The 57671-nt window shown below is 72.5% G+C and carries 42 protein-coding genes and 1 other RNA gene (1 of these 43 running past the window's edge); 15 read left to right on the plus strand and 28 right to left on the minus strand.

Going from position 1 to position 57671, the window contains the following annotated elements:
• Nucleotides 1–411 precede the first annotated feature (411 nt).
• The 3 genes from ACFVYA_RS04320 to ACFVYA_RS04330 all read right to left on the minus strand — a co-directional run bounded on the left by ACFVYA_RS04320 (nucleotide 412) and on the right by ACFVYA_RS04330 (nucleotide 4656).
• Nucleotides 412–1971 (minus strand): amidase, encoded by a 1560-nt coding sequence (locus ACFVYA_RS04320; RefSeq protein WP_387042271.1) that lies wholly within the window; start codon nucleotides 1969–1971, stop codon nucleotides 412–414.
• On the minus strand, nucleotides 1971–3314 hold the full coding sequence (glnA, locus tag ACFVYA_RS04325; RefSeq protein WP_285988585.1) for a type I glutamate--ammonia ligase: 1344 nt from the start codon (nucleotides 3312–3314) through the stop codon (nucleotides 1971–1973). Before glnA ends, ACFVYA_RS04320 begins: the two co-directional genes overlap by 1 nt.
• A gap of 61 nt (nucleotides 3315–3375) precedes the next feature.
• On the minus strand, nucleotides 3376–4656 hold the full coding sequence (locus tag ACFVYA_RS04330; RefSeq protein ID WP_285988584.1) for an MFS transporter: 1281 nt from the start codon (nucleotides 4654–4656) through the stop codon (nucleotides 3376–3378).
• Nucleotides 4657–4743: 87 nt separating this feature from the next.
• Here ACFVYA_RS04330 and ACFVYA_RS04335 point away from each other — a divergent pair, with 87 nt between their 5' ends.
• The gene (locus ACFVYA_RS04335; RefSeq protein WP_387042275.1) at nucleotides 4744–5370 is read left to right on the plus strand and encodes an LppX_LprAFG lipoprotein; all 627 of its coding nucleotides are present in this window, start codon (nucleotides 4744–4746) and stop codon (nucleotides 5368–5370) included.
• A gap of 60 nt (nucleotides 5371–5430) precedes the next feature.
• On the opposite strand, the gene ACFVYA_RS04340 is transcribed toward ACFVYA_RS04335, so the two are convergent.
• Nucleotides 5431–6993, minus strand: a complete 1563-nt coding sequence (locus ACFVYA_RS04340; protein WP_387042278.1) for an alpha/beta hydrolase — start codon at nucleotides 6991–6993, stop codon at nucleotides 5431–5433.
• Nucleotides 6994–7148: 155 nt separating this feature from the next.
• Between ACFVYA_RS04340 and secA2 the strand changes: the two genes are divergently transcribed.
• Together secA2 and ACFVYA_RS04350 are read left to right on the plus strand one after the other, a co-directional pair.
• Nucleotides 7149–9488 (plus strand): accessory Sec system translocase SecA2, encoded by a 2340-nt coding sequence (secA2, locus tag ACFVYA_RS04345; protein WP_387042281.1) that lies wholly within the window; start codon nucleotides 7149–7151, stop codon nucleotides 9486–9488.
• 103 nt (nucleotides 9489–9591) lie between these two features.
• Nucleotides 9592–11313: an NAD+ synthase gene (locus ACFVYA_RS04350; RefSeq protein ID WP_387042283.1), complete on the plus strand. Its 1722-nt coding sequence runs from the start codon at nucleotides 9592–9594 to the stop codon at nucleotides 11311–11313.
• 55 nt (nucleotides 11314–11368) lie between these two features.
• On the opposite strand, the gene ACFVYA_RS04355 is transcribed toward ACFVYA_RS04350, so the two are convergent.
• From ACFVYA_RS04355 to ACFVYA_RS04365, 3 genes are read right to left on the minus strand one after another with little or no spacing between them, the layout of a single operon-like run.
• Nucleotides 11369–12271 (minus strand): JmjC domain-containing protein, encoded by a 903-nt coding sequence (locus ACFVYA_RS04355; RefSeq protein ID WP_387042286.1) that lies wholly within the window; start codon nucleotides 12269–12271, stop codon nucleotides 11369–11371.
• A 21-nt stretch (nucleotides 12272–12292) separates the two neighbouring features.
• Nucleotides 12293–13531: a lanthionine synthetase C family protein gene (locus ACFVYA_RS04360; protein ID WP_387042289.1), complete on the minus strand. Its 1239-nt coding sequence runs from the start codon at nucleotides 13529–13531 to the stop codon at nucleotides 12293–12295.
• Entirely contained in the window at nucleotides 13528–16521 is a 2994-nt protein-coding gene (locus ACFVYA_RS04365) for a lantibiotic dehydratase (RefSeq protein WP_387042292.1), read from the minus strand. The genes ACFVYA_RS04360 and ACFVYA_RS04365 overlap by 4 nt, the downstream gene beginning before the upstream one ends.
• A gap of 200 nt (nucleotides 16522–16721) precedes the next feature.
• Between ACFVYA_RS04365 and ACFVYA_RS04370 the strand changes: the two genes are divergently transcribed.
• From ACFVYA_RS04370 to ACFVYA_RS04385, 4 genes are all read left to right on the plus strand, one after another.
• Nucleotides 16722–16955: a hypothetical protein gene (locus ACFVYA_RS04370; protein ID WP_285988575.1), complete on the plus strand. Its 234-nt coding sequence runs from the start codon at nucleotides 16722–16724 to the stop codon at nucleotides 16953–16955.
• Nucleotides 16956–17009: 54 nt separating this feature from the next.
• On the plus strand, nucleotides 17010–18071 hold the full coding sequence (locus ACFVYA_RS04375) for a lanthionine synthetase LanC family protein (RefSeq protein WP_387042295.1): 1062 nt from the start codon (nucleotides 17010–17012) through the stop codon (nucleotides 18069–18071).
• 3 nt (nucleotides 18072–18074) lie between these two features.
• Complete coding sequence (locus ACFVYA_RS04380) at nucleotides 18075–19997, plus strand: ABC transporter ATP-binding protein (protein WP_387042298.1); 1923 nt, start codon at nucleotides 18075–18077, stop codon at nucleotides 19995–19997.
• A gap of 86 nt (nucleotides 19998–20083) precedes the next feature.
• Nucleotides 20084–23338, plus strand: coding sequence for a BTAD domain-containing putative transcriptional regulator (locus ACFVYA_RS04385; RefSeq protein WP_387042300.1), 3255 nt, complete (start codon nucleotides 20084–20086; stop codon nucleotides 23336–23338).
• On the opposite strand, the gene ACFVYA_RS04390 is transcribed toward ACFVYA_RS04385, so the two are convergent.
• Nucleotides 23339–23953: a VOC family protein gene (locus tag ACFVYA_RS04390; RefSeq protein WP_285988571.1), complete on the minus strand. Its 615-nt coding sequence runs from the start codon at nucleotides 23951–23953 to the stop codon at nucleotides 23339–23341.
• Between the two features lie 8 nt (nucleotides 23954–23961).
• Nucleotides 23962–25299: a S8 family serine peptidase gene (locus ACFVYA_RS04395; protein WP_387042304.1), complete on the minus strand. Its 1338-nt coding sequence runs from the start codon at nucleotides 25297–25299 to the stop codon at nucleotides 23962–23964.
• 84 nt (nucleotides 25300–25383) lie between these two features.
• Between ACFVYA_RS04395 and ACFVYA_RS04400 the strand changes: the two genes are divergently transcribed.
• Complete coding sequence (locus ACFVYA_RS04400; RefSeq protein ID WP_387042307.1) at nucleotides 25384–25917, plus strand: methylated-DNA--[protein]-cysteine S-methyltransferase; 534 nt, start codon at nucleotides 25384–25386, stop codon at nucleotides 25915–25917.
• Nucleotides 25918–26098: 181 nt separating this feature from the next.
• On the opposite strand, the gene ACFVYA_RS04405 is transcribed toward ACFVYA_RS04400, so the two are convergent.
• From ACFVYA_RS04405 to lysX, 3 genes are all read right to left on the minus strand, one after another.
• Nucleotides 26099–26689, minus strand: coding sequence for a DinB family protein (locus tag ACFVYA_RS04405; protein ID WP_387042309.1), 591 nt, complete (start codon nucleotides 26687–26689; stop codon nucleotides 26099–26101).
• Nucleotides 26690–26761: 72 nt separating this feature from the next.
• On the minus strand, nucleotides 26762–27328 hold the full coding sequence (locus tag ACFVYA_RS04410; RefSeq protein WP_285988567.1) for a hypothetical protein: 567 nt from the start codon (nucleotides 27326–27328) through the stop codon (nucleotides 26762–26764).
• Between the two features lie 63 nt (nucleotides 27329–27391).
• The gene (lysX, locus tag ACFVYA_RS04415) at nucleotides 27392–30715 is read right to left on the minus strand and encodes a bifunctional lysylphosphatidylglycerol synthetase/lysine--tRNA ligase LysX (RefSeq protein WP_387042542.1); all 3324 of its coding nucleotides are present in this window, start codon (nucleotides 30713–30715) and stop codon (nucleotides 27392–27394) included.
• A gap of 238 nt (nucleotides 30716–30953) precedes the next feature.
• Here lysX and panB point away from each other — a divergent pair, with 238 nt between their 5' ends.
• The gene (gene panB / locus ACFVYA_RS04420; protein ID WP_285988566.1) at nucleotides 30954–31823 is read left to right on the plus strand and encodes a 3-methyl-2-oxobutanoate hydroxymethyltransferase; all 870 of its coding nucleotides are present in this window, start codon (nucleotides 30954–30956) and stop codon (nucleotides 31821–31823) included.
• On the opposite strand, the gene ACFVYA_RS04425 is transcribed toward panB, so the two are convergent.
• Together ACFVYA_RS04425 and ACFVYA_RS04430 are read right to left on the minus strand one after the other, a co-directional pair.
• On the minus strand, nucleotides 31820–32692 hold the full coding sequence (locus ACFVYA_RS04425) for a cytochrome c oxidase assembly protein (RefSeq protein ID WP_387042313.1): 873 nt from the start codon (nucleotides 32690–32692) through the stop codon (nucleotides 31820–31822). The two genes, panB and ACFVYA_RS04425, sit on opposite strands and share 4 nt — an antisense overlap.
• A 1-nt stretch (nucleotide 32693) precedes the next feature.
• Nucleotides 32694–33620, minus strand: coding sequence for an undecaprenyl-diphosphate phosphatase (locus ACFVYA_RS04430; protein WP_285988564.1), 927 nt, complete (start codon nucleotides 33618–33620; stop codon nucleotides 32694–32696).
• Nucleotides 33621–34097: 477 nt separating this feature from the next.
• On the opposite strand from ACFVYA_RS04430, the gene pip reads away from it, so the two are divergent.
• The gene (gene pip / locus ACFVYA_RS04435; protein WP_387042316.1) at nucleotides 34098–35042 is read left to right on the plus strand and encodes a prolyl aminopeptidase; all 945 of its coding nucleotides are present in this window, start codon (nucleotides 34098–34100) and stop codon (nucleotides 35040–35042) included.
• Between the two features lie 79 nt (nucleotides 35043–35121).
• Here the strand turns inward: pip and ACFVYA_RS04440 are convergent, their stop codons facing one another.
• Both ACFVYA_RS04440 and ACFVYA_RS04445 read right to left on the minus strand, forming a co-directional pair.
• Nucleotides 35122–35520 carry a hypothetical protein gene (locus tag ACFVYA_RS04440; RefSeq protein WP_285988562.1) on the minus strand — a complete coding sequence of 133 codons (399 nt, stop codon included), beginning with the start codon at nucleotides 35518–35520 and terminating at the stop codon, nucleotides 35122–35124.
• Nucleotides 35521–35554: 34 nt separating this feature from the next.
• Complete coding sequence (locus ACFVYA_RS04445; RefSeq protein WP_387042319.1) at nucleotides 35555–37018, minus strand: PucR family transcriptional regulator; 1464 nt, start codon at nucleotides 37016–37018, stop codon at nucleotides 35555–35557.
• A 100-nt stretch (nucleotides 37019–37118) separates the two neighbouring features.
• Here ACFVYA_RS04445 and gabT point away from each other — a divergent pair, with 100 nt between their 5' ends.
• Genes gabT through ACFVYA_RS04465 form a run of 4 tightly spaced genes read left to right on the plus strand, consistent with a single transcriptional unit; the run spans nucleotide 37119 to nucleotide 40755 of the window.
• Nucleotides 37119–38474 (plus strand): 4-aminobutyrate--2-oxoglutarate transaminase, encoded by a 1356-nt coding sequence (gene gabT, locus ACFVYA_RS04450; RefSeq protein WP_387042322.1) that lies wholly within the window; start codon nucleotides 37119–37121, stop codon nucleotides 38472–38474.
• On the plus strand, nucleotides 38471–39898 hold the full coding sequence (locus ACFVYA_RS04455) for an aldehyde dehydrogenase family protein (protein ID WP_387042325.1): 1428 nt from the start codon (nucleotides 38471–38473) through the stop codon (nucleotides 39896–39898). Before gabT ends, ACFVYA_RS04455 begins: the two co-directional genes overlap by 4 nt.
• Before the next feature lie 6 nt (nucleotides 39899–39904).
• On the plus strand, nucleotides 39905–40426 hold the full coding sequence (locus ACFVYA_RS04460) for a hypothetical protein (RefSeq protein ID WP_387042327.1): 522 nt from the start codon (nucleotides 39905–39907) through the stop codon (nucleotides 40424–40426).
• On the plus strand, nucleotides 40423–40755 hold the full coding sequence (locus tag ACFVYA_RS04465; protein WP_387042330.1) for a hypothetical protein: 333 nt from the start codon (nucleotides 40423–40425) through the stop codon (nucleotides 40753–40755). Before ACFVYA_RS04460 ends, ACFVYA_RS04465 begins: the two co-directional genes overlap by 4 nt.
• On the opposite strand, the gene ACFVYA_RS04470 is transcribed toward ACFVYA_RS04465, so the two are convergent.
• Nucleotides 40688–41461, minus strand: coding sequence for a helical backbone metal receptor (locus tag ACFVYA_RS04470; RefSeq protein ID WP_387042333.1), 774 nt, complete (start codon nucleotides 41459–41461; stop codon nucleotides 40688–40690). The two genes, ACFVYA_RS04465 and ACFVYA_RS04470, sit on opposite strands and share 68 nt — an antisense overlap.
• Nucleotides 41458–42864 carry an RNB domain-containing ribonuclease gene (locus tag ACFVYA_RS04475; RefSeq protein WP_387042545.1) on the minus strand — a complete coding sequence of 469 codons (1407 nt, stop codon included), beginning with the start codon at nucleotides 42862–42864 and terminating at the stop codon, nucleotides 41458–41460. Before ACFVYA_RS04475 ends, ACFVYA_RS04470 begins: the two co-directional genes overlap by 4 nt.
• A 130-nt stretch (nucleotides 42865–42994) precedes the next feature.
• Between ACFVYA_RS04475 and ACFVYA_RS04480 the strand changes: the two genes are divergently transcribed.
• On the plus strand, nucleotides 42995–43939 hold the full coding sequence (locus tag ACFVYA_RS04480) for an AAA family ATPase (protein WP_285988554.1): 945 nt from the start codon (nucleotides 42995–42997) through the stop codon (nucleotides 43937–43939).
• Here the strand turns inward: ACFVYA_RS04480 and ACFVYA_RS04485 are convergent.
• The 10 genes from ACFVYA_RS04485 to ACFVYA_RS04530 all read right to left on the minus strand — a co-directional run.
• Nucleotides 43936–44121 (minus strand): hypothetical protein, encoded by a 186-nt coding sequence (locus ACFVYA_RS04485; RefSeq protein WP_285988553.1) that lies wholly within the window; start codon nucleotides 44119–44121, stop codon nucleotides 43936–43938. The genes ACFVYA_RS04480 and ACFVYA_RS04485 overlap by 4 nt on opposite strands.
• 3260 nt (nucleotides 44122–47381) lie before the next feature.
• Nucleotides 47382–48383 (minus strand): C40 family peptidase, encoded by a 1002-nt coding sequence (locus ACFVYA_RS04490; RefSeq protein ID WP_387042336.1) that lies wholly within the window; start codon nucleotides 48381–48383, stop codon nucleotides 47382–47384.
• 2 nt (nucleotides 48384–48385) lie between these two features.
• Nucleotides 48386–48988 (minus strand): hypothetical protein, encoded by a 603-nt coding sequence (locus ACFVYA_RS04495; RefSeq protein WP_387042339.1) that lies wholly within the window; start codon nucleotides 48986–48988, stop codon nucleotides 48386–48388.
• Nucleotides 48989–48991: 3 nt separating this feature from the next.
• Nucleotides 48992–51076 carry a magnesium transporter gene (locus ACFVYA_RS04500; RefSeq protein ID WP_387042342.1) on the minus strand — a complete coding sequence of 695 codons (2085 nt, stop codon included), beginning with the start codon at nucleotides 51074–51076 and terminating at the stop codon, nucleotides 48992–48994.
• The gene (locus tag ACFVYA_RS04505; RefSeq protein WP_387042344.1) at nucleotides 51073–54027 is read right to left on the minus strand and encodes an ATP-binding protein; all 2955 of its coding nucleotides are present in this window, start codon (nucleotides 54025–54027) and stop codon (nucleotides 51073–51075) included. Before ACFVYA_RS04505 ends, ACFVYA_RS04500 begins: the two co-directional genes overlap by 4 nt.
• A gap of 3 nt (nucleotides 54028–54030) precedes the next feature.
• Complete coding sequence (locus tag ACFVYA_RS04510; RefSeq protein WP_387042347.1) at nucleotides 54031–54567, minus strand: hypothetical protein; 537 nt, start codon at nucleotides 54565–54567, stop codon at nucleotides 54031–54033.
• 12 nt (nucleotides 54568–54579) lie between these two features.
• Nucleotides 54580–54846 (minus strand): hypothetical protein, encoded by a 267-nt coding sequence (locus ACFVYA_RS04515; RefSeq protein ID WP_004562703.1) that lies wholly within the window; start codon nucleotides 54844–54846, stop codon nucleotides 54580–54582.
• Nucleotides 54847–55303: 457 nt separating this feature from the next.
• A complete protein-coding gene (locus tag ACFVYA_RS04520) occupies nucleotides 55304–56158 on the minus strand; it encodes a hypothetical protein (protein WP_387042349.1) in 855 nt (284 codons plus the stop codon).
• A 64-nt stretch (nucleotides 56159–56222) separates the two neighbouring features.
• Nucleotides 56223–56627, minus strand: an RNA gene (gene rnpB, locus ACFVYA_RS04525) — RNase P RNA component class A.
• A gap of 20 nt (nucleotides 56628–56647) precedes the next feature.
• Nucleotides 56648–57671, minus strand: the 3' portion of a protein-coding gene (locus ACFVYA_RS04530) for an NAD(P)/FAD-dependent oxidoreductase (RefSeq protein ID WP_285988545.1). The gene runs 212 nt beyond the window's last position; 1024 of the gene's 1236 nt are visible here — the last part of the coding sequence; its start codon lies beyond the right edge, outside the window; its stop codon occupies nucleotides 56648–56650.

Consider the following 57671-nt stretch of genomic DNA (forward strand, 5'->3'; position numbering starts at 1 on the left):
AATACTTGCTCTCAAAGGAACCTCATACGAGGTTCAATACATAAGCTCTACTGGCTTAGTTCACTAGCACACTGTTGAGTTCTCAAGCAACACACTCTGAATCCACCCGCGTTATCGGCGGCTAAATCCTCGGCAGTTGTTCCAAGCGATATTCACAAGCTTTTGGTCGAGCATGCCTCAGCCTACGGGTTTAGTCGTAGGGGGTCGGCGGCCGCTCGTGGGCCGACGCTGAACATTACCCGGTCCGATCCGCGGTGTCAACCCGCTCGTCCCGGCCTGGTCTCCGGGGCTTGCGGCCCCGGTGTGACCCGGTGTTCCTGGCGACGAAGAGAAGATTACATGCCCCGGAACGGGCCCCGAACAGGGGGGTCACTTAACGGCATCGCAGCAGGTCAGAGTGCTTACGGAGGGCTACGACGGCGAGGTCGGCAAGTACCGCGGCGGGACCCGCGCCGGAGCCACCCGCTCGAAGTCCGCCGCGAGCGCCAGCATCCGGGAGTCGGACCACCGGGCGCCCATGAACGAGATGCCCACCGGGAGCGGGCCGGCGAACCCCGCCGGCACCGTCACGTCCGGGTAGCCCGCCACCGCGGCCGGGGTCGAGGAGGGGATCACGTCGTTGTCGCCCACCGCGCAGTCCGTCTTCCACGCCGGCGGGTTGGTCGGCGACGCGATCGCGTCCAGGCCGTGCGCGGCCAGCGTCTCGTCCAGGGACCGGCGCGAAAGGTCCGTCAGCTCGGCGCGCCCGGCCAGGTAGCCCGGGTCCGACGGCGGCGGCGCGGCCAGTGCCTGCTCGAACAGCTCCTGCCCCGCGAAACAGGTCTGCTCCAGCGGGTCCGCACGGTTGTAGGCGATCAGCTCGGCCAGGTTCCGGGGCCCGGACGGGCGGGTCGCCAGGTACGCGTCGATGTCCCGGTGGAACTCCGTGAGCAGCGCCGGGAACTCCAGCTCCCCCAGCCGGTCCTGGTACGGCAGCGTCACGTCGACGACCGTCGCCCCCGCTTTGACCAGGGAATTCCTGGCGGACGTCATGATCGCGTCGGTCGCCGGGCCGAGCACCGGCAGCCGCCACAGGCCGATCCGCGCGCCGCGCAGGACGCCCGGGCGAAGCAGCTTCGCGTAGTCCTTCGGCTGGGTGCGCGGGTAGGTGAGCGTGGCCGGATCCGACGGGTCCCTCCCCTGCAGGACCGACAACGTCAAAGCCACGTCGACCACGTTGCGGGCGATCGGGCCCGCGGTGTCCTGCTCGGCCGAGATCGGCACCACGCCGGTGCGGCTGACCAGGCCGAGGCTGGGTTTGTGCCCGACCGTCGCGGTCATCCCGGCGGGGCACACGATCGAGCCGTCCGTCTCCGAGCCGATCGCGACCTGGGCCAGCGACGCCGCCACGCCGGCCGCCGACCCCGCGGACGACCCGCACGGGTTGCGGTCCAACACGTACGGGTTGTTCGTCTGCCCGCCGACACCCGACCAGCCGGACGTCGGCTTCGCGGCGCGGAAGTTCGCCCATTCGGAGAGGTTCGCCTTGCCGAGGATCACCGCGCCCGCCGCGCGCAACCGCGTGATCAGGGTCGCGTCCGCGGCCGGGTGGCTGCGCAACGCCCGCGACCCGGCCGTCGTCCACAGGTCGCGGGTGTCGACGTTGTCCTTGACCAGCACCGGGATGCCGTCGAGCGGCCCGCGCAGGCGGTGCGCGCGACGCCGGGCGTCGCTCGCCGCGGCCTGGCCGAGCGCCGACGGGTTGAGTGCCAGGACGGCGTTGACCTTACCGTCGATCCGGTGAATCCGGTCGAGGTAAGTGCTGGTCAGGCCCACGGCGGAGAGCCGGCCCGACGCCATCCGCGCCTGCAGGGCCGGGATGTCGGCGGAGTCGAGGTCGAACCTCGAAGGAGCCGCCGAAGCGACGGGCGCGGCGGGGACGAGCACGAGTGCGGCGGCCAGGATCGCGAGGAACACCGGCCGCCGCCCCATCAGAGCACCGGCAAGAGGGTTCGGAGTTCGTACGGGGTGACCGCGCTGCGGTAGTTGTCCCACTCCACGCGCTTGTTCCGGAGGAAGAAGTCGTAGACGTGCTCGCCGAGCGCTTCCGGCAGCAGTTCGGACTTCTCCATCTCGGCCAGTGCTTCTCCCAGGTTCTGGGGTAGCTGGGCGTACCCGGCGGCGCGCCGCTCGGAGTCGCTCAGCTGCCAGATGTTGTCCTCGGCGGGTGGCGGCAGCTCGTAGCTCTTTTCGATCCCCTTGAGCCCGGCGGCCAGGATGACCGAGTACGCCAGGTACGGGTTGCACGCCGAGTCCAGCGTACGGATTTCCACCCGTCGGGATGACGCCTTTCCGGGTGAATACATCGGGACGCGGACGAGCGCGGACCGGTTCGCCCGGCCCCACGACACCGTCGTCGGGGCCTCACTGCCGCTGATCAGGCGTTTGTAGGAGTTCACCCACTGGTTGGTGACCGCCGAGATCTCCTTGGCGTGGTGGAGCACCCCGGCGACGAAGGCCTTGCCGGTCTCCGACAGCTCGTGCGGGTCCTCGGCGTCGTAGAAGGCGTTGCGGTCGCCTTCGAACAGGCTGACGTGCGTGTGCATCCCCGAACCGGGCTGGTCGGTGAACGGCTTGGGCATGAAGGTCGCGCGCACGCCCTGGGTCAGCGCAACCTCCTTGACGACGTAGCGGAACGTCATCACGTTGTCGGCCATCGTCAGCGCATCGGCGTAGCGGAGGTCGATCTCCTGCTGGCCCGGTGCCCCTTCGTGGTGGCTGAACTCGACCGAGATGCCCATCGCTTCCAGCGTCTCGATGGCGTGCCGGCGGAAGTGCGTCGCGGTGGCGTGGCTGGCCTGGTCGAAGTAGCCGCCGTTGTCCGCGGGCTCCGGCTCGCTGCCGTCGTCCGGCATGGTCGAGAGCAGGAAGAACTCGATTTCGGGGTGGACGTAGCAGGTGAAGCCCGCTTCGGCGGCCTTCGACAGCTGGCGGCGGAGCACGTGCCGCGGGTCCGCCCACGACGGCGAGCCGTCGGGCATCGCGATGTCGCAGAACATGCGCGCCGAGTAGGGGCCGCCCTCCGGCGTCTCCCACGGCAGCACCTGGAAGGTGGACGGGTCCGGTTTGGCGACCATGTCCGATTCGTAGACCCGCGCGAAGCCCTCGATGGCCGAACCGTCGAAGCCGATCCCGTCGTTGAAAGCGCCTTCGAGCTCCGCCGGCGCGACCGCGACGGACTTGAGGAACCCCAGCACATCGGTGAACCAGAGACGGACGAAACGGATGTCGCGCTCCTCGAGCGTGCGAAGCACGAATTCCTGCTGGCGATCCATGGCCGCACCCTAACCACAGCGTGTTAACGGCGTGTTTCGCGACGCGCCGTGGCCGCCGAAGTCACGTCGCGAGTACCGCAACGGGCTTCTTCGCCCGCGTGATGGCCAGCGAAGCGACCGACGCAATGACGGCCAGCACGGCGGCCGAATACCAGGCCAGGGTGTAGTTCCCGAGCTGGTCGCGGACCAGGCCCGCGGCCGACGCGGCGAACGCGGCCCCGAGCTGGTGGCAGGCGAACACCCAGCCGAACACGATCGGCCCGGCGTCGCCGAACGCGCGGACGCAGAGCGCGACCGTCGGCGGGACCGTGGCCACCCAGTCGAGGCCGTAGAACAGGATGAAGGCCCACATGCTCGGCTGCACGGAGTCGGTGAACAGCTGCGGCAGCAGCGCCAGCGACAGCCCTCGCAGGGCGTAGTAGACGCCGAGCAGGATCCGCGGGTCGATGCGGTCGGTGAGCCAGCCGGAGAAGATCGTCCCGACGACGTCGAAGACGCCGACCAGGGCCAGCAGGCCCGCCGCGGTCGTCTGCGGCATGCCGTGGTCGTGCGCGGCCGGGACGAAGTGGGTGCCGACCAGGCCGTTGGTCGTCGCGCCGCAGATCGCGAAGCCGGCCGCGAGCAGCCAGAACGTCCGCGTCCGGGCGGCCTGGCCCAGCACGGAGAGCGCGCGGCGGACCGAGCCGGTCTTCGGCGCCGGCCGCGCGACCTCGGCCTCGGCGGGCGCGCCGTAGGCCGTGGTGCCGACGTCGGCGGGGTGGTCGCGGATCACCAGCAGGACCACCGGGACGACGGCGAGCGCGGCGATCGCGATCACCAGCGACGCCGTGCGCCACCCCGAGCCCACCGCCAGGTTCGCGATGAGCGGCAGGAAGATCAGCTGGCCGGTGGCCCCCGCGGCGGTCAGGACGCCGGTGACGACGCCGCGACTGCGGACGAACCACCGCGCGGCGACCATCGCGGCGAACCCCATGGCCATCGAGCCGGTGCCGAGGCCGACCAGCACGCCCCAGCACAGCACGAGCTGCCAGCTCGCGGTCATGAAGACCGTGCCGCCCGCGCCGAGGGCGATGACGGTCAACGCCGTCGCCGAGACGCGCCGGATCCCGAAGCGCTCCATCAACGCGGCCGCGAAGGGCGCGAAGAGGCCGAAGAGCACGAGGTTCACCGAGACGGCGGAGCTGATGGTGGTGCGGGACCAGCCGAACTCTTCGTGCAGCGGGTCGATCAGGACGCCGGGAGCGGCGCGGAAGCCGGCGGAGGCGAGCAGCGCGACGAAAGCGGCGCCGGCGATCAGCCACGCGCGGTGCAGCTTCGGGGCGGGACGGGTCTCAACGGTCACCCCGGCAGTCTCATCGCCCGCGCGTGAGGTCGAAAGTGGCCGGAAGGACATCATCCGCAAGGATTGGGCCAACAGTAGGCTTTCGCCATGCCCCGCCTCGCGCTGCTGCTCGCGCTTCTCCTGACGGCCGGTTGCACGGGCTCGCCCGATACCCGCGGCCCCTTCCCGGCGGGCGCTGCCCTGGTGAGCGAGGCCGCGACGTCGTTCGCCTCGGTGCGGAGCGTGCACTTCGCGGCCGGCGTCAACGGCGTGCTGCCGGGGTTCCCGCTCCGCCAGATCGAAGGCGACGCGACCCTCGGCGACGGCGGCACCGCGACCGGCACGGCCGACGTCCAGGACGACACCACCACCGGCGGGCACACCAAGTTCCCGTTCGCCGTGCACGACGGCCAGGACTCGCTGCCCGATGAGTACCGGATCAGCGCGTTCCTCGGCCCGCAAGGCGGGCTGAAGCGGCTGCTCGACGGGGTGACCGACGCCAAGACCGAGGGCCGCGAGAACGTCGACGGCGCACCCGCGCTGCGGGTCGCCGGCCGGGTGCCCGCCGCCGTCGCGCACAGCGTGCTCCCGCCGATCGGCGCCGACCTCAACGTCAAGGTCTGGGTCGCCGACGACGGCCCGCGGCGCTTCGTGCGGCTGTGGGTGCAGGTCCCGCCGGCCGGCGACCACCTCAGCCCGGTGATGATCGAGCTGTCGCTGACCGAGCAGACATAGCGCTTTGCGGGGTCCGGGTGGCGAAGCCCCCGGCCCGGGGCGACGCCCCGGTTGTCACAGCTACTGCCCCGAGCACCGCTTGCCGTCCGGCGGCACCGTGCCGTCGACCAGGTAGTCCGTGCCCGCTTCGTCCACGCACTTCACGCCCTGCAGGAACACCGTGTGCTGGGTGCCCTCGAAGGTGAGCAGCGCGCCCTTCAGGCCCTTCGCGAGGTTGACGCCGGCCTGGTACGGCGTCGCCGGGTCGTTGGTCGTCGAGATGACCAGCGTCTTCGCCAGGCCTTCGATGTTCGGCACGTGCGGTTCGGACGTGTTCGGCACCGGCCAGAAGGCGCAGGCGTCGCGGGCCGCCGAAGCCGGGCGGCCGTCGTCGAGGAACGGCGCCACCTTCACGTACTCCTCCTGCGCCTTGAGGATGACGGCCGGGTCGGTGACGCGCGGGTCGTCGACGCAGCGGATAGCCGTGAACGCGTCCTGCGTGGTGCCGTACTTGCCGTCGGAGTCGCGTTCGTTGTAGATGTCGGCGAGCTTCTCGAGCGTCGCCCCGCGCTGCTGCTTCAGCTCGTTGAGGCCCGAGTTCAGGGTGTCCCAGAGGCTTTCCTGGTAGAGCGCCTGGATGACGCCGGTGGTGGCGTCCTCGTAGGAGAGCTTGCGGCCGTCGCCGACCGGCACCGGGAAGTCGATCAGCGGGCGGACGAGGTCCTGGAACGCCTTCACCGCGCCGCCGGCGTCCGCGCCGAGCGCGCAGTCCTGCTGGGCCGTGCACCACTTCGCGAACTGCGTGAACGCCGTCCCGAAGCCCTGGCCCTGCGCGACGAGCGACTCGACCGCGTCCTGCTCGGGATCCACCGCGCCGTCGAGGACCATCGCGCGGACGTTCTTCGGGAACGCTTCGGCGTACGCCGACCCGATCCGGGTGCCGTAGGAGTAGCCCAAATAGGTGAGCTTTTCATCCCCGAGGACCGAGCGGAGGACGTCCAGGTCCTTCGCGACGTCGCGGGTGCCGACGTTGGCCAGCATCCCGGTGCCGTCGTCGGTGCGCTGGGCGCACTTGGCGGCGAAGTCCTTTTCCTGCGATTCCTGCTTCAGCACGCCCGCCGGCGAGCCGTCGGTCTCGCTGTCGTCGGAGCGGTCGGCGTCCCGTTCCTGGTCGGTCAGGCAGTGGATGGCGGGCTGGCTCGCCCCGATCCCCCGCGGGTCGAAACCGACCAGGTCGAAGCGTTTTCCGAGCCCGGTGCTGGTCGTCGGCTTGGCCAGCCCGGCGGCCGCGACCATGCCCGACGCACCCGGCCCGCCCGGGTTGACCACGAGCGAGCCGATCCGCGCCCCGGCGTCCGTCGCCTTGCGCCGGAGCAGGCCCAGCGTGATCGTTTCGCCCGCCGGGTTCGCGTAGTCCAGCGGCACGGTCAGGCGCGCGCACTGGACGTCCTTCGCCTGGAACGCCGACCGCGAGTCTTCCGATGTCGCGTAAGGTGCGCAGTCGGCCCAGCTCAGGCTCTGGCCGTAGAACCGCTCCAGACCGGCGGGCACCGGCCCGGACGGCGGGTGCGACTCGGTCGTCGGCGCGGGCGGCTCGGTCTTGCCGGTGGACGTGCACGCGGTCAGCGAGGCCGCGAACAGCACGGATGTCGCAATCGCGGTGATCCTGCGACTACGGGACCTGGCGCTGGGATGTGGGAACACGGTTGGATCGTCCCATCCGGCCGCGGAACTCGAACGCACCACCGTCGCGTTGGGTGGTGGAGGCCGGTCGAGCGAGAGAGAACGGGAGACCAGGGGTGGCAGCACTGATCAGCCGGGTGGGCAAGAAGCTCCGCCGGATCATCCAGCGGCCGGGCAGCGTCGAGCTGACCCGCTACGAAGCACTGCTGCCCGCGGTCGAGAAGCTCGAACCAGAGCTCGAGAAGCTCTCCGACGAGGAGCTGACCGAGCGGGCGGGCAAGCTTCGCGAGACGCTGAAGGACACCGCGTTCGGCGACGAGAAGCTGGTCGAGGTGTGCGCGCTGGGCCGCGAGGCCGCGCGGCGGGCCCTCGGCGAGCGCGCGTTCGACGTGCAGGTGCTGGGCACGATGGGCCTGCTCACCAAGCACGTCGTCCAGATGGAGACCGGTGAGGGCAAGACCCTCGCGGGTGCGCTGGCCGCGGCCGGGTACGCCCTGCGCGGAAAGCGCGTTCACGTCGTGACGGTCAACGACTACCTGGCCCGCCGCGACGCGGAGTGGATGGGCCCGGTGTACGCCCTGCTCGGCGTGTCGGTCGGCTGGGTCGAGCCCGCGCACTCCCGCGAAGAGCGTCGTGAGGCTTACGCCAAGGACGTCACGTACGGCGCCGTCGCCGAGATCGGCTTCGACGTGCTGCGCGACCGGCTGGTGACGTCGGTCGACGACCTCGTCCAGCCCGCCCCCGAGGTCGCCATCGTCGACGAGGCGGACTCGGTGCTGGTCGACGAGGCCCGCGTCCCGCTGGTGATGGCCGGCTCGATCGACCACACCGACGCCGACGAAGAGGTCGCGAAGGTCGTCCGGCGGCTGCGCCTCGGCCTGCACTACGAGACCGACAGCGAGGGCCGCAACGCCTGGCTGACCGACGCCGGCGCGTCCGTCGTCGCGAAGTCGCTCGGCCTGGAGGTCGACGACCTCTACGGCGAGACGGCGTCGGACCGGCTGCCCGCGGTGAACGTCGCCCTGCACGCGCACGCGCTGCTCACCCGCGACGTCGACTACCTGGTCCGCGACGGCAAGGTGCAGCTCATCAACGCCGCCCGTGGCCGCGTCGCCGAGCTCCAGCGCTGGCCGGACGGCCTCCAGGCGGCCGTCGAGGCGAAGGAGCAGGTCACCGCGACCGACCGCGGCGAGATCCTGGACTCGATCACCGTCCAGGCGCTGCTCGCGCGCTACCCCGAGGTCGCCGGCATGACCGGGACCGCGGTCGCGGTCGCCGAGCAGCTGCGGGAGTTCTACGAGCTCGAGGTCGCGGTCATCCCGCCGAACACGCCGAACATCCGTGAAGACCTCGAAGACCGGGTCTTCGCCTCGCCGTCGCAGAAGCTGCGGGCGATCGAGGAGGAGATCCGCACGGTGCACGAGACCGGGCGGCCGATCCTCGTCGGCACCCAGGACGTCGCCGAGTCCGAAGAGCTGGCCGAGAAGCTGGCGAAGGTCGACCTCGAGTGCGTCGTGCTCAACGCGCGCAACGACGCCGAAGAGGCCGCGATCATCGCCGAGGCCGGCAAGAAGGGCGCGGTCACCGTGTCCACCCAGATGGCCGGCCGCGGTACGGACATCCGGCTGGGCGGCACCGACGGGGCGACCCGCGAAGAGGTCGTCGAGCTGGGCGGGCTGCACGTCATCGGCACCGCGCGGTACCCGTCGAGCCGGCTCGACGGGCAGCTGCGCGGCCGCTCCGGCCGGCAGGGCGACCCGGGCAGCGCGATCTTCTTCGCGAGCCTGAACGACGAACTCGTGCTGTCGAACGCGCCGGACGTGCCCGAGGGCATCACCGACGACGAGGAGACCGGCGAGATCACCGACCCGGCGGCCTTGCGGCAGCTCAACCACGCCCAGCGCGTCGCCGAGGGTGTCGACCTGGAGATCCACCGCAACACCTGGCGCTACACGCGACTGATCGAGCGGCAGCGGCGGGACCTGCTGGTGCACCGCGACAAGGTGCTTCGCACCGCGTACGCGGTGGAGCAGCTCGAGAAGGCGCACCCGGAGAAGTTCGGCGAGCTGAAGGAGAAGCTCGACGACCAGGACAAGCTGGAGCAGATGTGCCGCGAGGTGCTGCTGTTCCACGTCGACCAGCTGTGGTCCGACCACCTGGCGTACCTGACCGACGTCCGCGAGAGCATCCACCTGCGCGCGCTGGCCCGCGAGACGCCGCTGGACGAGTTCCACCGCGCGGCGATCCCGGAGTTCCACAAGATCATCGGCGAGGCCGATTCCCGGGCCGCGAAGACGCTCGAAGAGGCGGAGCTGACCGACGAGGGCATCGACCTCGGTGAGGCGGGCGTGCGGCGCGCGAACACGACGTGGACGTACCTGGTGCACGACAACCCGTTCGATTCGGACTTCGAGCAGACCATCAAGAAGGTCCGGAGCATGATCAAGCGGAAGTAGCCGCTTCCGTCGGCAGGCCCCCCTCCGGTTCGCCGGGCGGGGGCCTTTCGATTTCGCCCACATTCGCTCGGCCTTCCGGGTGACCGTGAGCCAGAATGGCGGCATGCCGCAACTGCGCATCGCACTCGCCCAGGTCAACCCCACCGTCGGCGACCTCGACGGCAACGCCGATCTGCACGTCGAGTGGACGCGGCGGGCCGCCGAAGCCGGCGCGCACGTCGTCGTCTTCCCCGAGATGTCCCTGACCGGCTACCCCATCGAGGACCTCTCGCTCCGCAAGACCTTCGCCGCCGCCTCGCGGCAGGGCGTCGAGTCGCTGGCGCGCCGCCTCGACGAGGCCGGGTGCGGCGAAGTGCTCACCTACCTCGGCTACCTCGACCTCGACGACGTCGGCCCGCGCGACGCCGCCGCGGCGCTCTACCGCGGCGAGGTCGTCGCCCGGCAGTTCAAGCACCACCTGCCCAACTACGGCGTCTTCGACGAGCACCGCTGGTACAAGCCGGGCACGACGCTCGACGTCGTCCGGTTCCACGGGCTCGACATCGGCATGGTCATCTGCGAGGACCTCTGGCAGGACGGCGGGCCGGTCTCGGCGCTGGGCCGCGCCGGCGTCGACCTCGTCGTGGCGCCGAACGCGTCCCCGTACGAGCGGTCGAAGGACGAGCAGCGGCTGCCGCTCATCGCCCGGCGCGCCGCCGAAGCCGGGGCGCCCCTGGTCTACACCAACCAGATCGGCGGACAGGACGACCTCGTCTTCGACGGCGACTCGCTCGTCGTCGGCGCGGACGGCACGCTGCTGGCGCGCGCGCCGCAGTTCGTCGAGCACCTGCTCGTGCTGGACATGGACCTGCCGAAGACCGGGTACGCGGGCGACGGCTCGTACGAGGGCTTGGACGTCCGGCGGCGAGTGCTGAGCGAGGATCCGCTGCCGGCGTACGAGCCGACGGCCACGCCGGTGATCAGCGAGCCGCTGTCCGACGAGGCCGAGGTGTGGCACGCGCTGGTCGTCGGGCTGCGGGACTACGTGCACAAGAACGGCTTCTCGTCGGTGACCTTCGGGTTCTCCGGCGGCATCGACTCGGCGGTCTGCGCGGCGCTGGCGGCGGACGCGCTGGGCGGCGACAACGTCTACGGCGTCTCGATGCCCTCGAAGTACTCGTCGGGGCACTCGAAGGACGACGCCGCCGACCTGGCGCAGCGGATCGGCGCGCACTACCGGGTCGAGCCGGTCGAGGACATGGTGCGTGTGTACGTCGACCAGCTCTCCCTGACCGGCCTGGCCGAGGAGAACATCCAGGCGCGGACGCGGGGCATGCTCCTGATGGCACTGTCCAACCTGGACGGTCACCTGGTGCTCGCCACGGGCAACAAGACCGAGCTCGCCGTCGGGTATTCGACGATCTACGGTGACGCGGTCGGCGCCTTCGCCCCGATCAAGGACGTCTTCAAGACGCACGTGTGGCAGCTGGCGCGGTGGCGCAACGCCGAAGCGGTGAAACGCGGGGAGACCCCGCCGATCCCGGAGAACTCCATCACCAAGCCGCCGTCGGCCGAGCTGCGGCCGGGCCAGGTGGACACCGACTCGCTGCCGGACTACGCGCTGCTGGACGACATCCTCGACGACTACGTCGAGGGCGACCGCGGGTACGCCGACCTGGTGTCCGCGGGCTTCGACCCGGAGACCATCGACCGCGTGGTGCGGATGGTCGACAAGGCCGAGTACAAGCGGCGCCAGTACCCGCCGGGCACGAAGATCACGTTCAAGGCCTTCGGCCGCGACCGGCGGCTGCCGATGACCAACCTGTGGCGCGAGGGCAAGGCCTGATCACCGGTTCGTGAAGGGCGCCTCGAGGAAATTCCCCGAGGCGGCCTTCACGCGCTCACCAAGGCAGTCGTCGCGGTTCCACCGGCCACGGGTTCGGCCGGACCAGCGCGCCCGCGATCGCCGCGGGATCGGCCTCTTCGATCGCGGTGGCCATGCGGCGCAGCGCCTCGGCCACGATCCCGGTGCGCCCCGGCTGCCCCGGGGGTAGCGCTTCGTTCCGGTTGAACCGCGACCGCAGGTCTTCCGCCAGGACGTCGATCACCTGGTGCACCCGCGGGACCCCGATGGACATGGTGAGGTGCAGCGAACCTTCCGGACCGGCCTGGGCACGGTGGCCGAGGCCGGACGGCACGTAGATCGCGTCCCCCGGCTCCAGTACCACCTTGGCGCTCACCGGGGTGTCCTCGTCGATGTACCCCCGGTTCCAGTCGCCGCCGTCCGGGAGGTCGTAGAGCGTCCACTCCTTGGTGCCTTCGACCTGCACGGCGAACACGTCGGCGCTGTCGCGGTGCGGGCGGCTGCCGAACCGGCCGGGCGCGGTGAGGTACGCGTACGTCTGGGTGGAGCCGGACACCGCCGCGCCGATGTCGCGGCAGAGCCGGGCGGCCTGCGGGTCGTAGTGCTCCATGTTGCTGAGCACCAGCGTCGCCCCGCGCTCCAGGTGCTCGCCGATGTCGTCCGCGTGGGCGCAACCGGTGAGCTGGTGCTGGTTGAGCGTGCGCGACCGGGTGAAGGTGGTCACCGGCGCGGCGTCTCCGCCGTAGCTCACGGTGAGCTGCGGATAACGCAGGTTGCCGTACACCAGCCAGTGCTCGATCTTCTCGCGCGTCACGAGCTCGCGCACGGGATCGGCGGCGGCGAACACCAGGTGCTCCCGGCCCCAGCGCAGGTCCTGGGCCTGCTCGGGCTTGGCGAACAGCGCCGCCCAGGTCGGGTCGGTCGTGTAGTCGTCAGTCATTTCTCTCCCTGTGCCGAGATGTCATGCGGCGAGCAGCGCCGCGTCCCACCCGCATGCCGGTGTGCCGAGCCAGCCGAGCAGGGCCAGCGCGACGCCCGCGGCGCCCTCCAGGAACCCGGCGCTGTCGCTGTTCCCGTCCGCCCGGAAGCCGAACGCGGAACCGGGGTCGTAGGAGTCCAGGACGTGGGCGGCGATCCGGTCGGCGCCGGCGAGCAGTTCCGGCGAACCGGTCTCCCGGCCGGTCCGCGAAACCAGGTGCAGCAGCCCGGCCCAGCCGTGGCACAGGCCGGCATCCACCAGACCGAGGTCGGCCGCGGGCCGGCGCAGCGTCGCCGTCAGCGCGCAGACGGCTTCGTCCGTCCACTCCGGACGGCCGAACGCCGAGCCCGCCAGGGCCAGCGCCCGGGCGATGCCGGGAGTGCCGTAGCACCAGGCCGACTTGGTCGGTGCCAGCCGCGGCGGGCGGCCGGCCAGCTCCGCCGCGGCGATCCAGGCCGGCCAGTAGCGGCCGTGCTCGTCGAGGTCCGACCAGGTGAGCAGCCAGTCCACGATCCGCTCGGCCGCCGCCTCCTGGTCCGGCACCCGGACCCCGGCTTGCCAGGCGAGCGCCAGCAGGGCCAGCGGCCCCGCGATGCCGTGGGCCATCCCGGCATCGGCTTGCCCGGCCTTCGTGGCCGGGTGCTCGGCCCACCACCCCGGCCGCCCGCCGACGGTCTCGGTCAGCGCGACCAGGTACCGCAGCACGGCGCGCGTCACCTCGACCGCGCCGCGGTCCAGCAGGTGCCTGCCCACCCCGGTCACGCCGGTCACCACGTCGTAGGCGGAGAACACCGTGCCCGCCGTGCCCGAGGCCAGGCGCTCCCACTCCGGGTGGAGCCGGCGCGCGACCCAGCCGGTGAGCAGATCGTCCAAAGTGGACAGGAGACCGGCGTAGTCGCCGGGTCTGCGCACGGCCCGGGCAGTGGCGAAAGCCAGTGCGCCCGCTCCGACGTAGAGACCGTGCACCACCGGTTCCGCCTGGGCGCCCAGGGCCAAGTGGCGGTGGGTCACTTCGCGGTAGCCCGCGTCCGCGCACGCCAGTTCCGCGAACAGCAACGCCGTCGCGGGATAGCCGTCCGACAAGGACAACGGCGTCCACCGGTCCGGCGACCGCTCGGCCATCTCGGCCATCATCGCCACCGGATCGGCCAGCCTGCGCGCGACCTGCTCGACCACCAACCCGGCCCGCGTGCGGACGGCGGTCACGTCCACTGTGGTCACTTGCCGAACCTCGCCCGGTTGCGGTGGGCCTCGACGGCGCCTCGGGCCAGGGCCAGCGACCGGAACTCGGCTTCACGATCGATTCCGACGAGCCGGTTGTGGTGCATGTGCAGCAACGCCGTCAGCAGCGAGTCCGGCGCTCCGCCGCTCGCGCGGGCCTGCTCGCCGTACGCCGCCAGCGCCGGCCTCCGCGCCGCCCACGACTGCAGGAGCAGGTCGCCACCGGGACGCTCGGCGAGGGCACGCCAGCCGCTCGCCGGGTCCAGGAGCGCGACGGCTTCCCGGCGCACCGCCTGGAAGTCGCGGTGGTGGCGGCCCTTGGGGTACTGGCCGAGCAGCCACGCCGGCCAGTCGCGGTCCGGGTCGAACGCGTCGAGGAGGTCGAGGTAGTTGGCCGCGGCCAGCAACCCGGGTTCGATGCCCAGCTCGGTCAGCCGCAGCTGGGCGAGGACGGATTCGCTGTCGGCGCGGAAGGCGTGCTCGGCGGCCGCCATCAGCTCGGGACCGCCGTAGCGGGCGGACTCCGGGACGTAGGTGTCGAGCACGAGCCGGTTCGCCAGGCCGGCGGCGCACAGTTCGGCGGCCCAGGCGTGCAGGCCGGGCAGGAGTTCGCCGGCCGAGCCGTGGAAGCGCAGCCTCAGGTGCGGCTCGGGGTCGGTGTACCGGATGAAGAACCAGCGATCGGCGTCCAGGCGCAGCCGGCCGACGTGCTCGGCCAGCAGCTCGTTGTGGCGGGCGGCCGAGGCGTAGAGCTTGGCGTACAACCATTCCCCGCCGGGCAGGTGGGGTCGCGAAGGCGGCGGCTGCGCGACGACCCGGGCGGCGGTGCGGCGCGGTCCGGCCCCGCGCATCGGCACCACCAGCTCGGCGGTGTGGCCGTCGAGCCAGCCGGTGTCCGCCGGGCCGCCGAGCACCTCCCCGACGAGGGTGTCCGGGCGCCGGGTCAGCTCGTCGCGCAGCAGCCTGCGGTGCAGTTCACCGGAGAGGTCCAGTTCCAGGCAGGAGTCGCCGTCGATGGCCTGCACCCGCTCGGGAACCCGCCACCGCTCCCGCCACGCGTCGAGTTCGGTGTTCCAGTCCGCCCAGGACAGGCTCGTGTCCCGCATCAGGTTGCTCGCCCGCCACGTGGCGGTGGCCAGCACGGTGCGGCCGTAGCGGACCCGCGGCTGCATCGGCAGCCGCCGGATGACCGAGCCCCACGACCACGGGTCGAGCCCGCAGTGCGCCGTCGAGGTGATCTCCCTGATCAACCGCACGACGTTCGCCGTGGACCGGCTGGTGTTGACCCGGTGCGGCGAAACCGCCAGCACCTCGGCGCCCAGCGCGGGCGCGGCCAGGAACAGCCGGTCGCCGTCGAGGCCGACGGCCAGATCGGCCACGCCGAGCACGTCGTCGCGCCCGCGTTCGGCGAACGTCCCGATGGCGAGGGTGTGCCCGCACACCGAGGGCACCTGCAGCACGTTGCCCATGCGGCCGTGCAACGGGCGGAACACCAGCTGTGCGGCGAGCAGCTCCGGCTGGTCGGGTGTCACCGGGAGGGGCCGGTCGTCGAAGAGGTAGGCGAACCGGGCGAACATCTCCCCCGCGTTCGGCGACCCGCCCGACCGGCCCACCACCAGCTGGAAGTCGCCGTCGTCCAGGGCCGCGGCGGACGGGGAGAGCACCCGGACGCACAGCTCGGCGCTGTCCGGCGCCGGGGCGTCCGGACGGTGCGGCGCGAGGGCGTCCACGAGCTCGTCGTCGAGCACCACTTCGAGCGAGCCGTTGAGCAGCGCCCGCTGGGCGAGTGCGGCCAGGGTGTCGTCGAGCGGGGTGGGTGGGATCGCTTCGACTTCCATGCGCCGCTCGCTGTCCGGCACCTGGTAGCCCGCGGGCACGCCGAGGCCGCGTTCGGGGTCGACCAGTTCGGCCAGCGGCACCAGCTGCTGCATGCCGTACCGCTCGGCGAACAGTTCGCGGTACTGCGCGATCTGCGGCAGCTCCGGCCGGGCGGCCCCGAACCGGGTGAGGACCGAGGCGGCGCGGGCGGCCTCCTCGGCGACCTCGCGCGGCAGCCGCACCTCCGCGTCGACGCGCAGGTCGACCTGGATCGGGGCCCGCTCGGTGTGCTGGATCGCGCGCAGCGCGGCGACGGCCCGGTTCCACTGCGGCAGCCCGCCACCGATCGGCGCTTCGGCGTAGGCGGCCAGCAGGGTGCGCGCTTCCCGCAGCGCCGGCAGTTCCGGCAGATCGGGCACCGCGGCGAGCCGGTCGATGACGTGGCCGAGCAGGTCCGTGCCGCTCAGCGATGGCCGCAGGTCGGTCAGGAGCATGTCCCGGGTGACCAGGCCGGTCAGCATCTTCTCGATCGCCGCGGCGGATGCGCGCGGGAAGGCGGCGGCGACCTCGCCGGCCAGCGCGGTGAAGGCGATCGGTTCCCGGGCCCGTGCGAAGACCAGGTCGACGGGCGGGGTGCGGCGCACGGACAGTTCCCGGGCCGAGCGCGTCTCCTTGCCCCCGTCGTTCGCCACGTACGGAAGGACGAGCCGGTCGCCCCGGGTGAAACACAGGTCGTTCGCGACCACCCGCAGGGTGCGCAGCACGCGGGGATCGCCCTCCAGCCGTAGCACAACCGCGGTCAGCCAGCCCGCGTCGACCCGGACGCCCTTGCGGTGTGCCGGGCCGAGCCGCACCTTCGTCGCGTCGTCGAAGGCCGCCACCGCCACGCCGGAGTAGAGGCCGAACGGGGTCGGCCTGCCCGCCATGCGCAGCAGGTACCGGGCGACCGTGCGGGCTGCCCGGTCCACTTCGGTCGTCGCGGCGCGTCCCGCGTCCGCGTTCCGCAATGCCCCGGCGAGAGCGGTGCTCGACAGTTCGACGGCCTCGCGCACCACCGGATCGGTGAGCGCGGTGCGCAGCACACCGGATGCGTCGGCCAGGCTGACCCGCGTCGCCTCCGCCAGCGACGCCGGAGCGGTCGGCATGCGCAGCACGGCTGCTTCGTCAGGCACGTAGCGAACCACCGGGACTCCCTCCACATCGGAACGCCACGCACACAACCACGCTTCACCGCACCGCGTCACCGGCTTCCCGGCCCGCGTCGGCGAGACGTCGGCGGAGCGTCGGCAGGGCGTCGGCGACTGCCCGGAAGGTGGAACCGGGCCGGCTGTGGCCGGTCCCGTGAAGATCGACACGAAAAGGAAACCGACGAATGACGATGATGGCGCCGACCGAAGAGGACGCCATGTTCGAGCTGGAGCTGCGGATCCTGCCGCAGGACGGCAAGGACAGGTACTCCCTCAACGGGGCTTACTCCGACGACTGCGTGCACGCCTCCGCCGTGACCGAGGGCTGCACCACGACCAGCAACTGCACGATCACCTGCTACACCAGGTTCGCGCCGGAGAGTGCGGCTCCGCTCGCTCCGACCATGTGCAACACCTGATCCACGGTGCTCCGGGCTCTGCTTGACCCCGCCCTCGCGGCGCGGGTCGCGGCAGTGTCCGCCGACGTGGCGGCGCGCGCGGTCGATCCCGGACGGATCGCCGCGGGCGTCGCCGCGCTGGGCGGGCAGTCCGCGTTCGCCGAGGAGGTGCGGTGGCGGCCGGTGTCGCTGGCCTTTGGTGACGCGGGTACCGCCGTGCTGTGCGCCGCGCTGGACGCCGCCGACCCCGCGGCGGGCTGGGACCGGGTGGGGCACCGGTTCCTCTCCGCGGCCGTCACCGCGTTCGACGAGCCTGACGGCTCGCTGTCGCTGTTCGTCGGCGGCACCGGTGTGCTGGCCGCGGCCGGCCTGCTCAGCCGCGGCGGGACGCGCTACGCCGGCCTGCGGGGACAGCTCGCGGCCGCCCTGCTGCCGACGCTCGACCGGGTTCTCGCGACGGCCGGTGCGCACGAGTCGGGCTATGACGTCGTCCACGGGTTGTCCGGCTGGACCGCGGCCCTGCTGCTCGACGCCGGCACTCCCACCCGGGTGCTGTCCACCTTCGGCGACGCACTGGCGCGGCTCGGTCCGGACTTTCCCCAGCCCGGCCTGGCCCACGGCGCGAGCGGGCCGCTCGCCGCGCTGGCACTGCTGGATCGGCGGGTCCCCGGCTTGCGGACCGCCATCCGGGCGTTGGCGAACCGCGTGGCCACGGCCGATTTCGAGAACGGCAGCTGGTGCGTGGGCCGGGCCGGGGCCGCCCGGGCGCTGTGGCTGGCCGCCCGCGCCCTCGACGACGTCCGGCTGGGTGAGCGAGCCCAGGAGCTGGCCCTGCTCGACACCGAACACCGGACACCGGCTTTCTGCCACGGCACGGCGGGTGCGTTGCTGGTTTCCGCCCTGTTCTGGTGGGACACCGGCGACGAACGGCATCGCACGCACGCCGCGCGGCTCTGCACGCGCCTGCTGGACGCCTACGAGCCGGACACGGTGTTCGGCTTCCGCGACGTCGAGCCCGGCGGGTCCACAGTGGACAACCCGGGCCTCCTGGTCGGTGCCGCCGGGATCGCCCTGGTGCTGACCGCACTCACCGCACCCCGGCCACCCGCGTGGCCACGACTGTTCCTGGTGGCGTGACCCATGTTGTGGACGACGAAGAACGACGACCGCCGCGGCCCGGACGGCGACGACCCGCTGTTCGGCACCGGGATCCGGCTCACCGACGGGTTCGCGCAGCACGAAGGCGCGGCGGCCGCCCTCGGCTTCTGGGCCATGCTCCGCAGGCTGCCCGCGCTGCTGCGCATCACGTTCGGCATCGCCTGGCGGGCGGGCCGGTGGACCCTGCCGGTCGCGGTCGCGGCGAACGTACTGGCGGGGGCGGCGACGGCGGTGATCCTCGTGGCCACGAACTCCGTGCTGGCCGTCCTGCTGTCCGCGCCGCCGAGCCGGGAACTGCTCCTGACCGCCGCGCCGTCGATCGCCTGGGTCGTCGCGGGCGGGGTGCTGCGCAGCGTGCTGTCCTCGGTGGGCAGTGCCGCCAACGGGCGGCTCGGGCCGCGCGTCGATCGGGCCGCCTACGTCCGGCTGCTGGAACGGGCGGCCGCCGTCGAACTGGCCGTCGTGCAAGACGCCACGTTCAGCAACAACCTCGCCGCCGCCCGGCGCGGGGCGCTGGCCGCCCGCCAGGTCACCACGGCCACGATCGCGTTGCTCGACGCGATCGCGGGCCTCCTCGCCGCGGGCAGCGTCCTCGCCGTGCTGCACCCCGCGCTGCTGCCGATGCTGCTCGCGGTGATCCTGCCCTCGGCCTGGGGCGCCGTGCGCGTCGCACGGGCACGGTTCCTTTCGATGAAACGGTGGACCGAGCTGCACCGCCAGCTCGACACCCTGGCGTCGCTGCTCACCCAGCCGGCGTCGGCCGAAGAGGTCCGGGCCCACCAGAGCGGCCGGTTCCTGCTGGACCACTACCGGCGCCTGGCCGGGCAGGCCGAGGCGGAGGAATCCCGGCTGGCCGACAGCCAGGCCCGGACGACGTTGGCCGCCGACGGCGTGTCCGGGCTGGCCAAGGCCACCACCTACGGCGCGCTCGGGCTGCTGCTGATCGCCGGCGCGGTGCCACTGGCGGTCGCGGGCACCGTGGTGCTCGCGATCCGGACCGGGACCCAGCACCTGACCAAGCTGGTCATGGCCGTCAACGACCTCTACGAGCAGGGCCTGTTCGTCCAGGACTGGCAGCAGGCCTGCGAGCGGGCCGAGGCCGAGGCGATGCCGGCCCGGACCCGGCGACTGCCGCACACCCCGGGCACGATCACGGCCCACGACCTGCACTTCGGCTACCCGAACTCGGCCGAGCCCGCGCTGCGCGGCGTGGACCTGACCGTCCGGCGCGGCGAGGTGGTGGCGCTCGTCGGCGAGAACGGCTCGGGCAAGAGCACGCTCGCCAAGCTGCTCTCCGGGCTGTACCTGCCAAGCCGGGGCAGCGTCCGCTGGGACGGCGTGCCGACGTCGGAGCTGGACCGCGAAAGTGTCTTCGACCAGGTCGCGCTCGTCGCGCAGGACTTCGTCCAGTGGCCGTTCACCGCCCGGGTCAACGTCACCATCGGCCGCTCCACCCGGCCGCCGGACGCCGAAGCCGTGCGCCGGGCCGCGCGATTCGGCCGCGCGGACGAGGTGATCGCCCGGCTCGACCGTGGCTGGGACACGCTGCTGGCCCGGGAGTTCTGGGGCGGGACCGCGCTGTCCGGCGGGCAGTGGCAGCGGCTGGCCCTGGCCAGGGTGCACTACCGGGACGCGCCCGTCGTCATCTTCGACGAGCCGACCGCGGCGCTCGACCCGCGCGCCGAGGCAGAGGTGTTCGACCAGGTCTGCGGCCTCGCCGACGCCGGCCGGGCCATCGTGCTGGTGACCCACCGGCTGGCCTCCGTCCGGCGCGCCGACCGGGTCTACGTGCTCGACGAGGGCCGCGTCATCGAGCACGGCACGCACGAGGAGCTGATGGCCGTCGACGGCCGGTACGCCGAGCTCTACCGGTTGCAGGCCGAGCAACACGGCCTGCGGCGCTGACGATCAATACGCCCATTCGGCGAACAACCGCCCTTCCGTCCTGACACACTCTGCTGGCACATGGGACCGACCGGGGAGGGTCGCAGGTGGAATTCGGCGTGCTCGGCGCCCTGCGGGTGCGGATCGGCGGGTGCGAGGTCCCGGTGCCTGCGGGCAAGCACCGCGTGGTACTCGCGTCGCTGCTGCTGCGCGCCGGACAGGTCGTCTCGGTCGCCGAGCTGATCGAGCACCTGTGGGCGGACGCGCCGCCCGCGGGGGCCCGCAGCACCGTGCAGACCTATGTCCAGCGGCTGCGCCGGGCCTTCGCGCCCGCCGAGCCGATCACCACCCACCGCGACGGCTACTCGATCGAGGTCGGTCCCGGCGCGCTCGACCTCGACGCGTTCCGCACCGCGGTCGCCGGTGCGGACGCCGTGCGCGGGAACCCGCTCGCCCAGGCCGAAGCGTTGCGCGCGGGCCTGGCGCTCTGGCGTGGCCCGGTGCTCAGCGACGTGCCGTCGGAATCGTTGCGGGCCACGGTGGCGCCGTCGTTGTCCGAAGAGCGCCTGCAGGTGCTCCAACGGGTCATCGACGTCGAGCTGGCCGCGGGCCGGCACGCCGAGCTGGTCGCCGAACTCCGGGGGCTCACGGCCGAGCACCCGATGCGGGAGCGGTTCTGGGCGCAGCTGATGCTCGCCCTGCACCGCGCGGGCCGGCAGGCCGAAGCGCTGGCCGCGTACCGCACCGTGCGGACCCGGCTCCGGGACGAACTGGGCATCGAGCCGGGTGACCGGCTGCGCGAGCTGCACCAGGCCGTGCTCACCGGGGAGGTCGAAGCCTCGCCCGCCGGTCCCCCGCCGCCGGTGGATCCGGCGCGCTCGGCACCTTGGGTCGCGCAGTGCACCCTGCCGCTGGACGTCCGGGTGTTCGCGGGCCGGGCCGACCTCGTGGACCAGCTGCTGATCACCCTGACCGGGGCGGCCGTTCCGGTGGTGGGCGTGTGCGGCCCGGCGGGGGTGGGCAAGACCGCGCTCGCGGTGCGGGTGGCCCACCGGCTGCGCGCGGCCTTCCCGGACGGTCAGTGGCACGTCCGGCTCGGCCGGGCCGAGCTTTCCGAGGTACTCGCGGACCTGTTGCACGCCACCGGGCTGGACCGCGCCCACCTCCCGGCATCGGTCGAGGCGCGGGCGGCCCAGCTGCGGGCGCGGCTGGCGGACCGGCGCGTCCTGCTCCTGCTCGACGACGCCGCCGACGCCGAGCAGGTGCGCCCCTTGCTGCCCGGCACACCGGGCTGCGCCGTCCTGGTCACCAGCCGGGTACACCTCGGTGGGCTCGCCGCGCTCCACGACGCCAGGGTGGTGACACTCGACACGCTGAGCCCGGACGAGGCCCGGACGCTGTTCACCGACCTGCTGGGCGCCGGCACCGCGGACCCGGCCGCACTGGCCGAAGTCGCCCGGCTGTGCGGATACCTGCCGTTGGCGCTGCGGCTCGCCGCGGCCAACTTCGACGGCGGCGTCGAGCACTACCTCGCGGAGCTGCGCGCGGGTGACCGGCTGGGGCGGCTGGCCGTCCCCGGCGATCCGCGAGCCGCCGTGCGCACGACGTTCGCCCTGTCCTACCACGCGTTGCCGGATCGGGCGCGGCGGCTGTTCCGGTTGCTCGGGCTCGTGCCGGGCCAGGACTTCGGCGCCGAGGTCGCCGCCGCGGTGCTCGGCTGCGGCAGGCTTTGCGGGGGTACGGGTGGCGAAGCCCCCGGCCCGGAGCGAAGCTCCGGTTGTCACGGCAGGCTTTGCGGGGGTCCGGGTGGCGAAGCCCCCGGCCCGGAGCGAAGCTCCGGTTGTCACTGCCTGCCGGAGGCCCACGAGGCACTCGACCACCTCGTCTCGCGGCACATGCTCGGCCGGCCGGTGCCCGGCCGGTTCCAGTTCCACGACCTGATGCGGCTCTACGCGACCGAGTGCGCTCGCAGCGAGGAGCCGGCCGAGGACCGCCGGACGGCGCTGCGCCGGCTCTTCGCGCACTACCTCGACGCCGCCGACGCCGCGGGGACCGTGCTGTACCCGGACCTCAGCCGGCTTCCGCGACCGCGGCCCGGTGCCCGGTTCGGCTCGGCGGACCAGGCCCGCGACCACCTCGAGACCGAGCACGCCAACCTCATGGCCGCCATCGAAGCGGCCGAGCCCGCCGGTCTGCCGTCCTACGCCTGGCACCTGGCCGACGCGCTTCGCGGCTACTTCCACTCACGCAGCACGACGACCCAGTGGGCGTCCGCCGCACGCACAGCACTGCGAGCCGCCGTGCACGCCCGCGACGAAGGAGCGCGGGCCGCGATGCACATGAGCCTGGGCATCCTGGCCTGGACGCTGGGCCGGCACACCGAGGCGCTGGACGAGATGGGCCAGGCACTCGAGAGGAGCCGCCGTGCCGGGTTGGTGCCCATCGAAGGGGCGGCGCTGCTGAACATGGGCATCATCCAGCTGGAGATCGGCAGGCCGGCGCCGGCCGTCGAGCTGTTCGCCGAAGGGCGGGAACTGGGCAGGCGTACCGGACAGGACTTCGTGGTGGCCAACGCGCTGCTCAACAGCGCGAGTGCCCACCTGGAACTCGGCGAGCTTGAGGTGGCCCGCGAATGCAGCGAGCAGGCCATGGCGATCTGCGACCGGGTGCGCTCGCCGCACGCCGCCGCGACGGCCCGCTCCAACCTCGGGCAGGTGCACCTCGCGGCGGGCAGGCTGCCGGCGGCGCAAGAGCACCTGACCGCGGCGCTGGCCGCCTTCGAAACCCTCGGGTCCGCTGTGGACGCCGCCGAAACGCTGTCCCACCTGGCCGCGGTGCACCGCGATGCGGGCCGGGCGGACGAGGCGAGCGACACGGCGCGAAAAGCGCTGGCCGCCGCTCGATCCGTCGACGCGGTCCGGGTCCTCGGCGAAGCCCTCGTCGCCCAGGGCACCGTCGACCAGCTCGGCGGCCGTCACCGCGAGGCGCTCGCCCATTTCCGCGAAGCCGCCGACCTCTTCGCGACGGACGAACACAGCCGTGTCCTCGGCGACGCCCGGATCGGTTTGGCGGTCTCGTACCGGTACCTGGGCAGCCTGGCCAAATCGGCCCACTACGTCCAGACCGCGCTCGCCGGAGCCGTCGCCGCGGGCCGGAACGTCCAGCGGGGAACCGCCCTGACCGCGCTGGCGCTCACCGAACACCGGCTGGGCCGTCGCGACGCGGCCGAGACCGCCGCGCGCGCGGCCCTCGAGTGCCACGCCCGCACCGGTCACCGCCTCGGGGAAGACCGCGCTCGCGCCGCACTGGCCGAGATCACCGATGCCCTGACGGCCACCCGGATGACGGTGAGCGTCCGGTAGCTAGCTCAGCGCGACCTGGCGGCCGTCCGGGGTGCGGAGGGCCGCCGTCAGGCCGGCTTTCGCGGCCCGGCGGACCAGCAGTTCCAGGCCGAGCGCGTCGGTCGCCGCCAGCACCGAATCCGGGTCCGGGTGGGTGCCGGTGACCATCAGCAGCGGCAGGGACGGCAGGTCGCGCGTCGTCGGGTGCGGGGTGGCGCCCCAGTCGATGAGGAACGGGTGCAGGGTGCCCGGGACGCTCGGCGGGGTCAGGCGCCAGCGCAGCGTTTCGCCGTCGCCGGTTTCGCGCGACATCTCCATCGGGTCGCCCGGGTCGAAGCCGTGGGCGCGGGCCGCGGCGACCGTCGCGTCGATGTCGGTCGTGCGGACGGCCCAGGCGACCAGCGCGGGCTCGGTCAGGTCGTCGATGCCGAACGGCCGCGGCCCTTCGGGGTCCGGCTGGGCCGGGTCCGGGCCGATGACCTCCAGGTACATCCCCGCGCCGAGGTCGGCGAGGTGGTTGGCCGTGCCGACGCCGACGTGGCGGCCACCCGGCACGGGCGTGACTCCGGTGAGGGCGGTGACCCGGGCGACGGCGTCGGCGAGGTCCGGACCGGCGTAGACGAGGTGATCGAGCACGAGCGCCATCATCCCGCGCCGACGGCGCTCGCCGCATCGACCATCCCGTGGCCGTGGTAGGTCGTTCCGTCCTTCGTGGACGCGCAGACGGCGTCCGGGCACGGCAGCGGCGTCGCCGTGGCGTAGAGAGCGCGCTTGATCCGCTCGGCGCTCCAGTGCGGGTGCTCGCTCGCGATCAGGGCGGCGACACCGCTCGCGTGCGGCGCGGCCATCGACGTCCCGTTCGCGGAGCGGTATTCGCCGTTCGGCCAGGTCGACCAGACGCGCGCGCCGGGCGCGGCGACGCTGATCCGGGACGCCGAGTAGTTCGAGAAGGTCGCTTTGACGAGCTTTTCGTCGAGCGCGCCGGTGCCGACGACGCCGGGCAGCTCGTGCGGCAGCCGGGTGCAGCTCGGGTCGATCCGGCGCTCCACCGGCGTGCTGTCGGCCGGGCTCTCCTTGTCCGCCGAGCGCGTGTCGAGGTTGATCCCGGCGTTGCCGGCGGAGGCGACGACGAGGACGTTCCGGCGCTGCGCGTACGCGACCGCCCGGCCGACGGCGAGCTTCGCCGCGGCCTGGTCCGGCTGGTCGTCGCAGTTGTAGCGCCACGGGATCGAGCGGTAGCTGTTGTTGGTGACGGCGAACCCGTGCTCGGCGGCCCAGACGAACCCGCACACCATGCTCTCGGCCGTCTCGGTGTCGTCGAGTTCGGCGAGCTTGACCGCGGCGATTCTCACCCCCGGAGCGACGCCGACGACGCCGGTTCCGTTGCGGGCCGCGGCGATCGTGCCCGCGACGTGGGTCCCGTGGCCGTCGAGCGTGGGCCGCCAGGCACCGGGGCCACGGTCGGACCGGCCGGACAGGCAGGAAACGGAGTTCCGGCTGTCGAACGCCGGTTTCAGGTCCGGGTGGGTGTCGTCGACGCCGACGTCGAGGACGCCGACGAGGGTGCGCCGGCTGCCGTCGGTGACCTGGTGCGCTTCGGGGAGGTGCAGCGCCGGGACGTCCCACGCCGTGCCCTCCGGCGGGACCTGGCCGGAGTTCGGCGAGTTCGGCCCGGTGTAGCGGAGGTCCTTGCGGGGCGCGAAGAACTCCTTCGGGATCTTCGCGGTGCGCGTCGCGCCGACAGCGTCGATGCCCGGCGTTTTCCGGACCTTCGCGGCGAAGTCGTCCTTCGCGGTGTACGCGACGACGACGCCGATCTGCGGGTAGCTCGCGACGACGGTGCCGCCGGCTTGCTTGACGACGAGTTCGGCCCACCCCGTGTGGTGCGTGACGACGACGTGCGGCATGACCAAGGGGTCGGCCGCCGCCGGCGTCGCGATCAGGCCCAGCATGAGCGCCGTGGCCAGGATGATTCGCCGCACGCGTCCTCCTCGAATTCGCCCAAACCGAACTTAGCGATCATTCGCGGCAAGGCGGTACCCCTCTTCGGTCGTAGGCTGGGCGGCATGACGACGGGGTTCACGGTGTTCGGCACGGCGATCGGGGCGTGCGGGCTCGCCTGGCGCGACGACGTCGTGATCGGGACGTCGCTGCCCGAGGGCAGCGAGGCGCGGACCCGCGCCTGGCTCGTCCGGCGGTTCCCGGACGCCGTCGAAGGAACGCCGCCGGCGCCTGTGCGGGCCGCGGTGGCCGGGATCGTGGCGCTGCTGGGCGGTGCGCGTCAGGACCTGGCGTCGATCGAGCTGGACTTTTCCGGGGTGCCGGAGTTCAACCGGCGCGCGTACGAGGTCGCGCGGACGATCCCGCCGGGCAAGACGCTCACGTACGGGGACATCGCGCACCGGCTCGGGCAGCCGGGGTCGGCGCAGGCCGTCGGGCAGGCGATGGGGCACAACCCGTTCCCGATCATCGTCCCGTGCCACCGGGTGCTGGCGGCCGGCGGGAAGGACGGCGGGTTCTCGGCGCGGGGCGGTGTCGGGACGAAACGCCGGATGCTCGTGATCGAGGGCGCGCTGGCGGACGAGCCGACGCTGTTCTGAGCCCGGCCGGCCGGGCTCAGAACGGCAGCACGCGTGATCGAAGGGCCGACTCACGTGATTGGAGGGTCGACTCGCGTGATTGGACGGACGACACGCGTACCTGGAGGACCGACACGCGTACCTGGAGGGACGACACGCGTGTCTGAGGGCCGGCTCGCGGGTGGGCCGCGAGCCGAGCCGGTCAGGCCGGTTGGGACGCCGGGGTCCAGGGCTTGATCCAGGGGGACTCGGGCCAGCCCTCGGCCGCTGCCATCAGGGGGTACGCCGTGCCGCCGTCGATGTGCTCGCGGATGATGTCCGCGTGGCCGGCGTGGCGGGCCGTCTCCTGGATCAGGTGCAGCAGGACCCAGCGGACCGACCACGCCTCGACGTCCTGCGGGAACCAGGGCACGCCCTTCGGTACCGGGACCGCCTGGCCGAGGTCGTCGATGCCCGCGATGACCTCCGCTGTGCGCGCCGCCACCTCCTCGTAGCGGGCCAGCGCGCCTTCCAGGGTCTCGTCCGGGCCCAGCCGGTGGGCCGACTCCCACTCCGCCACCGCCTCGCCGAACGGCTTCTGCGGCACCTGCAGCACCGTGTCGAGCCAGCTGTCCTCAGTGGCCGCGACGTGCTTGATCAGCCCGCCCACCGACAGCGCGCTCTTCGTCGAGGTGAGTCTCGCCTGTTCGTCGGTCAGCCCGTAGGCCGCCAGCCTGAGCACGTACCGCTGCTGTTCCAGGAAGCTCAGCAGCCCGTCACGCTCGTCGGCCACCGGGCGCACGTTTCCCGCCATGTCGATCCTTCCGTCCGTGGACACCTGCGGCGATCGTGCCACCCGGCACCGACATTTCCGGGCGGAATTCCGCTATCGGTGCGCGTGCCGCGGGGCGGGCTTGACGAAGGCGTACGCGCCGCCGATGCCGTACAGGGCCGCGCGGACCACCAGCTGCGCCCGCGTGAAAACGCCTTCGTAGCCGTCCAGCTGCCGAGCGAGCACGACGGCCAGCCAGGTCGCCAGCACCAGCACCAGGCCCACGACCGCGAGCGCGCGCCAGCCCGGCGGCCACCACAGGATCAGGCTGATCACCCCGGCCACCAGGACGACGCTGAGCAGCGACGACAGCAGGTCGCTGTGCTCGGGGTACAGGGCCTGCAGCAGCACGAGCACGCCGAACGCGCTCACCGAGATCGAACTGAGCCGCGCCGACCACTGGACCGGCCCGAGCCGGTGCAGCGGGGGTCCGGCGAGCGCGAACGCGACCCCGGCCACGGCGAGCAGGACCCGGAACACCGGCGGCCCGGTCAGCAGGGCCTCGGCCGGGTCCCGCACCGGGGACACGCCGGTGGGCAGGAAGAACTCCAGCAGCCAGCCCGAATACGCCAGGACGGCCACCCCCATCAGGAGGGCCGAGGCGATCCGAGCCGTGCGCACGAGGCAGAGCGTAAGCGACCGGCCGCGCCACGGCCCGTCGCCGTGACCAGGTCCACCGAGTCGTTATGCCTGCGGTCGGACGAAGGGGAACAGGACCGTCTGGCGGATGGAGGCACCCGTGAGCATCATGAGCAGGCGGTCCACGCCCAGGCCGAGCCCGCCGGTCGGCGGCATGCCGTGCTCCAGGGCGAGCAGGAAATCTTCGTCCAGCTCCATCGCCTCGACGTCGCCGCTGGCCGCGCGCAGCGACTGCCCTTCGAGCCGCCGCCGCTGCTCGATCGGGTCGGTCAGCTCGGTGTAGGCCGTGCCGACCTCGGAGCCGAACGCGATCAGGTCCCAGCGCTCGGCCAGCCGCGGGTCCACCCGGTGCTGGCGGGTCAGCGGCGAGACGTCGGTCGGGTAGTCGGTGTAGAAGGTCGGCAGCACGGTCGCGCCCTCGACGAGGTGCTCGAACGCCTTGAGCACGAGGTCGCCGTGGCTCGGGTCCTCCCCCACCGGCACCCCGGCGGCCACGCACAGGCGGCGCAGCTCGGCCACCGGCGTCCCCGAGTCGATCTCCTCGCCGAACACCGCCGAGACGGCTGCGTGGACCGGCACGACGGGCCAGTCGCCGGAGATGTCGTACTCGACGACCTTCCCGTCGGCGTCGGGCCGCCGGACGACCTGGGCGCCGTACGCCGCTTCGGCCGCGTGCTGGACGAGTTCGCGCGTCAGCGTCCTCATCGTGTCGTAGTCCGCGTACGCCTGGTACGCCTCGAGCATCGTGAACTCGGGGTTGTGGGTCGCGTCGACGCCTTCGTTGCGGAAGTTGCGGTTGAGCTCGAAGACGCGCTCGACGCCGGCCACGCACAGCCGCTTCAGGTACAGCTCGGGCGCGATCCGCAGGTACATCCGCATGTCGTAGGCGTTGATGTGGGTGACGAACGGGCGGGCGTTGGCACCGCCGTGCACCGTCTGCAGCATCGGCGTCTCGACCTCGAGGTAGTCGGCGTGGTGCAGCCGGTCGCGCACCGCGCGGACCACGGTGGACCGGAGCCGCAGCATGTTCGTCGAGTCCGGGTTGACCGCCAGGTCGAGGTAGCGCTGCCGGACCCGCGTCTCCGGGTCGGTGAGGCCCTTCCGCTTGTCGGGCAGCGGGTGCAGGCACTTCGCGGTGACCGTCCACTCGTCGACGAGCACCGAGAGCTCACCGCGCTTCGACGTCACGACCTGGCCGCTCACGCCGACGTGGTCGCCGAGGTCGACACCGGTCCGCCAGCGGGTCAGGTCCAGCTCGCCGGCTTTCAGCATCAGCTGGATTTCGCCGCTGAAGTCCTTGACCCGGGCGAAGCACAGGCCACCGAGGATGCGCAGGTTCAGCACGCGCCCGGCGATCCGGACCCGGTGCCCGGTGGTGGTGTCGGGGGCCAGGCCGCCGTACTTCGCCACGACGTCCCCGATGTGGTCGTCGCGGCGGAAGCCGACGGGGTACGGGTCGATGCCGGCCTCGCGCAGCTTGTCGAGCTTGGCGATGCGGACGCGGACCTGTTCGGGCCGCCGCCAGGCCTTCGGCGCCGGTGTCGCCGCCGACTCCTCGATCTCCTTGACGCGCGCGACGAAGCCGTCGCTGACCGTCTCCAGCCGCAGCGACCGCGCCCGTCCGGTCGGGACGAACCCTTCGAGCGCGCCCGCGACGATGCCGACCCGCGGCAGCCGCCGGGCCGAGGAGTAGCAGAGGAAGCGGGGCTCCCAGTCCGGCCCGTACTTGGCGTTGGACCGGTACAGCGACTCCAGCTGGAAGAACCGCGAGAACACGCTCAGGATCCCGCGCCAGGCCCGCAGCACCGGGCCCGCGCCGATCCGCTCGCCCTCGGAGAACACCGCGCGGAACATCGCGAAGTTGAGCGAGATCCGCTGCGCGCCGAGGTGCTGCGCGGCCGCGACCGTCTCGGCGATCATGTACTCGTTGAGGCCGTTCTCGGCGTCGCGGTCCCGGCGCATGAGGTCCAGCGAAAGCCCGCGACGCCCCCACGGGACGAACGACAGCAGCCCCCGCAGCTCGCCGTCAGCGTCGTAGGCCTCGACCATCACGCTGCGGCCGTCGCTGGGGTCGCCGAGCCGGCCCAGCGCCATCGAGAACCCGCGTTCGGTCTCGGCGCCGCGCCAGGCCTGCGCCCGGGCGAGCAGCTCGGCCATCTCGTGATCGGGGATCTCGCCGTGGCGGCGGACCCGCGAGGTGTACCCGGCGCGCTGGATGCGCTTGACGGCCTGGCGGACCGAGCGCCGCTCCGGGCCGGCCAGGCTGAACTCGCGGACGTCGAGCACGGCTTCGTCGCCGATCTCCAGCGCCCGCATGCCGGCCCCGGTGTACGCCTTCGCGCCGCGTTCACTCGCCCCCAGCACGCCCGGGGTCCAGCCGTACCTGCGTGTCTCGTCGAGCCACGCGCGGACCGCGTCGGGCCACGCCTCCGGGTCGCCGACCGGGTCGGCGCTCGCGACGCTGGTGCCGCCGAGGACGCGGTAGGTCACCGCCGCGCGGCCGTTCGGCGCGAAGACGACGCTCTTGTCGCGCCGGGTGGCGAAGTAGCCGAGGGAGTCGTCCTCGCCGTGTTCGGCGAGCAGCTGACGCAGGCGGAGCTCGTCTTCGTCCGTCCGCAGGGCGCGGCTGCGCACCCCGCGGAAGAGCGAGTACAGCGCCGCGGTGGCGACCGCCGTCGCGCTGAGGTCGAGGAGGACGTCCAGCCAGCCGGGCCCTTCGCCCACGCCGATCCGGCGCAGCTGCAGGTTCTCGCCCGTGGCGTGGTTGACGACCCAGGCGAAGCGCTCCCACGTGTCGCCGAGGTGGCCGGGGAACGCCTCGGCCAGGCCCCACCCGACCAGGATGACCACGGCGAAGCCGCCGAACAGCACGCTGAGGCCGTCACGCCAGGCGCTCGGCGCGAGGCGGGCCGGGAACGCCGGGCGCAGCGCGAGCAGCAACACGATCAGCCCGATCGAGACGAGGTCGGCGACGGTCAGCACCCACAGCTGGGCGGGGATGTGCCGGACCTGCTTCGGGCCGAGCGTCAGCAGTTCGGGTGACCACAGCAGGGTCGCCTGGAGGACCAGCGTGAGCAGCAGCCCGCCGACCTGGAACAGCACCAGCGTGTACAGCGCCGCCTTCTTGCGGCGGCGCAGGGCGGCCCCGAGCACGACCAGCAGCAGCACCATGATCAGGCTTTCGCTGGTCGGCACGCTCAGGCCGGAGAAAGCCATGTCGATGCCGTTGAGCAGGCGGCCGTGCGCGCCGCCGGTGAAGAGCAGGATCACCGAGAACACCGCGGCCAGCTGGACCACGGTCGCGACGATGCCGCCCGCCTTCGCCTTCCAGGCGGGGAGGCGACGGCGCGAGCTCGCGAGGTTTCCCATGGGTGGTTTCGTCGCCTTTCGCGGCCGGTCGGTGGTCATGCCCTCTTCTTGACGTAAGTGAACCCGGGTTGGTTGTCCCCCGACATCAACCTGAAGGCTGACGGCCCGTGGTCCCCGGCGGTGTGAAGCTTGTCGCACGCGGTTGGGGCCGGTCCGGGGGCGTGTCACCCTTTGAGACACCTCTGCTCCACGACCCGGGGACCTCGACGAGGCCTCGAGGGAAGGACGGTCGACGACGATGTCTGCCAGCGCCGAAGAACCCGCCCCCTACGGCACCGGACCCGCCGCTGCCGCGGCACGCACCCCGGGCCGGAAGGTCCGCGTCCACCACCTGCGCGAGCTCAAGGAACGCGGCGAACCGTGGCCCATGCTCACCGCGTACGACATGTACACCGCCGCCCTGTTCGACGAGGCCGGGATCCCCGTGCTGCTCGTCGGCGACTCCGCGGCCAACAACGTCTTCGGCTACGACACCTCGCTGCCGGTGACGGTCGACGAGCTGCTGCCGCTGGTCCGGGCCGTCACCCGGTCGGTCAAGCGGGCCCTGGTGGTCGCCGACCTGCCGTTCGGCTCCTACCAGCTCTCGCCGCAGCAGGCGCTGGAGACGTCGGTGCGGTTCATGAAGGAGGGCCGCGCGCACGCCGTGAAGCTCGAAGGCGGCCGGCGGTTCGCCGCGCACGTCGAGGCGCTGACCTCGGCCGGGGTGCCGGTCATGGGCCACATCGGCTTCACCCCGCAGAGTGAACACAACCTCGGCGGCTACCGGGTGCAGGGGCGCGGCGAAGCGGCGGACGTGCTGCTCGCCGACGCGCTGGCGCTGCAGGAGGCCGGGGCGTTCGCGGTGGTGATGGAGATGGTGCCCGCCGAAGCCGCCAAGCGCGTCACGGCGGAGCTGAAGATCCCGACGGTCGGCATCGGCGCGGGCCCCGACTGCGACGCCCAGGTGCTCGTCTGGCAGGACATGGCCGGGCTGCGCCGCGGCAAGGCACCGCGGTTCGTCAAGCGCTACGCCGACGTGGCGACGGTGCTGCAGGACGCGGCGACCGCGTTCGCCGAGGACGTCCGCCGAGGGGAATTCCCGGCGCCGGAGCACGCCTTCCACGACTAACCCCGGCCCTTGAACCGGTCGGAAAGGGCCGGGTCGGTCTCCCACCACAGTCCCGACGTCGATGCGGCGCCCGAAGCGGCTTCTTCGTCCAGCCGGGCGTCGATCTGCTTCGCGCGCCGCTCGTCGTCGCGGGCCCAGCGGACGAACAGCGCCACCACGAACGGCAGGCCCGCGACGTCGCCGCCGATCCACAGCACGCCCGCGCCGATGATCTGGTCGGTGCGGGGATCGGGCCCCCGGCCCGGGTGCGCGGCCGCGTAGTGCGCCGGGGCGAGCAGCGGGCCCAGCCACAGCACCAGGCCGAGCGCGCCGTCGAAGATCACCTCGGCGAACGCGATCCACACCGACACCAGGTGCGGGTCCTCCCGCGGCGTCGGATCGAGACCCAGGCGCGCCCAGAAGTAGGTGAAGCCCGCCAGCACGAGCACCAGCCGGACCAGGCCGTCGGCCACCGCTGAGCGCAGCGTGAGGTCGTACAGCGGCGTCAGGTACAGCACCAGCAGCGGGGCGACCAGGACGGCCGTGACGACGGGCGGGAACGTCAGCGCGCGGGCGAGCGGCCCGCGGCCGTGCCGACGCAGCCACCGGGCCGCCAAGGTGTCCAGGAGCAGCCGGACGGGGGCGCCCAGGGCGAGCAGGAGCGGCGTGATCATCAGCAGCGTGACCGTCTGGACCGCGCGGACCCAGAAGAACGTCGTGTCGTGGACCGCCAGCGGTGAGCAGGTGACGACCAGGATCGTCACCAGCCCGGCGAGGAACGCCGTCGTGCGGCCCGGCGGCCAGCCTCGGCGACGGCGGGCCGCACGGACGTAGAGCGTGCCCGAACCGAGCACGCCGAGGACCGCCGGGGCGTCGAACGTCAGCGGCACGTCAGACCGCGAAGAAGATCAGGCTGCCGATTCCGGCGACCACGCAGTAAATGGCGAACGGGGTCAGAGTACGCGTTTCGAAGTATCCGGTGAGGAACCGGACAGAAATGTACGAAGCGACCCCGGCGATGACGCTGCCGACGAGTGCGGGACCGAGCGAAGCGTGGTTTTCGGGAGCGAACAGCGTCGGCATCTTGAGCACGCCCGCGGCGAGGATCACCGGCGTGGCGAGCAGGAAGGCGAACCGCGCCGCGTCCTCGTGCCCCAGCCCGCGGCGCAGGCCGGCGACCATCGTGATGCCCGAGCGGCTGATGCCCGGCAGCAGCGCGAGGATCTGCGCGGCGCCGATCAGCACCGCCTCGCCGACCCCCAGCTTCGCCAGCCGGACGTCGGTCGCCTCCTCGACCGAGACCGCCCGCATGACCAGCGTGTCCTCGGCGGAAAAGTCCACTGTGTCCGCTTCCTCCGCGGGCTTCTTCCGGGAGAACTTTTCGGCGGCGTAAAGGACACCGCCGTTGAGCGCGAGGAAGATCGCCGACGGCACCGGTTTGCCGAGGAAGTCGCGCAGCAGGCCTTCCAGGAGCAGGCCGGCCAGCCCGACCGGGATGGTGGCCAGCACCAGCAGCCAGGCGAGCCGCTGGTCCGGCGTGCGGACCTCGCGGTGGCGGACCGACGTCCACAGCCCGCCGATGATCCGCACCCAGTCCTTGCGGAAGAACAGGACCAGCGCGAGCGCGGTGGCGACGTGCATCGCCACCAGCACCGCGAGGTACGGCGAATCCTTCCCGATGCTCAGGTCCCGCTGCCACGAGCCGCCCAGCCAGGCGGGCAGCAGGATGCTGTGGCCGAGACTGGACACCGGAAACAATTCCGACACGCCTTGCAGCGCGCCGACGACAATTGCCTCGAGATAGGTCACCGCGGACATTCCGTACCCCTTTTTCCACATCCCGACACCGGAAAGTACCGGGCCTTTCGCAAGCGCCGGGCAAGGGGGACGACCGGGCTCAGCGTCCGCACAGGATCTGTTCACATGCATGAACATCAGTCATGTTCTTGACTGTTGTTCGGCTCGTGGCTTAGCGTTTAGCCCGTCGCCGCCACGACGAAGCATCGAACCTCGACGAGGAGGACGGGAATGCGTGTGCGGATCGCCGGCCGTCGTGACCACTCCGACGGCCTCGGCCGGGACACCCGGATCCGGCCGGCAGTCACCTTTCACCTCGGAGAATGCGCGGAAGCGGCCGCGGGCCGCTGACGCACCCGGACGGGGACCCGCTCAGCCCGGCGGCGGGGGCGGGTCCCCACCTTTCTTGGTCGTCGTCCCGGCACCCGGCGGCGGGGCGTCGGGGCGACGGCCAAGCCCCTGCGGCACAGTGCTTTCCGATACGGCACAGTGACGGACATGGACGAGCTGTACCCGCCGATCTCCCCGCGCGCCGAGGGATTCCTCGAAACCGGCGACGGGCACCGGATCCGGTGCCAGGAGGCGGGCAACCCGGCCGGGAAACCGGTCGTGGTGCTGCACGGCGGCCCCGGCAGCGGGATCGCCCCGATGGCCCGGCGGCACTTCGACCCCGCGGTCTACCGGATCGTCCTGTTCGACCAGCGCGGCTCGGGGCGTTCGACGCCGGACGCGGGCGATCTCACCGCGAACACCCTGTGGCACCTGGTCGCCGACATGGAACGGCTGCGCGACCGGCTCGGCATCGAGCGCTGGCAGCTCTTCGGTGGCTCCTGGGGCGCGACCCTCGCGCTCGCTTACGCCGAGACGCACCCTTCGCGCGTCAGCGAGATCATCCTGCGCGGGGTGTTCACCGTCCGGCAGAGCGAGCTGGACTGGATCTACCGCGGCGGCGCGGCCCACCTGTTCCCCCGCGAGTGGGAAGCGTTCCTCGCCCCGCTCCCGGCGGCGCTCCGGCAGGACCCGCTGGCGGGGTACGCGGTGCTGCTCGACGACCCGGCCGAGGAGGTCCGCCACCGCGCGGCGGTGGCGTGGAGCACCTGGGAAGGCGCAACGGTTTCGGTGCTGCCGCAGGAGTCGTTCATCCGCCAGTACGCGGACCCGGCGTTCGCGTGGACGTTCGCCCGGCTCGCGGTCCACTACTTCACCCGGGGCGCCTGGCTCGACGACGGCCAGCTGATCCGCGACGCGGGCAAGCTCGCGGGAATCCCGGGCGTGATCGTCCAGGGCCGCTACGACACGGTGTGCCCACCGGTCACGGCGTACGAGCTGCACCGGGCGTGGCCCGGTTCGGTGCTGAAGCTGCTCGAGGGTGCCGGGCACGCGGTGACGGATCCGGGCGTCCTGGCGGCATTGCGGGCGGCGACGGACTCATTCCGGCCCTAGGGACCAGGCGGCACCCGGCTCCGGATCGGGGGAAGTGCCCGCCGGGCAGACGGCTGAACGATCCTGGGCCGACCGGAGCTCAGGGCCCACCCATCAGCGCGTAACCCACGAAGCAGCCGGGATCGGCGCGCACGAGAACGGTCAACGGAGTCCCCGCGGGCACCGGCCGGGTGACGAACACCGCGTGCGCTGCCCCGAACACCGTGCTCACCTCGTCGACCTGGATCAAGGACGTTTCGTCGCCGCCGAACCGGGCCGGCGGTACGCAGGGTGGCTTGCCGGTGGCACACCAGCCGGCCCCGGCGCAGGTCACGTCGCTGTGGTAGTCCCGGCCGGCGTGGTGGATCCGGTACGGGAGCCCGTCGGCGCCCGGCAGGGCGTACCCGAAGTGGTTGGCCGTCCACGGCAGGACGACCCACCCGCCCGCCGCCAGGAGCACGACCACGAGCGCCACCACAGCCACCCGTTTGCCCGTCATGAAAAGGGGACGCCCGGCACGGCTCCGGCGTTGCTCACGTCTGCAGCGCCACCCAAAGCTCGGCGCGGACTCCCGGTGAGTCCAGGTCGCGGCCCAGCAGCTCCTGGGCCTTGGTGATCCGGTTGCGCAGCGTGTGCCGGTGGACGCCGAGCCGCGCGGCCGCCACGTCCCAGTGGCCGTGGTGCTCCAGCCAGCAGCGCAGCGACTCGACCAGGTCGCCGCGGCCCGTTTCGTCGTGGTGGCGCAGCGGGGACAGCAGGTTCTCGCCGTAGATGCGGGCCACGACGGGGTCGATGAGCGACAGCAGGCCGCGGGCCGAGTGCTCGGCGTAGGTGACCAACGGCTTGCCCTCGGCTTCGGCCGCGCGGGCCGCGAGGTCGGCTTGCTCCGCTCCCGCCGCGAAGCTCTCGAGCGGCACCGGGTCGGCGAGGCCCGCGTACATCGGCCCGACGCTCGCGGCCGCCGCCAGCGCGCGGTCCAGCACGTCGCCGCCCGAGCGGCCGGCCACCAGCACCGCCGAGCCCGACTCGGCGAAGAACAGTTCAGGCTCGCCCTCGAGCGCGTCGCACACCCGGCGCCGCTGGCCGGGGCCGCCCACCAGCGCCACCAGCGCCCACGGCGGCTCCGGCGGATCGCCCCACACCGTCGTCATCACCCCGAAAGCCAGTTCGCAACGGCCTTCCGCCAGCAGGTCGACCAGGCCGGTCCGCAACGACCGCCACGCGTGCGTGAGCCGGAGATCCTGTTCCAGGGCCAGGGAAAGCAGGGCGACCGCGGTGTTCACCACGTGCCGGCCGGCGGTGTCGAGCGGCTCGGCCGTGCCGACCGCGAGCGCCCGGCGCACCCGCGTGGGAAGGGTCTGCAGCACCACTTCGTGGCCGTCGAGCTCGAAGACCCGCGTACCCGAACGAAGCAGCTTCAGTTCTTCGCGTACTTCGTCGGCGTAGGAATGGGCAACCGCGGGAGCGGCCCCCTCGACGCCCACGGTGTCGAGCAGCAGCACCCAGCCGTCGACCAGCTTCGCCAGCTTGCGCAGCACCCCCGCCGGGCCGCCCTTGCCGACCGCCGTGCGGGTCAGGTCCTGCTGGGCGCGGCCGATGCGGACCGTCGTCGCGTACTCGTCGGCCGCCACCGCGCGCGAAACCGCGCGGGTGATCGCGATGAACGGCGTCTTCCGCGGCACCTCCAGCACCGGGAGCCCCACCTCGGCCGCCGTCGCCACGAGGGCCCGCGGGACCTCGTCGTGGCTCAGCCCGACACCGAAGCCGAGGCCGGCGACCCCCGCGCCCACGAGACGGCGCACGTAGGCCGGTGACGTCTCTTCGTCCAGGGCCAGACCGGTGGTGAGCAGCAGCTCGCCGCCCTCGAGGAACGCCTGCGGGTCGGTCAGCTCCGTCGGGTGGACCCAGCCGATCGGGCGGTCCAGGAGATCACTGCCGGTCAGCACCCGCAGCCCGAGCGGGCGCTCGGCGGCCAGCCCGGCCAGCGTGAGTGCCATAACGGCCAATCCTACGCGTCGAGTTGGCCGGAACGGCCAGCTGACGAGCGCCGGGGAGCCGCTCATCCTGAGGACGTCCACCGACTTCCAGGAGCACGCCGTGACCGCAAGCACCACCGCCGGGCCGCAGGCCCCGGCGCCCCGCCAGCGCAGGCTGCAGACCGAGATTCCCGGCCCCCTCTCGCGCGAGCTGCAACAGCGCCGCGCCGCGGCCGTCGCCGCCGGGGTCAGCTCGGTGCTGCCCGTCTACGTCACCTCCGCCAGCGGCGGCCTGCTCACCGACGCCGACGGCAACGTGCTGATCGACTTCGGCTCCGGCATCGCGGTGACCAACGTCGGGCACTCCGCGCCGGCGGTGGTCGACCGCGTCCGCAAGCAGGCCTGCTGGTTCACCCACACCTGTTTCATGGTCACGCCGTACGAGGGGTACGTCGAAGTCTGCGAAGCACTGGCCGAGCTGACGCCGGGCGACCACGCGAAGAAGTCGGTGCTGTTCAACTCGGGCGCCGAAGCCGTCGAGAACGCCGTGAAGATCGCGCGGGTCGCGACCGGGCGCCAGGCCGTCGTCGTGTTCGACCACGCCTACCACGGCCGCACCAACCTCACCATGGGCATGACCGCGAAATCCGTGCCCTACAAGCACGGCTTCGGCCCCTTCGCGCCCGAGGTCTACCGCGTGCCGGGCTCGTACCCGTTCCGCGACGGCCTGTCCGGCCCCGAAGCGGCGGCGCTGGCCATCGACCGGATCGAAAAGCAGATCGGCGGTGACCAGGTGGCCGCGGTGGTCTTGGAACCGATCCAGGGGGAGGGCGGCTTCATCGAGCCCGCGCGCGGTTTCCTGCCCGCGATTGCGGCTTGGTGCCGCGAAAACGGCGTCGTGTACGTCGCCGACGAGGTCCAGACCGGCTTCTGCCGCACCGGTTCGTGGTTCGCCTCCACCGACGAGGACGTCGTGCCGGACCTGATCGCCACGGCCAAGGGCATCGCCGGCGGCCTGCCGCTGTCCGCCGTCACCGGCCGCGCTTCCCTGCTCGACGCGGTTCCGCCGGGCGGCCTCGGCGGCACGTACGGCGGCAACCCGATCGCGTGCGCCGCGGCGCTCGGCTCGATCGAGACGATGAAGACCGAGGACCTCGCCGCGTCGGCCAAGCGCATCGAAGGCGTCGTGCTGCCGCGGCTGCGGGCGCTGGCCTCCGAAACGGGCGTCATCGGCGACGTCCGCGGACGCGGCGCGATGCTGGCCGCGGAGTTCGTCAAGGCCGGTTCGGCGGAGCCCGACGCCGACCTCACCAAGCGCGTCGCGGCGGCCTGTCACCGCGCCGGGGTCGTCGTGCTGACCTGCGGCACCTACGGCAACGTCGTCCGGCTGCTGCCGCCGCTGTCGCTGGCCGACGACCTGCTCGACGAGGGCCTCTCGGTGCTCGAACACGCGGTCCGGACGGAGGTCCGCGCATGACGTTCCCCTTCTGGGTGGCCGGGAAGCCGGTGACCGCCGGCGCGACGGCCGTCGTCCGCCATTCGTTCGACGGCTCCTCCGCCGGGTCGCATTTCGTTCCTTCTCCGTCGGACGTCGAGGCCGCGGTGCAGGCGGCTCACGACGTCGCCGACGAGTTCGCGACGCTGCCCGCGCACGTCCGCGCCGGGGCGTTGGACCACGTGTCCCGTTCGCTGGGTGAGCGGTCCGAAGAGATCGCTTCGCTCATCACGGCGGAGTCGGGCAAGCCGCTGAAGTGGGCGCGCGGCGAGGTGGGGCGCGCGGTCTCGACGTTCCGCTGGGCGGCGGAGGAGGCCCGCCGCTTCTCGGGCGAGCTGCAGCGACTCGACACGGACCCGGCCGGCACCGGCCGGCTGGCGCTGGTCCGGCGGGTACCGCGCGGGCCGGTGCTGGGCATCACGCCGTTCAACTTCCCGCTGAACCTGGTGGCGCACAAGGTGGCCCCGGCGATCGCGGTCGGCGCGCCGATCGTGCTCAAGCCCGCCCCGGCGACACCGCTGACGGCGTTGCTGCTGGGCGAGATCCTGGCGTCGGCGGACCTCCCGGCGGGGTCGTGGTCGATCCTGCCGGTGGACAACGAGACGGCGTCTCACCTCGTCGAGGACCCGAGGCTGCCGGTGGTGTCGTTCACCGGCTCGGTCCCGGTCGGCTGGGCGATCCGCGACCGCGTCCCGCGCAAGCACGTGGCGCTGGAGCTGGGCGGCAACGGCGCGGTCCTGGTCTGCCCGGATTGGCCGGACCTGGACTTCGCGGCGCAGCGGATCGCGACGTTCGCGATGTACCAGGCGGGGCAGTCGTGCATCTCGGTGCAGCGGGTGTACGCGCACACTTCGGTGTTCGACGCGCTGGCGGAGAAGGTGCTCGCCGAGGTCCGGGCGTTGCGCACCGGCGACCCGCGCGCGGAGGGCGTCGACGTCGGCCCGCTGATCAACGTCGACGCGGCCAACCGGGTTTCGTCGTGGATCGCGGCTGCGGTGTCTTCCGGCGGCCGCCTGCTCACGGGCGGCGGGCAGTCGGGGGCCACGGTGGAGCCGACGGTGCTGGCGGACGTCCCGGAGGACGCGCCGGTGATGGCCGAGGAGGTGTTCGGGCCGGTGGTTTCGCTGGTCCGGGTGCCATCGGTGGCCGACGGGGTCGCGCGGATCAACGCGTCCCGCTTCGGGTTGCAGGCGGGCGTGTTCACCCGCGATGTGCCGACGGCGTTCTCGGTGTCGGCCGCGTTGAAGGTGGGCGGGGTGATCGTCGGGGACGTGCCGAGCTTCCGGGCGGACCAGATGCCGTACGGCGGGGTGAAGGATTCGGGCGTGGGCCGCGAGGGCCCGGCGGCGGCGATGGCGGACTTCACGGAGGAGCGGGTAACGGTTTTGACCGGTCTGACGCTGTAAACCGGTGTGAGACCACTGATCCTGCTCGACGTGGACGGCCCGCTGAGCCCGTGGGCGGCCCCGCGTCACGCGAAGCCCGCCGGCTACGTCGAGCAGTCGCTGCGGCTCTCCCGCTGGAGCCGCAAGCGGCTGCGGATCTGGCTGAACCCGGCCCACGGGCCCGCGCTGGTCGCCCTGGCCGGTTCCGCGAATGCGGAGCTGGCCTGGGCGACCAGCTGGGAACACCGGGCGAACCGCCAGGTCGGCCCGGCGATCGGCCTGCCGCGGCTGGCGGTGGTCGAGTTCGCCGGCCCTCAGCCGGCGTGGAAGTTCGGCCCGGTGGCCCGCTTCGCCGCGGGCCGCCCTCTGGCCTGGTTCGACGACGACTTCGACCTGTTCCCCGAGGCCCGGCAGGCGTTCGTCGAGCGCCGGGCGAACGTCCCGACGGAGCTGATCCCGGTCGACGCGCACACCGGCTTGACCAGTGAGCACTTCGAGCGCCTCGAAGCCTGGCTGAGCGGCCTGGAATGCGGTCGGGAGGTCTCATGACTCTGCCCCGCAGAGGTTCGCGGCGGATCACCGTCGACGGCACCGACTACCGCTGGGCGGTCCGCCGCAAGCCGACCTACTCGCAGGGGATCGGCGCCACCATGACCTTCGCGGTCGAGCTCGCCGAGCGGCCCGGCGCCACCCTCGTCGTCGACACCGGGCGGCCGCGGCCGGACAACTGGCTCCGGCTCGCGACCGAGCCCGTCCGTCCGCCGGAGGTTGCCGAAGCCGTGCGGGCCGCGCTCACGCGAGGCTTCGACTTCACAGTCCCGCCAGCGCCTCCGTCAACGCGGCGTGCGCGTCGACCAGCGACGGCCCGTACCAAGTGAGATACCGGCCCGACACCAGGACGTACCGCGCGTCCGGGAAGTGGTCCGGGCCGTCCTCCTCCGTGAACGCGTACGGCTCGTCCGGCAGCACCAGCAAATCCGCGTCCGCCGCGAAACGCGCCCTCAGCTCCTCCACGTCCGGGCGCGGGTAGCGCTCCTCCGCGTTCGCGTACGCGTTCGCCACGCCGACGCGGCGCAGGACGTCACCCGCGAACGTGTCGCGGCCCAGGACGATCCACGGCTTGCGCCACACCGGGACCACCGCGTGGAACCGGACCGGCCGGGCCCCGCGCCAGACCTCTTCCGCGGCCACCAGCCAATCCGGCTCGCTGAGCTCGTACGCCTGCGTCAGGATCCGGCGCAGCGAGCCCAACGCGGCGGGCACCGAAGCCGCCGCGGCCATCACCCACACCGGGATTCCGTTGGCGCGCAGGCGTTCCACGTCCTCCGGGCGGTTCTCCTCCGCGTTCGCCAGCACCAGGTCCGGCGCCAGGTCGAGCACCCGGTCCAGCTTCGGGTACTTCGACCCGCCCACGCGCGGCACGTCCAAAGTGGATGGATGCGTGCAGTAGTCCGTCGCGCCGGCGAGGCGTCCGGACGCGCTGACCTCGACCGCTTCGGTCAGCGACGGCACGAGCGACACCACCCGCGAAGCCGGTCCGGACAGCGGCACCGGCTCACCGAGATCGTCGACGAGGTACGTCATGCGCGTTCGAACGAGACCTTCCGCTTGTCGACGTCGACCGCGGTCAGCCGGACCGCGATCCGCTCGCCCGCGGTCAGCCGCTCCCCCGCGCACTTCGCCATCACCGTGGGGTCCTCGACCAGGATCTCCGCCTTGTTCTCGTCCGCGCGCAGCACCACCGCGCTGAACTCGCCGCCGACGTGCTCGGCCAGCACCCACGCCTCGACCTGGTCGATGCACGCGCGCTCGACCTTCGCGGCGAGGGTGTCCGACGCGCTCATCCGCTCCGGGACGTCGGCCAGCGCCGCGCGCACCCACTCCGGGACCTCGCGGCCGGCCGAGACGGCGAGGCAGATCTCCGTGGCGAACCGGTCGACCAGCCGCCGGATCGGCGCCGTGACGTGCGCGTACGCGCCGCCGATGCCCGCATGCGTCGTCAGCGCCGGCAACTCGCCGTCGAACGCCGTGTAGCCCGCGCCGCGCAGCAGCCGTGTCGTGTCGGCGTAGAGCGCCATCGACGCCGGCTGCCCGGGGTCCAACCGGGACAGGAATTCGGAGACGGTCGTCTCGGGCGCCCACACGATGCCCAGCGCTTCGGCCGAGCGGCGCAGCCAGTCGATGGCCTCGGGCTCCGGGTCGGGCAGCGTGCGCAGGACGCCGATCCGCGCGTCGAGCATGATCCGCGCCGCGGCCATGCCGGTGAGCAGCGAGATCTCGGCGTTCCAGGCGTCGACGGCGGTGCGCGGGCGGCGGGCGAGCACCCAGCCGCCGTCCGGGTCGCCGGTGATTTCCTGTTCCGGCAGCTGCAGCTCGACCGCACCGCGCCGGACGGCCAGTTCGCGGCGTCGCCGGCCCAGCTCGGGCAACGCGGCCACCGACGGGTGCGGGTTCCCGGCGTCGAGCGCGGCCTGCACCGTCTCGTAGTCGAACTGCTCGGTGGACCGGACCAGCGCGCGGCGGACCCGGGTCGTGGTCGGCTCGCCGGCGTCGTCGGTCTCGATGGTCCACAGCACCGCGGGCCGGACCTCGCCGGGCAGCAGGCTGGCCGCGCCTTCGGACAGCACCGGCGGGTGCAGCGGGACGTTCCCGTCGGGCAGGTAGAGCGTCTGCCCGCGCTGGCGCGCCTCGCGGTCGAGCGCGCCGCCGGGCGGGACGAACGCGGCCAGGTCGGCGATCGCGTAGTGCACGCGGAAGCCGCGTGCGGTCTTCTCGACGACCATCGCCTGGTCGAGGTCCTTGGCGCCGGGCGGGTCGATGGTGACCAGCGGCAGGTCCGTCGCGTCCTCCCGGGGACCCGCGCTGGCCAGCGGATCCAGCACCGCCGCCTCCGCCTCGGCCAGCACCTCGGGCCCGAACGACTCCGGCAGCGAAAACTCGGCACGCAGGGGGCCGAAGTCCCCGCCCGCCGAGTGTGTCCTGATCACGAGGGGAGGCACCCCCCAACCCTAACCCGAGCCGGGCCTCCTGATCGCCCGATCGGGCGCGGGCCGGTCGGGTGTACGTTGCCGAGGTTGAAATGAAAACCGTCATCATTGCCAGAAGGGGACTCCGACCGTGAAGATCGCGTTCGTCGGCAAGGGCGGCAGCGGCAAGACCACGTTGTCGTCGTTGTTCGTCGCGTACCTCGCCGACGCCGGCTTGCCGGTGCTCGCCATCGACGCCGACATCAACCAGCACCTCGCGGTGGCGCTCGGCGCGACCGAGGAGGAAGCGCTCGCCTGGCCGACGCTGGGCGACAACATGGCGCTGATCAAGGACTACCTGCGCGGCGACAACCCGCGGATCCCGGACGCGGCGTCGATGATCAAGACGACCCCGCCGGGCCGCGGGTCGAGGCTGGTCCGGCCGTTCGAGGACAACCCGGTGTTCTCGGCGTGTTTCCGGCAGCTGGGCGGCGTGCGGCTCGGCGTCACCGGCCAGTTCGACGAGGACGACCTCGGCGTCAAGTGCTACCACTCGAAGGTGGGAGCGGCGGAGCTGCTGCTGAACCACCTGGTCGACGTCGACGGCGAATACGTCGTGATGGACATGACCGCGGGCGCGGACGCGTTCGCTTCGGGGCTGTTCACCCGGTTCGACGTGACGTTCCTGGTGTGCGAGCCGACGGTCCGGAGCGTGGGCGTGTACCGCCAGTACGCGGACTACGCCCGCGACTTCGGGGTGCGGCTCGTGGTGGTGGGCAACAAGGTGACGGACGCCGACGACGTCGAGTTCCTGCAGGACCAGGTGGGCTCCGCGTTGCTGGGCTGGATGTCGGCGTCCCGGCACGTGCGCGCGGCCGAGCGCGGCGCGGCCCGGCCGATCACCGAGCTCGAGCCGCGCAACCTGGAGACGCTGAGTTCGATGCGGGCAGCGGTCGACGCGGAGCAGCGCGACTGGGCGCGCTACCAGCGCCAGGCGGTCGAGTTCCACCTGCGAAACGCCCGCGCCTGGGCGGGCGCCGACCTCGTCTCGCAGGTGGACCCGGAGTTCGTCCTCAGCCCGCAGCTGACGGTTTAGTCGTCTTCCTCGGCATCGGCCCGCCGGGTGCGCTCTCGCGCGATGTCGAGGGCGCGCCGGGCGGTGGCCTCGTCCGGGTACGGGCCGAGCAGGTCGACGCTGCGGCTGCGTTCGAGGTGCTCGACCTGGTGGGTGCGGGTGTTGTAGTACCACCCCTGGTCCGGGTTCGGGTCTTTGGACATGCTCCTAGGTTCGCACCCGCGGCCCGGGCTGTCAGCGCTTGTACCGGTAGGGGATCTCGGTCGGCTGCCCGGTGGGGCCGAAGTCCTGGGGTTCTTCGGGCTCTTTGGGTTCGGTGAATTCGTCGAACCAGCCACGCGCGGTACCCCGGGGAGGGGTTTCGGGCTCTTGCCGCGAGGGCTGCGGGAGGGGGGTGTCCCGCCCGGGGAAAACGGGCCGCGCATTCGGCGCCGCAGGCGGAACGGGCGGCATGGTCCCGGGCCCCGGGAAGACGGGCCGCGCGGGCGCGGCATGCCGGGCCGGGAAGGGCTGCGGGGTCGACTCCGGACCGGGAAAGACCGGCTTGGGACGTGCTGGCGGGGTGGGGTTCGGGGGTGGGGTGGTGCTTTGCGCGGGGTTGGGAAGCGGCGGGGTGCCGGGGGCCGGGGTGATGCTTGGTGCGGGTGTGGCGCCGGGGGCCGGTGCGATGCCTTGCGCAGGAGCAGGTGTGGCGCCGGGCGCCGGGGTGGCGCCTTGCGTGGGGTGGGGAATCGGCGTGGTGCCGGGTGGCGCGGGAGTAGCGGCCGGGCTGGTGCCGGGCGGAGCGAAAGTAGCGGCCGGGCTGGTGCCGGGCGTCAGCGGGGAACCTGCTGAGCCAGTGCTTTGCGCCGAGCCGGGCACCTGAGGGGGGCCGGGTACCGCGGGCGAGCCCGCCGGACCACTGGCAGGCACGTAGCCGGGCCCTGGCGCGGAACCGGCCAGGCCCGTGCCCTGCGCAGACGCGACGTCCGGCTGGTGGCTGGGTCCGGGCGCGGGGCTCGGGACCGGCGAGGCGAAGTTGGTGGGGTTGGGTGCCACGGGAGGGTGGGCAGGGCTGGTGCCGTGTGTGGAACCGGCGCCTTGCGCGGGGGCAGCACCCGGCACTGCGCCGGGCGCCGGGCTGATGTCCGATGCGGAGCCCGGCACCGGGCCGAGGCCGGGCGCCGGCAGGTCGGCGGGTCCCCAAGGGGGCTTGGGCAGATGCGAGCCGAGCATCGGCGGTTGCGCCTCTGGAGAAGCAGGCTGAGGCGCATCACCCGAGGCTGCCATCGGCTGGGAAGGCATATCGGGTGCCGTCGGCGATTCGGCGGGCGGTTGCACGCCGCCGGAAGCAGCCGCCGGCTGCGAACCAGCGTCGGGCGCCTGCGATTCGGCAGGCGATTGCACTCCCGAAGCAGCCGCCGACGGCGAAGCCGCATCGGGGGCCGCCTGTGATTCAAGGGCCGGCGCGCTGACCGAAGCAGCCGGCTGCGGAACCGCTTCGGGGGTCGCCTGCGGTTCGGCGGCCGGTTGCGTGCCCGGTGCCGCTGGGGGTTGCGAACTCGCAGATGGGACTTCCAGCGGCGCGGTGGACGAGCTTGGCTGGGAGTCGGCCCTCACGGGCTGGATCGGCTCCCGTTCCGCCGGTGCGGGCGCGGCCGTCTCGGGACGGCCTGCCTCGGCCGCCGGGGCTTCGGCGGGTGTGGGTGCGGCTGCCTCGGCTGGGGAGTCGTTCGGCCGCACTTCTTCGGCCGCCGCAGGTTCCGTCGCCTCCAGGTGAGCGGCATCCTGTGGCGCCGGTCCGGCTGATGCCGATACGGCAGCCTCAGACCCGCCCGCCTCCCGCGGAGCGGCAACTTCCGGCTGGTCGGAGCCCGATGGCACCGATTCTGGCGCAGCATCGGACCGGCTCAACTCCCGCGGAGAGGATCCGGGCGAACCCGATTGGGCAGTCTCTGGCCGATCCGCCTCGCCCGCTGCCGGGGCGGGGACCTTTTGCCGATCCGCGGCCTCCGACTGCGCCGGCTCACTTGGTGCCGAAGTAGCGACCTCCGGCTGGTCAAGATCCCGAGGCACCGACTCGGCCGGTGACGGGGCAACATCTCGCCGATCCGCATCTGCCGACGCCGGTTCGTCCGGGGCCGACGCCGAGGCCGAGCCAGCGGCCTCCCCCGAGACCGTTTCGCCTGAGGCCGGTGCAGCAGCGCCTGGTCGGTCCGTGTCCCGCGACACCGGTTCATCCAGGGCCGACGCTGGCACTTCCTGCCCCACCGGTTCACCCAGGGCCGACGCTGCAACCTCCTGCCCCACCGACTCGCCCGGGGCCGACGCTGCAGCCTCCGGGTGATCTGCATCTTGCGGCGTCGGAGCCGGCCGCGGCTCGGGGCGAGATTCCTCTCCCCCCGCAGGCTCGCTCACCGGTGCCGCAGCCTGCTCAGGCGCCGCTGTCTCGGGCGACGACGACACCCCCCGCTCGGCCACCACCACCGGCGAAACCACAGCAGGCTCGGCCGCCGGAACAACAGTCTCCGGGCGAACTGACGACTCCCCAGCCGATGGCCGCTGCTCCGCGCGCTCGTCCTGAGCCGGGGCCGCCGCGTGCCGGGGGGATGACTGGGGGGCCTTCACCGGGCCCGGCAGCTCCGACTCGGCCGTCACCGACCACTGCGGCTCCACCGCCGCCGAGGGGGCAGACGCGGCCGGAGACGTGGCAGACGCAACCGCCGGTGGCGCCGGGTCGTGGCGGCGGCCCGGCTGCGGTGCGTACATGTGCTGCTCGGGCGTCCCCGGCACCGAATGCGCCCGGGGCGGGTGCGGCACCGTTCGCCAGACCGGGGCCGGGCCGATGTTCATCGGGGCCGGCGCTGCCGCCGGGACGTGGCCTGACGGCGATGCCGCCGGGGGTGCCGGGCGGGCCGCCGGCTTGGGGATCGGGTCCAGGCTCGAGACCAGCACCGATGTGTTCTCGGGGTCCAGGACCTTCCGGCCGCTCCGCTCGCGGTAGACCATCTCGCCGTCCGCGTCCATCTCCACCAGGTAGCCCGCCTCCGCGAGCTGCTCCTCGTCGAGGTCCGCCAGCTTTTCGTAGCGCGACGGCACCACCCGGTAGATCGGCCACGCCAGGCCCGCGTGCTCCGCGTGGAACTGGGCCAGCAGCGCCGCCATCTGGTGCTGCCACGGCAGCGACATGCCCTCGGCCAGCGAACGAGGCAGCACCACGTACCCCGCGTCCACTCCCGGGTAGCCCTGAGCGAGCTGGTCGGCCAGGGGGGTGCTGGACGCGGGCCGGGCGCTCTGCCGGGGCGGCTGAGGCGCGCCGAACAGCGCCGCCGGGTCACGGGGCTCGCCCGATCCGGGCTTGCCCCTCCTGCCGAATTTGCGTCCCACGTGCTCATCCTCTGCCAGTACGCGGCCACCTGCTCGTGGAAGGCGCCGCGACGTCGGGTGAATCGGTGCGATCCTGTCCAGGCCCTCGCGACCCATGCTAAACGCCGGGGCGGACCGCCTGCGGCACGAGTTGGCGCTCGCCGAACGAGAAGGCCCGGGTGTGCACCGGAACGCCGGTCTGCTGCGCTTCGACGACCTTGTCGTTGCCGAGGTACATCATCACGTGGTGAATCGCGGTGGGGTCCGACGGATCGGTGGAGAGGAACAGCAGGTCACCGGGCTGCGCCTCCCGTACCGGCAGCATCGCGCCCGCGTGGTACTGCTCGCGTGACGTGCGCGGCAGGATGATCCCGGCCGACTCGTAGGCCCGCAGCATCAGCCCCGAGCAGTCGTACGAATTCGGTCCCGTGGCGCCCCACACATACGGCTTCCCCTGCTCGCCCAGCGCGAAACTGATCGCCTTCGCGGCGGCCTGGCTGGGCGGCAGCAGCGCCCCCATGCCGGTGCCGCACGCAACGACGTCGACGACCTGGCCGACCGACTCCACCAGCGTCGCCGCCATCGGCTCCCACTTGTGGTAGCGGTCCGGGAAGCCCGAGCGCTCCACCGCCTGGGCCGCGTCGCCGGGCCGCTTGTTCTCCCAGCCCCGCACCGCGAGCAGCACGTCGTAGAACTTGTTGACCGCGTAAGTCGGGTTGGTGACCTCGGCGACCGAGCCCCAGCCCATCGACGGCCGCATCTGGAAGATGCCCTGGGAGTCCGCGTCGCCGTAGGTCAGGTTGTGCAGCCCGGACTCGGTCATCCCGGCCTGGATCGCGACCTGCCAAGCGCGCGGCGCGAGCGTGCGCTGCTTGCCGATCGAGATGATCAGCGCGACGATGCCGCGCTGCTCGTCGTCCAGCTTCGACGCGTCGACCTTGCCGCGGTCGCCCTGGCCGGGCTGCGTCGGCCCGACCGAAGCATCGCAGCTCATCAGGGACACGCCCCGGGCCTGCGCCTGCTGGTTGTCGATGACGACCTTCGCGGCGACCGCGGTCACGACCAGGGCGCCGATCGCGAGGAACACGACCAGCCCCAGCCACAACCCCAGGCGCCGCACGGTCAGCTCGCCTGGTCGTAGTCGGCGACCCGCCAGCCGGCGTTCGTGCTCACCACCGTGATGGCCAGCTTCGGCCCGTCGGTCGGGACGGTGACCTGGACCGACTTGGGGTACGACGTGCCGGCGACCGGCTCACCGGTGACCTTCGTCGCCGGGATGTTCGCCGGGTCGACCGTCGACATCACCGGCAGGTACTCCTCGGTGGTGAACGGCTTCAGCTGCGCCAGCCACTGCTCGGAGGTCATCCCGGCCGGGTGGTTGACCCAGGCCGCGGCCCACTGCTTGGCGACGCGGATCGCGTCGGTGTTCGGCGTCGTCGGCGTCGGGGTGGCCAGCGGCGTGGACAGCCGCGTCGGCAGGTTGGACGTCGGGACCGGCGCCGCGATACCGGGCGCGGTCGTCGTCATCGAGGTGGTCGTCCCCGGCCCCGGTGGCGACGCCTTGGCCTGCGGTTTTCCGACGACCTTCGGCAGCAGGACGCCGAGCGCGGTGACCAGGATCGCCAGGAACACCAGCGTCCCCATGAGGTGGCGGGGCGAGCGCAGCGGCCAGCCCCACAGGCGCCGGTAGACCGCGGTGCGGCCGCGGTTGGTGCGGATCGGCATCGGTCACCGCCCCATGACGTGGTCGGTGTCGCGCGGTTCCTCGCGGACCTCGATGCCCCGCGACGGCCGGTACAGCACGAAGACCGGCTTGCCCGCGACGACTTCGGGGTCGACGCGACGCGGCTGGGCGCGCACGCCCGGCATCCGCGGGGCGTCCTGCGCCGGGAAGTCGCTGAAGCCGGATTCGGGCGCGCGCAGGTCGGACGGCACGACGACGGGCTCGGGCTCGTCGCTCCAGCGCCGGTCGGCGACCGGCGAGGTGTCGACGCGCCGGCTCTCCTCCCGCGTCGTCGGACGGCCACCCGCGCCGACGACGACGTACTCGCCGCCGTCGCCGTTGGCCGGGTTGTACTGGCCGAACACCGGGGCGCCGGGACGGCGGCCCGCGGGCAGCGCGCCCGCGGAACCACCGCCTCCGACGGCACCCGGCCACGCGCCGGACCAGGCGGCGGCCGGGCGGGAGGCGTTGGAGCCGTTGTCGAGGCGCTGGGCGTTGGCGAAGATAGTGGCTTCCGGCCGGAACCGGCCACCGCCGGCGGTGGCGCCGAGCGGACCGCGCTGCTCGCCGTCGACGACGTCGTCGGTGTCGCGCACGTTCTGCCAGAACTCGTCCTGCGGGGTCGGGCCGCTGCGGTTGCGCCGGAACCGGGAGAAGATCCCGCCGCCGGGCGACGGCACGGCGGCGCCGACCATGCTGACCGACATCTCGACCATCTGCCACAGCCGCCGCACCGGCCGCCCGACCATGAACAGCAGCACGGTGATGAGCCCGGCGAGCACCATCTGCGTGAGCATGTTCAGCGAGTTGCCGGCGTCGAAGATGGCCTGCAGCAGAAGGGCGTGCACGCCGGCGAGCACGGAGAGGACGACGAGGTTGAAGGCAACCCCGCCGGCCACCTTGAGCACGCGGCGCAGGATCTCCGGGTGCAGGAGGGCGACCAGGCCGATCAGCGGCGCGGTGAGCGCGAAGAGGCGGATGAGGACCTGCGCGAGCAGGACACTCGCCTTGGCCAGGAGCTGGAAGAGCGAGTAGACGAGGGCCTGGCCGAGGGAGAGGAACCCGGCACCGGTGCGGCCGCCGGCTTCGCCGGTGAAGTAGCCGGTGGCGGGGCCCAGTTTGGTGGAGATGTCCTTGTAGGCGTTCTTCTTGCCGTCGATGACGGCCTGGTTGCCGTCGTCGCCGTTGCGCAGCTGCGCCCACGTGAACGCCTGCGCGTCCAGCAGCGGGCGGCCGAACTGTTCGGCCTGCGGCGCGGTCGGCGAACCGAACTCCCCGCGGATCCAGTTCTTGTAGACGATCTCGTTGTGCAGGTTCGTCGGCAGCACGTGCCGCACGACGCGGTTGTCGGCGTCGTCGACGAACCCGGCCTGGATGTTCGTCGTGGTCTGGACGATCGCCTTGTCGATCGGGTCGAAGTACCGCAGCATCGCCAGCGACGACGCGGCGAGCCAGACGCCCGCCAGCGCGTACAGCGCCCGTTTGCTGACCGCGGCGAGATCACCGCGCCAGATGTTGCGGAACAACATGATCGACATGACCAGCGCGACCAGCCCGAACAGCTGGGCGTAGATGTTGTTGTAGACCTTCTCCGCGCCCGACTTCACCGCGCTGTAGAGCGGGTTGAGCAGGCCGCCCTCGAGCACGGTGTAGTGCAGCGAGTTCGTCGCGCCGACGATGTTCTTGCCCAGGTTGAACAGCTGATTGCCGCCCCAGGTGTCGAGCGTCGAGCCCGGTGGCGTCAGGCTGATGCCGGAACAGTTCGTCTCGAAGGTGTTCCAGACGAGCCCGGCGTAGCTGTAGTCGACGTACGGGCTGCCCGCCTCGCCGTGGCCTTCGGCGGGGTCGATGGCGCCGACCATGCCCGCGCCGGGACGTTCGGGGTTCGGGGCCTCGCCACAGGCCGCCGCGCTCGCCGCCGGGGCGGTCGCGATGGCTTGCAAGCCAAGGACGACCATGACCGCGAACATCGTCGCCTTGCGCCCCGGCGTGCGCCGCCCCGGCCGCGGACCTTCCTTGATCCGCCGCTTCAGCGAGTGCCACCCCGCGGCCAACGTCAGCAGGACCGCCAGCGTCAGCACGGTGTTCATGCGGCGTCCCGGCCGGTGCCGCCCTTTCCGCCTGAACGGGCGTGTTGCTGTTGCCCGTTGGACGGCTGGACGCCGCCCTCCACTTCGCCTGTCTCGGATGCCAAGGGGTCCGGTGCGCCCAGGAGGTTCTCGTCGGCCAGGCCGACCTCCAGTTCCGCCGCCAGCTCGAAGTCCTGCTCCAGCGAGATGTCGTCCTCCGGCGGGACCGCGACGTACGGCTTCCTCTCCTCCGGTGGCAGCGCCAGCTCGTTGCCCGGACGCCGTGACGGCGCCGCGTCCTTCGAACCCGGGGTCGTGTCCATGACCGCCCGCAGGTGGTCCAGGTGCGGGCCGGAGAAGTCGACGCGGATGCGCTCCACGCCTCCCGCTCCGTCGCCGAAGATGAACTGGCGGGGCTCGACGTCCCGCTCCAAGCCGCGCTGCTGGGCGCCGGGACGTCGGCCCAGTGCCGCCACGACCTGCTCGTACCCGACGCCGACGGGCACCTTCAGCAGCCGGAGAGCATCCGCCTGGGCGTCGTCGTCGTCGAGACGACCCACGAACACCGAGTCCAGCAGGGTCACGAAACCCTGGATCTTCAGGAAGTCCGCCGGGATCTGGGACGACAGCAGGACACGGACGTTCCACTTGCGCGAGTCACGCGCGAAGCGGTTCATCAGCACACGCCCCGTCGGGACCTCGGACAGGAAGAACGCCTCGTCGATCCAGACGCCCTTGCGCATCTCCTTCGGCTTCTCGTACACCGACCGCTGGGTCAGCCACGCCGCCAGGTTCAGCATCTCGACGCCGAGGGATTCCGCGTCCGTCCAGTACTCGCGGGGGACGCCGTCCTTCGGCAGGGTCAGCCCGGCCATCGTCAGGACCGTCAGGCGGTCATCGCGGGTCTCGGAGTACGGGTCGGCGTCCGTCTCCGGGATGAGCAGCGCCATCCGCTCGCGCATCTCGTCGAGGAAGTCCGCGACGACGCCCGCGTGCTCGTGGTGCTCCGAAGAATCCCGGCGCAGGGCATCGATCACCTGGCCCGGATCCGCGTCGAAGCGGCCCCCGACGGCTCGCACCGCGCGCAGCAGCACGATCCGCGTCTGCGCCATGCGCGACACCTCGTACGGCAGCACACCGCTCAGGACATCGAGGACGAGGCGCCTTCGGGTGGCGCCCGCAAGGGCTTTCTCCCGGCGCCAGGAGCGCTCGGGGTCGTCCTCGTCCATGAAGTGCTCGATCAGCGGCTCGGCGACCACCCGGTACGGGTTCAGGATCCCCGGCTGGGCGTTGAGCAGGTTGATCGGCCGCGCGTACGGCCGCAGCTCCGGCAGGTCGCACAGGCGGGACAACGGACCCGAAGGGTCGAGGATCGTCCAGTTCGCCCCGGCGCGCAGCGTCTTGTAGACGATGCCGCCGCCGAGGAACGACTTACCACCACCCAGGCCCGCCACCATGGCCGTCAGGCCGGAGCCGTCGCGGATCTCCTGGGCCATCCACGGGTCCCAGGCCACCGGGCGCCGGGTCGCCGTGCACGTCTCGCCGAGCAGGATGCCGCGGCGGTCGCCGACCTCCGCGGTCGCCGTCGGCACCGCCGAGGACGCCCAGACCACCGAGCCGCGGCGCATGTACGCCGCCGAAGCCAGCGGCTCGCCCGGGATGAACTCCCGGGCCATCGCGTACTGGGCCTCGGGGTGCTCGATGGCGATCTTCGGCTTGTACAGGTCGAGCAGCTGCTGGGCCAGGCGCAGCGCGTCGCGCTCGGTCGGGCCGGACACCGCCAGCCGCCACCAGGAGCGCACGCGGGTGGCCAGCGCGGTGAAGCCCGACGTCATCTCGTCGTCGATCTCCAGCACCCGGCCGGCCTGCCGGGACAGCGACTGCGGCGGCTCCAGCTCGTGCTCGTCGGTGTAGTGCTTGACCTGCGAGCGCACCTTGTTCATCTGGCGCTGCAGCTCGCTGGCGACCTCTTCGGGACGCCGGACGTAGATGCGCGCGGACACCTCGACTGCCGCCGGCAGCCGGTCGGCGTGCTGGATCCACGGGTCGTCGACCTCGGGGATCTGCAGGCCGTGCATCTGCCCGACGGTGAGCACGGCCAGGTGCCGCGAGACGCCGGCGTTGGAGCCGGTGCGGCCGCGGACGGTCACGGTCGGCGCGTACGGGTCGGCGTAGTAGTCGGCGGCGTCGGTGAAGCTGGCCAGGTCTTCCGGCTCCCAGGCCGCGCCCGGCACCGCGGGCATGTTCCGCGGGGCGGGCAGCCCGAGGGAGCACGAGCGGTGCATCAGCCAGGACATCTCCTCGGCGTGCACCGGGCGGCCTTCCAGCCCGGCGCTGCCGATGACCTGGTCGAGGTGCTCGACCTCGGAGTCCAGCGCGGTCAGCTCGGCGTCGACGGCCTCGGGGAGGATCTTGCGCAGCACCGGCGCGGCCCGCTCGACCGCGCGGTCGACCATCCGCCGGGTCTGCACCTGGACGCCGATGTAGACCTCTTTTTCGGCCATCGAGCGGCCCATCAGCTGCTGCTGCTCGCCGATCAGGTAGTCGTCGAAGGACAGCGCGCCCGGGACGTCGCCGGGGCGGTTGTGGGCGTTGTAGACGTGCGCCTCGGCCCACATCCGGATCGGGTACGGGCGGTTCGTCACGCGCAGGTGCAGCCAGCGGCCCTGCAGCTCGGCGTACTGGCCGGCGATCGCGGCGATCAGGTCGCGCCGCTGCGAGTCCGAGCGGAACGACCAGCGCTGCGGCGCCAGCCGGTACCAGGCGTAGACCTCGACGCCGGTGCGGACCAGGTGCCCGTCGATGCTGCGCACCGCGATCGACGGGGTATATGCGGGAATCGCCTGCTCACCGGGCAGGCGCGCCTTGTTCCCCGAGCCGTTCCGCGACGCGCGGACCTGCTCGGGCGGTTGCCATGCGCCCGAGTGGGTGTCCCGACCCCGTTTTCCTCGGCTACCGCCGCGACCGAACAACGACTACCTCCCGGCCCGAGCCGAGTTGCCCCGGCTCCGACGCGCTCGTGGTGCTCCCTGGTAAATCGGCTCAGTGGCGCGAAGCGCCCCCATCGCGTGTGGTGGCGGGGGCGTGGGTGAAGCCGCACCCGGCGGGCCGCCGTGGTGCTGGTACTGCCGCCTGCGGCGGTGCTTCGGCAGCGGACGCTCGGCCCGCACCCGGACGCGGCTGGCGCTGACCGCGCCCCCGGTGCCCGTGGTCCGTGCGCGGGGGGTGTTCAGCTCGCGGCCGGCCATCGCGACCACGGTGCCGAGCGGGCGCTCGTGGCTGATCTTGGCCGTGAGCAGGCGGGTGATCGCGATGGTCGCGATGAACCCCCACGCCGTCGAGAAGAACCCGAAGCTCCACCCCGCCCAGCGTTCGACGCCGAGCACGACGAAGAACGTCGGGATGCCGATGAGCCAGGCGACGTACCGGGCTCTCCAGGGAAAAGTCGCTTTCGGCGGGCCGAGCCACACGGCGTCGACCCGGTAAACCTCGTCGTCGGTCCTGATGCGCACGCGGACCCCGTCTCAGCCGGTGAACAGGCCGGCGATCCACTGGCCCACGTTCACGCCCGCGCCGCTGACCGCGAGACCGATGATGGCGAGCGCGATGACCACGCCGGCGAGCCGGCGCATGACACCGGCGTTGTCGCCCTTACCGCCGCCCAGCCACAGGAGCAGGAGTGCGACGGCCAGCAGCACCAGGGGGATGACGTTGTCGAGCAGCCACTGGCGCACGTTGCCCGTGCCCAGTTCGCCGGCGGCCAGCGTGTCGAGGGTGGTCAAGGTCATCATCGCGATACTCCCGGTGCGCGGTGGGGCCCGCGCGGCTCTGGCTCAGGCGGTGCTTCGAACAACATCATGGGGGCTACGAGGGGTAGTGGTCAAAGTGCGCAGCGTAGAGACCGGCTGGCTCGTCAACCGGCGCGCTGCGGATGGCACACGAAAACTCCACGCCCACCATCATCGCGGCAAGGGCCCTCGGGTTGAACCCCGGCCACCCATACTTCTCAGTGTGCTGACGAACTCACCCCATTGCCCGGGATTTGCTCACTCTGGGTACTGGTGCTCTGGCCGTTGTGCGGCTTGGAACAGTGTTGCATGACACGAACGGCCGCGTCTCCCGAGCCCGCTCTGTGACGACGGTCGGCCGGTCGGCGACCATGTCGATCTTGACCGCGAGTGCTGTCCGTCACGGGGTGCCCGATACTTCACAACTTTTTCACTACATAGCGTGATCTTGACCCGTCGATCAGTTCTGGGACCGGCGGAAGACGCCGTCCGGGAAGGCGCCGGCTTCGACGACCCGGCGGCTGAGCCCGCGGCAGAGTTCTTCGAGCCGGGCGGTCCGCTCGGCGCCGAGGTGGAGCCATGGCGCCCGCGCGGCGGACTCGGTCGCGATCTCGACGGCGGCGCGGACGGCGGCGCCCGCCTCGGTCAGCCCACCTTCGGCGTCGAGGAGGCCGCGGCCGGTGAGCGCTACCTCGGCGGCCGTCCACTGTTCGTCGCTCCAGCCGCGGGTCAGCTTGGCCGGGGCGGTGGCGAACCCGCGGCCGGTGGCGACGTGGGTGACCAGGGCGTCCAGGCCGCTCAGGCCGTTCAGCACGAGGGCGGCGATGTGGCCGTCGCCGCGGTGCTCGCGGAGCAGGGTGATCGCGTGCCAGAGCACGAGGTGCGGCTCGCCCGGCCAGGCGAGCCCCGCGTGCGCGGCGTAGAGGGGACGTCCTTCGCCGGTGCACCCGTTGCTCGCCTCGCGCGCGAGTTCGGCCGCCTCGGCGACCTCGTCGCTCTTCACGTGGTCGCCGAGCAGGCGGGCCAGCGCCTTGTCGACGCCGTCGAGCCGGGCGTCCAGGACCTGCTCCGGCGTCGCCAGGGTCCAGGCGCGCGGGATCACGCGGGCGACGACCTCGGGGTTGAAGTTGTAAAAGGTGGCCGCGACGACCTCGGGCCCGACGGCGCCCATGGCCGCGGACCGGCTCGCGAAGTACGGCATCCGGCCCGGTCGCAGGCCGATGCCGGTGAGCGCGGCCTCGACTTCGGGCGCGAAGTACGAGAAAGCGTGCAAGGAATCGAAAGCCGACTTGAACCGCTTCTCGTCACCCGCCATAGCGGCACCCTACTACCGGGTAACCACGCGCGGGAACACGCGACGCCCCTCGGGGTACGGGAGGCGGACGAGCTGGCATGTAAGCCGGATCCTGTTCCCCGGTCGCCTTGCGGCTCGCGGGGCGGCGGCCATCCATCTCGGCCTGCCGTTGCCGGCAGGCTCCAGCGGCCTACCCGCAGGCTCGGACGGGCCGTCCTCGAACGCCTGCGCAGGAGCCCGGGGGCTCCCTCTTGGCCTTGCTCCGGGTGGGGTTTACCTAGCCGTCCCGGTCGCCCGGGACGCTGGTGGTCTCTTACACCACCGTTTCACCCTTACCCCCGCCCGCGCGAAGCACGGACGGGGGCGGTCTGTTTTCTGTGGCACTTTCCCGCGGGTCACCCCGGGTTGCCGTTAGCAACCACCCTGCCCTGCGGAGTCCGGACTTTCCTCGGGCCGGGTCACCCCGGCTCGCGACCGCCCTGCCAGCTCGTCCGCAGGCTGGATCGTAGCTCAGCGGCCGGCCACCGCCCCGCTGTGGTGGCGGGGCCGGACCTCGGGCGGCGGCTCGGCCGGCGTCGGGTGCTGGCGGGCGAGTTCGGCCGTCCAGTGCAGGACGGCGGCGGGGCTGTCGAGGCCGATCAGGCCGACGAGCCGGCCCTGGCGGACGAAGCCGGTGATGGGCCGGGTGCCCGGCACCGGCGACTCCAGCAGCACGGTGTCGGTGGCGAGGGCGGGCCGGCCGGCGACCTGGATGCGGACGCCGTGCTGTTCGGACCAGTAGCGCGGCACCGGCGTGTAGGCCGGCGAACCCTGCGGGCCGGCGAGGAGGTTCTGGGCGGCGGCGCGGCTCATCTCGACGGCGTTGAGCCAGTGCTCCTCCCGGTGGGGCGTGGGGTCGAAGCGGAGGTTGGGCCAGCGGGCGACGTCGCCCGCCGCGACGATCGTCGACGAGCCGACGACGTGGCAGGTGGGTCCGCAGACGACGCCGTCGTCGAGCGGCAGCTTGGCGCCGCGCAGCCAGGACACCGCCGGGACGCTGCCCACGGCGACGACGACGCAGGCGACCTCGAGGGCGCGGCCGTCGGCGAACTCGAGGCCGACGTGCGTGGGTGCGGGCCGCCAGCGGCGGATCGTGGTGCCGAGTTCGAGGCGGACGCCGCGGGCGGTGTGCAGCGCCGTGAGCCATTCCCCGATGTCGGGCCCGAGGACGTCGGCCAGCAGGGACCTCGCCCGTCCGAAGAGGACGACCTCGCGGTTCATCTCGCGGAGGCTGGAGGCGACTTCGCAGCCGATGAAGCCGTCCCCGATCACCGCGACCGGGCCGGGGTTGGTGGCGAGGGCGCGCTGCAGGGCGATCGTGTCGGAGAGGGTGCGGACGACGACCACGCGCGGGTGGCCGTGCGGCGCGCCGGGCATCCGGCGCGGTTCGACGCCGGTGGCGATGATCAGGCCGTCGTAGTGCAGTTCCTCGTCGCGGAGGTGGACGACCTGCCGGTTCGGCGAGAGCGCGGTCACCGGCGTGTCGAACCGCCAT

The organism is Amycolatopsis sp. NPDC058278 (assembly GCF_042881395.1).
Taxonomy (GTDB): domain Bacteria; phylum Actinomycetota; class Actinomycetes; order Mycobacteriales; family Pseudonocardiaceae; genus Amycolatopsis.

Coding starts and splice junctions, on each gene's coding strand:
- ACFVYA_RS04470 (WP_387042333.1), bottom strand. CDS start 41,461: ATGACGTACCTCGTCGACGATCTCGGTGAGCCGGTGCCGCTGTCCGGA.
- ACFVYA_RS04430 (WP_285988564.1), bottom strand. CDS start 33,620: ATGTCCGCGGTGACCTATCTCGAGGCAATTGTCGTCGGCGCGCTGCAA.
- ACFVYA_RS04350 (WP_387042283.1), top strand. CDS start 9,592: ATGCCGCAACTGCGCATCGCACTCGCCCAGGTCAACCCCACCGTCGGC.
- ACFVYA_RS04465 (WP_387042330.1), top strand. CDS start 40,423: ATGACTCTGCCCCGCAGAGGTTCGCGGCGGATCACCGTCGACGGCACC.
- ACFVYA_RS04405 (WP_387042309.1), bottom strand. CDS start 26,689: ATGGCGGGAAACGTGCGCCCGGTGGCCGACGAGCGTGACGGGCTGCTG.
- pip (WP_387042316.1), top strand. CDS start 34,098: ATGGACGAGCTGTACCCGCCGATCTCCCCGCGCGCCGAGGGATTCCTC.
- panB (WP_285988566.1), top strand. CDS start 30,954: ATGTCTGCCAGCGCCGAAGAACCCGCCCCCTACGGCACCGGACCCGCC.
- ACFVYA_RS04380 (WP_387042298.1), top strand. CDS start 18,075: ATGTTGTGGACGACGAAGAACGACGACCGCCGCGGCCCGGACGGCGAC.
- glnA (WP_285988585.1), bottom strand. CDS start 3,314: ATGGATCGCCAGCAGGAATTCGTGCTTCGCACGCTCGAGGAGCGCGAC.
- ACFVYA_RS04455 (WP_387042325.1), top strand. CDS start 38,471: ATGACGTTCCCCTTCTGGGTGGCCGGGAAGCCGGTGACCGCCGGCGCG.
- ACFVYA_RS04335 (WP_387042275.1), top strand. CDS start 4,744: ATGCCCCGCCTCGCGCTGCTGCTCGCGCTTCTCCTGACGGCCGGTTGC.
- ACFVYA_RS04515 (WP_004562703.1), bottom strand. CDS start 54,846: ATGATGACCTTGACCACCCTCGACACGCTGGCCGCCGGCGAACTGGGC.
- ACFVYA_RS04370 (WP_285988575.1), top strand. CDS start 16,722: ATGACGATGATGGCGCCGACCGAAGAGGACGCCATGTTCGAGCTGGAG.
- ACFVYA_RS04400 (WP_387042307.1), top strand. CDS start 25,384: ATGACGACGGGGTTCACGGTGTTCGGCACGGCGATCGGGGCGTGCGGG.
- ACFVYA_RS04495 (WP_387042339.1), bottom strand. CDS start 48,988: ATGCCGATCCGCACCAACCGCGGCCGCACCGCGGTCTACCGGCGCCTG.
- lysX (WP_387042542.1), bottom strand. CDS start 30,715: ATGGGAAACCTCGCGAGCTCGCGCCGTCGCCTCCCCGCCTGGAAGGCG.
- ACFVYA_RS04355 (WP_387042286.1), bottom strand. CDS start 12,271: ATGACTGACGACTACACGACCGACCCGACCTGGGCGGCGCTGTTCGCC.
- ACFVYA_RS04445 (WP_387042319.1), bottom strand. CDS start 37,018: ATGGCACTCACGCTGGCCGGGCTGGCCGCCGAGCGCCCGCTCGGGCTG.
- ACFVYA_RS04440 (WP_285988562.1), bottom strand. CDS start 35,520: ATGACGGGCAAACGGGTGGCTGTGGTGGCGCTCGTGGTCGTGCTCCTG.
- ACFVYA_RS04485 (WP_285988553.1), bottom strand. CDS start 44,121: ATGTCCAAAGACCCGAACCCGGACCAGGGGTGGTACTACAACACCCGC.
- ACFVYA_RS04320 (WP_387042271.1), bottom strand. CDS start 1,971: ATGGGGCGGCGGCCGGTGTTCCTCGCGATCCTGGCCGCCGCACTCGTG.
- ACFVYA_RS04520 (WP_387042349.1), bottom strand. CDS start 56,158: ATGGCGGGTGACGAGAAGCGGTTCAAGTCGGCTTTCGATTCCTTGCAC.
- ACFVYA_RS04500 (WP_387042342.1), bottom strand. CDS start 51,076: ATGAACACCGTGCTGACGCTGGCGGTCCTGCTGACGTTGGCCGCGGGG.